The following is a 43,860-nucleotide window of genomic DNA, read 5'->3' as shown; positions in this document are numbered from 1 at the left end:
GGTGCCGCAGGGCGGCGGGCTGCTGCTGGTCGGCACGGAGGAGTACGAGCCGTGGCACCTGGCGGCGCATCTGGTGGACGAGGCGGCCTGGTCGGCACCGGTACCACCGGTGGGCGCGGCCGTTTCCGTCTTTCGGGGGCGATGCGCTTTCGTGCCCGGGGTCTTCGGCTGAGGCTGGGTGAACCCCGGTTCGTCTGGGGGTGCCTCCCGGAGGCGGCGGACTGGGGGAGCCCGGGCAGACCCAGCCTGTCCGGGGGTGTCTCCCGGAGGCGGCTCTGGGTGTGTTTGAGGACGGACCCCGCGCCACAGGTGCCCGCGTGGTGCGGGCCTCGGTCGGGGGCCTGCCCCCGAGCCTCCGCGCCTCAATCGCCGGCGGGGCTGGGTGTGTCAGCCCGTCCGGGGGCACCTCCCGGGGGGAGCTCTGGGGGTGTTTGAGGGCGGACCCCGCGCCACAGGTGCCCGCGTGGGGCGGGGTGGGTCCGGGAGTCGCCGGCTCGGCCTTGGCCGGGGGGAGCCGGATGATGAGTACCCCGGGCAGCCGGGGGTCACGGTCGGCCGGGGGCTCCCGGGAAGCGGGCGGAGGACGGTTGGCCCGGGGGGCCGGGGGCGCGTTAGGTTCTCCCCATGAGCGATATCACCACCCCCGGCGCCGCCGCCTCCGGCCTCGCCACCCTCACCGCCGACGGCACCGTCCTCGACACCTGGTTCCCCGCCCCCGAACTGCTCTCCGAGCCCGGCCCCTCCGGGACCGAGCGGCTCTCGGCCGAGCGGGCCGCGGAACTCCTCGGCGCGGGCGCCGCCAAGGCGATCGGACCGGACGCCCGCCGGGGCGTCGAGGTCGTCGCCGTCCGGACGGTCATCTCCTCGCTCGACGAGAAGCCGCTCGACGCCCACGACGCCTACCTCCGCCTCCACCTCCTCTCCCACCGCCTGGTCAAGCCGCACGGCCAGAGCCTGGAGGGCGTCTTCGGCCTGCTCGCCAATGTCGCCTGGACCTCGCTCGGCCCGGTCGCCGTGGACGCGATCGAGACGGTCCGTCTCAACGCCCGCGCCGAGGGCCTGCACCTCGCGGTCACCAGCATCGACAAGTTCCCCCGGATGACCGACTACGTCGTCCCCAAGGGCGTCCGCATCGCCGACGCCGACCGCGTCCGCCTCGGCGCGCACCTCGCCGAGGGCACCACCGTGATGCACGAGGGCTTCGTCAACTTCAACGCCGGGACGCTCGGCACGTCCATGGTCGAGGGCCGGATCTCCGCCGGAGTCGTCGTCGGCGACGGCTCCGACATCGGTGGCGGCGCCTCCACCATGGGCACCCTCTCCGGCGGCGGCAGCGTGATCATCTCGATCGGCGAGCGCTGCCTGGTGGGCGCGGAGGCCGGGGTCGGCATCCCGCTCGGCGACGAGTGCGTCATCGAGGCCGGGCTCTATGTCACGGCCGGCACCCGGGTCACCCTGCCCGACGGTGAGGTCGTCAAGGCCCGGGAGCTCTCCGGCGCGAGCAACATCCTCTTCCGCCGCAACTCCGTGACCGGCACCGTCGAGGCCCGCCCGAACAACGCGGTCTGGGGCGGTCTCAACGACGTGCTCCACAGCCACAACTAGACACGGACGACACCCGGATCGCGGACACCGGCGGTCAGCTCCTCGTACGCCCGGCGCAGCCCGTCGACCACCTCCGGCCCGGCGGGCTGCAGCGGCTCCCGCACCCGCCCCGCCCCGCCGGCCGCGCCCAGCAGCGCCTTCGCCGTCACCGTGCCCGGCAGCCCCGAGGCCATCATCAGCTCGGTCAGCGGCAGCAGCCGCCGGTGCAGTTCGGCCGCGCGCGCGGTGTCCCCGGCGTCGAAGGCGTCCAGGACCGCCCGCAGCGGACCCGGCGCCACATTCGCGACCGTACTCACGAACCCCGCGCCGCCGATCGCGTACAGCGGCAGATTCAGCTCCTCGCAGCCGGAGTAGTACGCCAGCGGGGTGCGCGCCAGCACCTTCGCCGAGCCGGCCAGATCACCGGCGCAGTCCTTCACGGCCACGATCCTCGGGTGGCCGGCGAGCCGCAGCAGGGTCTCCACCTCGATACGGGTGCCGGTGCGGCCCGGGATGTCGTACAGCATCAGCGGCACGCCGACCGCGTCCGCGACCCTGCGGAAGTGGGCCTCGACGGCCGGCTGCGGCGGACGGCTGTAGTACGGGGTGACCACCAGCAGCCCGTCCGCTCCCGCGCGTTCGGCCGAGCGGGCCAGCTCCACCGTGTGGCGGGTGTCCGCGCTGCCGACGCCCGCGATCAGCGGCACCCCCGGGCCGACCGCCTCCCGCACCGCCCGGACCAGCGCGGTCTTCTCGGCGTCGGAGGTGGTGGGCGACTCGCCGGTGGTCCCGTTCAGGACGAGGCCGTCGCAGCCCCCGGCCACCAGATGGACCGCGTGGCGCGCCGCCGCCGCGAGATCGAGCCCCCCGCCGGCGGCGAAGGGAGTGACCATGGCGCAGAGGGCCCGGGCGAAGGGGCGTGGTGTGCTCATGTCCGGCAGTTTCGGTGAGCCGACCGTCAAGGTCCACTTAGTTCCGCTCCGGTTCACCTGTAAGCAGCACTGAAGATTGGCCGCGCCCTTGACCTCAAGCGGAGTTGACGTTTCACGATGGTGACCGACGGCGCGCCAGCGGGGCGCGCCGGGGAGAGGGGTCCCGCCGTGTCCCAGTCCGTCGTCGAGCAGCCCGACGCCCGTCCCGATCCGCGCCGTCCCGGGGTCGGCCTGGTCAAGATCTCCACCTGGGAGGTGGGGACCCCGGAGCGCCAGCGGGCGGCCGTCGACGCCATCGCCCGCGCCTGGCACAGCCGGGAGTGGCCGGATGTGGGGCTGCTCTCCTACACCGTCCACATCGGGGAGGACGGCCATACCCTGCTGCACTACTCGCAGTGGACCGCCGAGGAGGCCTACCAGCAGTTCTTCGCCCGCTACCGGGACGAGAAGAACGCCGAGATCGACGCCGCCGTGCCCGGGATCGAGCGGCTCGGCCTCCACTCGTACGAGCTGTACGAGTCCGTGGGCGGAGGCCCGGACGACCCCCGGGTGCCCGGCTGTGTGGTGATCGTCGAAGTCGAGTTCGACGGACCCGACCCGGTGCGGCAGCGGGAGTGGGCGGACACCGTGCTCACCGCGATCGGGTCCGACGCCGCGGCCCCCGACGGGCAGCGCGCGGGCGGGATCTCCGGGTCGTTCCATCTCGGCACCGACGGCACCAGGGTGCTCAACTACGCCGAGTGGGAGAGCGCCGACGCCCACCGGGCGGCCCTCGCGGCCCCCGGCGCCGGCGTCGGCTCGGACACCGGCCCCTGGCACCGTGTGCGGGACTACCCCGGGGTGCGGGTGTCGCGGGTGAACCGCTACGCGCCCGGGCTCAGCCTCCACCCGGGCGCGTAGGCCCCGTACGTCAGGGACGTCAGGTACGTCAGGGACGGAAGCGCAGCACCTGCGGGTCGTGGTCGCTGTTCTGGTCCGCGAACTCCGCGTTGATGTGGACGCTGTCGTACGCGAAGCCGCCGATCGCGGGGCTGGTCAGGATCTGGTCGAGCACCTGGCTGTTGCCCTGGAAGACATAGGAGTAACGGTCCTTCCGGGGCAGGGACTCGACCGCCGGGTGGAGCGCCCCGCCGTCGGTGAGCGCCTCCGTCGTCGCCGAGAACTCGAAGTCGTTGATGTCGCCGACGACCAGCACGTCCGCGCGCCGGTCGGCCTTGAGGACATCCTTGACGAAGGCGTTCACCGACTGCGCCTGCCGCAGCCGCTGGACCTCGGACGAGCGGTTCGGCGGCTGGTGGTGCGAGACGAGGGACTCGTCGCCGCCCTTGGAGCCGAAGTGGTTGGCGATGACGATCACCGGGCGGCCCCGGAAGCCGAACTCGCCCGCGAGCGGCTTGCGGCTCGACTCCCAGGCGCTGTCGGCCGGGTCGATCCGGCCGGGGGAGAGGGTCAGGGCCGCCCGGCCCCGGTCGCGCACGACACCGGTCGGGGTGGTGGCGTCGCCGCCCGCGCGGTCGGTGAACGAGACCCGCTCCGGGTTGAAGAGGAAGACCTGACGGATGTTGCCGCCGGGCTGGCCGCCGTCCTTGCCGTCCTCGGGCGAGACCGAGCGCCAGTCGTACGCCGGTCCGCCGGCCGCGACGATCGCCTCGGTGAACTTCTGGACCGTCCGGTCGGCGGCGACCGTGCCGTCGTTCCTCGCGCCGCTGTTGTCCTGGATCTCCTCCAGGGCGAGGATGTCGGGCGATGCCAGGTTCTCCACCACCGCCCGCCCGAGCGCGTCGAAGGTCTCCTGCGGGTCGGACGGGTCGAGGTTCTCGACGTTGTACGTCGCCACCGCCAGCTCGTCACGGTGCTGCGGACGGGTCCGCTCGGCCGCGAGCCCCCTGTCGTCGAGGGTGCCCAGGGTCCGGGCGGTCAGGGTGTAGCCGCCGAACTGGTTGAAGTCCAGCGGCCCCTCGGTCCGGCCGGTGAGCACATCGCCCACGTCCGCCTTCGGGAAGGGCCGCTCCGCGACCGGGGTCAGCGACTGGATCTGGAGCCGGCCGGTGTTCTGCGAGGTGTACGAGCCGTAGCGGGTGCCGCCGCGCCCGGTGCGGTTCTCGTGCGGCTTGACCGTCACCCACAGCTCGGAGAACGGGGTGGTCGCGCCGACCACCCGGGAGGTGCCGATCCGGACATTGCTGCCCTCCAGGGACTCGTAGTGGTCCAGGGCGTACGCGCGGGGCCTCAGCGGCAGCGCGTTGACGCTGCCCCCGGCGGCGGGGTCGCCCGCCGGGGTGTACGCGGAGGGGACGGAGCGGGCGGAGATGGTCACCGGGGCGGGCAGCGCGTTTCCCGACGAGACCACCGTGACCGCCGGGCGGGAGAGCTGGGTCAGCGACTGGTTGCCGGACGCGGCGCCGCCGGGGACGAATTCGGTCACCGTGCCGGAGACCAGCACCTCGTCCCCCACCCGCACACCCGGGGTGGAGCCGGCGCCGGTGAAGACGAAGACGCCCTCGCTGGTGGCCGGGTTCGTGTCGGCGTCCGGGTCCTGGAACCAGAATCCCCGCGACGAGCCGTAGGTCCGTACGCCGGTGACGATGCCGGGGACCCCGGCGACCTGCCGGCCGGCCAGCGGGGAGATCCGGGTGGTGCCCTGGATGTCATGAATCCGGACATCGTCGGCCGAGGGGCCGGCCGCGGCGGCGGAGCCCGTGAGCAGACCGGCGGCGAGCGCTGCGGCGACGGCGGCCGCGAGGGCGGCGGTTCTCGGTACGGCGGAGGAAGGCATCGAGTGCTCCGGGATCGAGGGGCGGGGAGTGCGGGTCGCACCGCTGGTGGTGGGGCCGGACGACCCCGGGGGCGGTGCTCTACGCGCGTCAATCTCTTGGGTGGGCGGGGAACTTGTCAAGAGCCTCCGGATGGACGGCGGGGGTCCGGCGGATGAAAGGGGGCGCGGCCGGCGCGCACGGGGTCGTCCGCCGGGTGTCCGGGCGCCGCGAGGGGTGTCCGGGGAACGCCGTCCGGGCGGCGAAACCCGGTGAAATACGTCTACGCTGGAGAGCGTCCCGGGGTCACGTCAGGACCCCGCACGCCCCGAGGAGAAACCGCCAGATGTCCCAAGACGCTCCCATCCTCCCGCCCGTACGGCTGCTCTCGGACGCGGAGCTGGCGCGGGACGCGCTCGCCGCCCCCCTGCTGACCAGGGCGGTCCGGCTCGCCCGCTGGGCCGGGCCGGAGACCCGCGTGGGCGCGGGCGGCGAGCTGGCCGACGAGCAACTGCCCGCGGCGGCGCGGGAGCTGGGGCTCGGCGAGGACGAGGACGGACCGGCGTACGCCAGTGAGGCCTGGCGGACCGCTGTGGACGCCGGTCTGGTGGAGGTCCAGGACCCCGAGGACGAGAGCGCGGAGTACGGCACGGTCACCGCGGGGGAGAATCTGGCGCTGATCACCTCCGGGAGCCCGCAGGACATCCTCACCATCTGGCTGGAGGCGCTGGAGGCCGTGCACGCGGACGCCATCGCCCCGCTGCTGGACGATGTCTCCGACGCGATCGGCGACGACGGCGAGATCGACCTCGGGCTGCTGGACTGGGACCCGGAGGCGGAGGCGGAGTTCCTCGACGGGGTGCTCGGCAATCTGTATCTGCTCACCGTCTCGGACGGCGCCGCGGCCGACCAGCCGGTGCCGCTGCCCGCGCTCGCCGCCTCGATGATCGTCCCCGACGACATGGGGGAGCCCACCGACGACGTGCTGGAGCAGGTGTCGGTGGCGATGATGCGGCTGGACGACCAGTTCCGGCTGCTGGAGCCGGTGGGGCTGGTGGACTACCAGCCGGTGGACGAGTCGCTGATGATCGAGGAGGGCGAGGCGGCGGGGGCCGCCGCGCCCTCCGTCGACGACGAGGACGTCTCCCGGTACGGACTGGTCCGGCTCACCCCCCTGGGGCTCTACGGCATCCGGGCCCGGATGCTGGAGGCGGGCGTGGGGGCGCCTGCGGTGGGGGAGCTGGCGGACAAGGGGGCGGACGCGCTGCTCGACGGGATCGCCCACTACCCCGAGCCGGCCGCGCGCGCCGAGACCGAGCAGTGGCTGGCCCGGCGCGAGCCGGCCGCCGCCGCCCATGAGCTGCTCGCGGCGGCCCGCGGCGCCGACGAGGGCGGTCCGCTGCGGCGGCTGCGCTGCCAGCAGGCGCTGACCCTGGTGGGGGAGCGGGCGGAGGGGGAGGTCCGGGCGGTCCTGGACGATCTGGAGCTGGGCGGGCTGGCGCGGGTGTGGCTGGCCGAGCGGGGCGCGGGGGATGTGCCGGCGCCGCCCGAGGCGATGATCTTCTGGTTGTCGGTGGACACGATCGCGGCGCAGCTGGACGCGGAGGGGGAGACGGAGGAGCTGAGGGGGTTGGTGGTGGGGCTGACGGGGCAGCACAGTGGGTTCTTCGACGCGGTCTGGCGGGTGGATCATCCGGCGACCGCGGAGGTGCTGGACGCGATCGGGCGCGTGCACCCGGACAAGCGGGCGGCGAAGGATGCGAAGAAGGCCGCGTTCAAGTCCCGCTCCCAGCGAGCCTGAGGGTCCGCCCCCGCGGGGTGCGGGTTTCCTGTGGCCCGGGGTGCGTCCTCAAACTCCCCCGGAGGTGCCCCCGGACGGGCTTGGTTTGTGCGGGGCTGTCCTCAAGTGCCGGGCGGGCTGGGGGTGTCTCAGCCTTGCCGGTGGGCTGGGGTGCGATTCTCAGCCTCGCCGGCGTTTGAGGCGCGGCGGTTCGGGGGCGGGCCCCCGACGGTGGCCCGCACCGTGCGGGGGACCGGGGCGCGGGGGCCGTCCTCAAACTCCCCCGGAGGTGCCCCCGGACGGGCTTGGTTTGTGCGGGTCTGTCCTCAAGTGCCGGGCGGGCTGGGGGTGTCTCAGCCTTGCCGGTGGGCTGGGGTGCGATTCTCAGCCTCGCCGGCGTTTGAGGCGCGGGGGTTCGGGGGCGGGCCCCCGACGGTGGCCCGTACGGTGCGGGGGACCGGGGCGCGGGGGCCGTCCTGGGGCGTTGGGGAGGGGGGAAGTCAAGCCATCCCCGTGGCCAGTTCCTTTCCCTGCGGCGAGCGCGTGTTCAAACCCCTCCCTCACGAGGGAGGAATCGTTTGCTCACTCCCCTCCCCGACCCCCCTCAGGAGACACCCGATGCCCTTCACCCGAAGAGAGTTCAGCCGGCACTCCGCGCTCACCGGCGCGGGCATCGCCCTGACCGGTGCCGTCGGTGCCCTCGCCACCGCCCCCGGAGCCCTCGCCGCCGAGGATTCACCGGAGCGGGGCGGGGACGACGAAGGGGAACACGGGCCCGGCTACGGGCCGCTGCTCCCCGACCCGGACGGGCTGCTCGCACTGCCGGAAGGATTCTCCTACCGCGTCCTGACCGAAGCCGGTGTCACCCGCCTGGACACCGGCGAGTTCACCCCGTCCCACCACGACGGCACCGCCGCCTTCCCCGGCCCCCGCGGTGTGAACCTCCTCGTCGTCAACCACGAGCTGCGCGGCACCCGCCCCCGCTGGCGCCATCCGGTGCCGCTCACCGAGGGGTTCGTCTACGACCCGGCCGCTGCGGGCGGCTGCACCGTCGTCGAGGCGCACCGGCACGGCGAGGTGGCCCAGTGGGTCGGCGTCGCCGGCACCTCCACCAACTGCGCCGGCGGCGGTACCCCCTGGGGCACCTGGCTCACCTGCGAGGAGACCGAGGAGCTGGCCGGCCAGAACGGCATGACCAAGGACCACGGCTATGTCTTCGAGGTCGACCCCTACGACCGCCGCGCCAACCGCGACCCCCGCCCGGTCAAGGCCTTCGGCCGCTACGCCCACGAGGCCGTCGTCATCGACCCCCGCCGGGGCCACGCCTACCTCACCGAGGACGCGGGCGAACCCCACGGCCTCTTCTACCGCTGGGTCCCCCCGGCCGGCTTCGAACACGGGCGCGGCAGGCTCCGCACCCTCGCGGACGACGCCGGGGTGCTCCAGGCCCCCCGCTGCTTCGACTCCGGCGGCCGGTTCGTCGACGATCTCTCCCGGGCCACCAGGCTCGGCACGGTCTACGGCGTGGACTGGACCGATGTACCCGACCGGGACGCCCGCACCACCCCCGTACGGCTCCAGTTCGCCGACGGCGCCGTCACCCGGGGCCGGAAGCTCGAAGGCGCGTGGTGGGGCGACGGAGGGGCGTACATCGTCTCCTCGTACGCCCGTGGGGACAGCCCCGGCCCGCACTCCGGGCAGGTCTGGTTCTACGACCCCAGGCGCCGCACCCTCACCCTGAAGGTGCTCCTCGGTGTCAGCGACGACCCCACCCGGGGCGGCGGCTACGACGGCCCGGACAACATCACCGTCTCCCCGTACGGCGGGCTGATCATCGCCGAGGACGGCGAGGGAGCCCAGCACCTCTTCGGCGCGACCGACCGGGGCCGTACCTACCCCATAGCCCGCAACGAACGGAACCTCGGCACCGAGGACGCCCCGGAGTACAGCGAGTTCACCGGGGTCGTGTTCTCCGCCGACGGCCGCACCCTGTACGCGAACATGCAGAGCCCCGGCATCATGTTCGCGATCACCGGCCCCTGGAAGCGCCACGCGCACCGCGACTGACAGCGCTCCGCCGGGTGCCCGCACGGCCCCTCGCGGCGGTACGGGCACCCGGTCGCGCCGCCGGCCCCGGAGCGGATCGCGCGGAACGCCGCATCGCTCATTGGAGTGGAGCGCGAGCCGCGCGGGCGCGCCGTGCGGGGCCCGGCGGAATGCCTGCCGGGACGGCCCCGGAGCCGGCGGCCCGGCGCCCGCGCGCGGAGAGCGCGATCCCACCGGCCCGGCGCACGGCAGAGAGCCGGTGGCCGGGGTGATCGACCTGGTCACCGCCGGGGTGATCGAGATCCGGTACGACCGTCCGCCGAGCCCGCGCCGGGGGGTCGGCGGACGGTCGCGGCCTCCGGCCCGCTCCTCCGGCCAGCCGTTCTGACCTGGTGTTCAGTCGTTCCCGATGCCCCACCGACCGGGGGTTTCGGCGGCCGACTCCGGTTGCGATCTGACCACGGTTGACGCGGGCGCTGTCGCATTACGGTCGGAGAGACCATACTTGCAGTAATGACGAAGTCAGCCGGTTCCCGGCGCCACCTGCCGTCCAGTCCCTTCAACCGCAACAACCCGGCAGCCCCGCCAATCGAACAGTACGCGGTGGGCGACCGGGTCTCACATGATCAATTCGGCCTGGGAAGAATCATCGCGGTCGAAAACGACAACGCCGCGGTGCTTGTCGACTTCTCCGGGCGCAAGGGCAGGATTCTGAGCCCTTTCGCCAAACTGGCCAAGCTCTGAGAACCGATCCCCGCCGGGGCCCGCCGCCATAGGCAGTGGGCCCCGGCGGCATGTCCGGCCCGGACGCGCCCGCCCCGCGCCCCGGCGGCTGATCCGGAAGAAACTCCCTACAGCGCCTTCCCGGCCGGCTTCACCATGCCCCGCACGGTGCGTGACTTCACGAACTCGCCCATCGCGGTCATCTCCCACTCGCCGGAGAACTGCCGGATCAGCTTCGCCATCATCACGCCCGTCTGCGGCTCGGCGCCCGTGAGGTCGAAGCGCACCAGCTCCTCACCGGTCGCCGCGTCCAGCAGCCGGCAGTAGGCCTTGGCGACCTCGCTGAACTTCTGGCCCGTGAAGGAGTTCACCGTGAAGACCAGGCCGGTGACCTCCGCCGGGAGACGGCCGAGGTCCACGGTGATGGCCTCGTCGTCGCCCGCGCCCTCGCCGGTCAGATTGTCACCGGAGTGCTTGACCGAGCCGTTGAGGATGGACAGCTTGCCGAAGTAGCAGCTGTCCAGGTGGTTGCGGTTGGGGCCGTAGGCGATCACGGAGGCGTCGAGGTCGATGTCCTTGCCCCGGTACGCGGGCTCCCAGCCAAGACCCATCCTGACCTGGGAGAGCAGCGGACGGCCGCCCTTGACCAGGGAGACCGTCTGGTTCTTCTGGAGGCTCACCCGGCCCTTGTCCAGGTTGATCTTTCCGGTGCCCGGGGCGGGCGCCGCCGGGGGAGCGGCCGGAGCGGCGGGCGCCGCCGCCACCCTCGGGTCCACGGGGGCGGACGGCGGGACCGGGGCCGCCGGGGCCGCCGGGGCGGGGGGTGCGACCGGCGCCGGGGCGGCCGCAGGCTCGTCGTCGACGGAGACACCGAAGTCGGTGGCGATGCCCGCGAGACCGTTGGCGTACCCCTGGCCGACCGCGCGGGCCTTCCAGACGCCGTTGCGCAGATAGATCTCCACGACGACGAGAGCGGTCTCGGTGCCCAGCCGGGGCGGGGTGAAGGTGGCGAGCACACCGCCGTCGTCGGCGGTGCGGATGGTGGCGGTCGGCTCGACGCCCTGGAAGGTCTGGCCCGCGGCGTCGGGGCTGGCCGTGACGACGACCTTCTCGATGCCGGGCGGGAGGGCTCCGGTGTCCACCACGATCGCGTCGGGCGCGCTGCCGCCGCCGGAGCGGTAGGTCACACCCTGGCCCGTCGGCTGGTTGTAGAAGATGAAATCGTCGTCGGAGCGCACCTTGCCGTCGGCGGTGAGCAGCAGGCCCGATACGTCGAGCCGCACCGGGGCGGCGACGTCCACCGTGACGCGGGCGGCGGAGAGGGGGATGTTCGAGCCGGGGGTCATAGCTGTCATGCCGGGAGTAACGAGCGAGGGCGGTTCACCGTTCCCCTGCCTGTTTCCGCCGCGCTCCCCGGCCGCGGCTCGCCCGCTCGCCCCCCTCGCCCCCTCGCCTCGGCCTCAGTGCGGCCACCGCGGCGGATCGGTGACGAAATGGCCGCCCAGCCGCGCGTGCGCCGGATTCCCCGGCTCCAGCTCCCCCTGCTCGGCGACGAGCTTCGGGGCGAACTGCTCCGAGTCGTCCCGGGGGTCGTAGCCGAGGGCGCGCGCGCTGCTCAGATCCCACCAGAGCCGGGTGTTGGCCGACGATCCGTAGACCACCGTGTGCCCCACGCCCTCGGCGGTCAGGGCCGCGTGGAAGAGCCGGGCGCCGTCGCCGGGGCTCATCCACACCGACAGCATCCGCACCGTGGAGGGCTCCATGAAGCAGGAGCCGATCCGGACCGAGACCGTCTCCACGCCGTGCCGGTCCCAGTAGAGCTGGGCCAGATCCTCGCCGAAGCACTTGGAGAGCCCGTAGTAGGTGTCGGGGCGGCGCGGGGTGTCCACGGGGATCAGCTCGCCCGCGCCGTGCGGCGGCTCGCCGCGCGGCCGGGGGGTGAAGCCGACCGCGTGGTTGCTGGAGGCGAAGACCACCCGGGCGATCCCCTCCTCGCGGACCGTCTCGTAGAGGTGGTACACGCCCTCGATGTTCGAGTGGAGGATCTTCTCGAAGGGCGCCTCCAGCGAGATGCCCGCCAGATGGATGACGGCGTCGACGCCCGATACCGCCTCGCGCAGCGCCCGCCGGTCGGAGAGGTCGGCGGTGATCGCGTCCGGCTCGCCCTCGATGGGCGCGGCGTCGAAGAGCCGGAGCGTGTAGCCGTACGCGGGCAGCAGCCCCCGCATCAGCGTGCCGAGGCCGCCTGCGGCGCCGGTGAGCAGGACGGTGCGGGGTGGGGGCATGGATGAGTCTCCTTGGGATGCTCAGGTCCATGGATGTTGTTCACATCCATGGACACGCTAGGGAGTGGTCCCGACACCGTCAAGTGTGGCGCGGCGGACCGGAATCCGTCTCTCGCTTGCGGCTTTCCGTCTTGACCGCCCCCGGGGGGCTGCCTTAGCGTGACGGCGTTCAGGGACATGGACATCGATCAGATCGGTGCACGAGTCGCCGCCGGCTCGGCGCACGGCCAGGGAGCGCCCGTGACCACAGCCCCGCTCGCCGAACGCCTCACCCGGGTCCCCGGCCCGCTGTTCTTCCCCGTCACCGCCTACGGCCCGGACGGCTCACTCGACCTCGGCGTCTACCGCGACCACGTCAGACGCGGCATCGAGGCCGGCGCCGCCGCCGTCTTCCCCTGCTGCGGCACCGGCGAGTTCCACGCCCTCGCCCCGGACGAGTTCCGCCGGTGCACCGAGACCGCCGTGTCCGCCGCCCGGGGCGAGGTCCCGGTGATCGCGGGCACCGGCTACGGCACCGCCCTCGCCGTCCAGTACGCCCGGCTCGCCGAGGCGGCCGGCGCCGACGGGCTGCTCGCCCTGCCCCCGTATCTCGTCCACGCCGACCAGGCCGGTCTGCTGCGCCACTACACCCGGCTGGCCGCCTCCACCTCGCTGGAACTCATCGTCTACCAGCGCGACAACGCCGTCTTCACCCCCGGCACCGTCGCCGGGCTCGCCCGGACCGGCAATATCGCCGGCCTCAAGGACGGCCACGGCGACCTCGATCTGATGCGGCGCGTCGTCAGCGCCGTCCGCCGCGACGCCCCCGGACGGGACTTCCTCTACTTCAACGGGCTGCCCACCGCGGAGCTGACCGGCCTCGCCTACCGGGGCATCGGCATCACCCTCTACTCCTCCGCCGTCTTCGCCTTCGCGCCCGATCTGGCCCTCGCCTTCCACCGCGCGCTCACCGGCCACGACGACAGGACCGCCAACCGGCTCATCGATTGCTTCTTCGCGCCGTTCGTCGCCCTGCGCAACGAGGGGCGCGGCTTCGCCGTCTCGCTCGTCAAGGCCGGCGTACGGCTCACCGGGCTCCCCGTGGGCCCCGTGCGGCCACCGCTGAGCGATCCGTCGGCGGCCCAGGTCGAGACCCTCGCGGCCCTGCTCGACCAGGGGCGCGCGCTGCTGGCGGAGGCCGGGTGAAGGCCGCGGTCTTCCTCTACCCGTGGGATGTCGTCGGCGATCCGGACGCGCCCGCCCGGATCGCCGCGCTCGGCGCCGGGCAGGTCACCCTCGCCGCCGCCTACCACTCCACCCGGGCGCTGACCCCGCGCCACCCCCGGCACCGGATCGTCACCGCCGAGTACGCCTCGGTGCTCTACGAACCGGACGAGCGGCGCTGGGCCGGGCGCGAGCTGCGGCCCGCCCCGGCGGGCGACTGGGCCCCCGGGGACGCCTTCGGCCGGGCCGCCGCGGCCCTGACCGGCGCCGGACTCGACGTCCACACCTGGGTGGTGCTGGCCCACAACTCCCGCCTCGGCGCCGAGCACCCCCAGGTCTGCACCGTCAACGCCTACGGCGACCGCTACCCCTGGGCGCCCTGCATCGCCCGGCCCGATGTCCGCGCCCTGCTCACCGAACTCGCCGTCGAGGCCGCCGTCCGGCCCGGCGCGCGCGGCTGCGAGCTGGAGTCCTGCGGCTGGTACGGCCTCGCGCATCTGCACGCCCACGACAAGACCGCCGGAGTCCCCCTCGGGGACGCGGCCCAGTACCTGATGTCCCTCTGCTTCTGCGCCGCCTGCCAGGAGGGCTGCGCCCGCCACGGACTGGACCCCGACCGGCTGGCCGCCGCCGTGCGCACCGCGCTGGAGCCGGTCTGGGCGGGGTGCGCGCCGCCCGGCGCCGGGATCGAGCAGCTCCTCGGCGCGGAGCTGACCGCGGGCACCCTCGACTACCGGACCCGTACCGCCCGCACCCTCCAGGAGGACATCGTCGCGGCGGTCCGCGCCGCCGCCCCGGCGGGCTTCCGGGTACTGCTGCACGCCGACCCGGTGGCGTACCACTGCGGGGCGAACGCCGGCGTCGACCCGGCGCACATCCTGTCGGTGGCCGACGGGGTGGTGGTCCCCTGCACGGGCGGCCCCCAGCTGCTGAAGCCCTTCGCCGCCCGCCGCGCCGAGGGCTCCGTGCTGGCGGCCAACCTCACCGTGGTGAGCGGGCTCGGCGGCAGCCCGCTCACCCTGGAGGCGGACGCCCGCCGGGCCGCCGCCCTGGGCGCGGGCGAACTCCGGCTCTACCACGCCGGGCTGGCGTCGGACGAGGACCTCGCGGCGGTCGCCCGCGGCCTCACCCGGCTGCGCCACCCGGGCCCCGGCCCCTGACGGCGGCACCCCCCGACGGAGGACAGCAGATGACGGACACCCGGCTCACCGACCCCGTGCGCGCCGCGCTCGCCGATGTGGTGGCGATCCCCGTGACCCCCTTCGCCGAGGACGGCACCGTCGACGAGAAGGCCCACCGGCTGCTGCTGCGGCGCCTCGTCGGCCACGGTGTCACCACCCTCACCCCCAACGGCAACACCGGTGAGTTCTACGCGCTCACCCCCGACGAGCGGCGCCGCGCCGTCGAGGTGACCGTCGAGGAGGCCGGCTCCGGCGCCACCGTCGTCGCCGGGGTCGGCCATGAGCTGCCCGCCGCCGTCGCCGCCGCCCGCCACGCGGCGGCGGCGGGCGCCCGGCTGGTCATGGTCCACCAGCCGGTCAACCCCTATGTCTCCGACGGCGGCTGGGTCGACTACCACCGGGGGATCGCCGACGCCGTGCCGGAGCTGGGGGTCGTCCCGTACATCCGCGCTCCCCGGCTCACCGGCGCCGCCCTCGCCGAACTGGGCCGGCGCTGCCCCAATGTCGTCGGGGTGAAGTACGCCGTCCCCGACGCCGCCGCCTTCGCCGCCTTCGCCCGGGACGCCGGACTCGGCCGCTTCGTCTGGGTCGCCGGGCTCGCCGAGCTGTACACCCCCTCCTACTGGGCGGGCGGCGCCACCGGCTTCACCTCCGGGCTCGTCAATGTCGCCCCCCGGCTCTCCCTGGAGCTGCGCGACGCCCTGCGCGCGGGCGCGTACCGCGAGGCCATGGCCGTCTGGGAGCGGGTGCGGCCCTTCGAGGAGCTGCGCGCCGAGGAGGGTTCGGCGAACAACGTCAGCGTCGTCAAGGAGGCCCTCGCCGCGCTGGGCCTCTGCCGCCGGGACGTCCGCCCGCCCGCCCGGACACTCCCGGCCGGCCGGCGGGCCGAGGTCGCCGCCCTGGTGCGGGGCTGGGACGCGTGACCGGCCCCGGGGGCCCCGCCCTCCGCAGCCACCAGTGGTACGGCGCCGAGGGCCTGCGCTCCTTCAGCCACCGCGCCCGCACCCGGCAGCTCGGCTACCTTCCCGAGGAGCACCTCGGCAAGCCCGTCATCGCGGTGCTCAACACCTGGTCCGACATCAACCCCTGCCATGTCCACCTCCGGGAGCGCGCCCGGGCCGTGAAGCGCGGGGTCTGGCAGGCGGGCGGCTTCCCGCTGGAGTTCCCGGTGGCCACCCTCTCCGAGACCTTCCAGAAGCCCACCCCGATGCTCTACCGCAATCTGCTCTCCCTGGAGACCGAGGAGCTGCTGCGCTCCTACCCCGTCGACGGCGCGGTGCTGATGGGCGGCTGCGACAAGTCCACCCCGGCCCTGCTGATGGGCGCGGCCAGCGCCGGTCTGCCCGCCGTCTTCGTCCCGGCGGGCCCGATGCTGCCGGGCCACTGGCGCGACGAGATCCTCGGCTCCGGCACCGACATGTGGAAGTACTGGGACGACCGGCGGGCCGGGCTCATCGGCGACGCCGAGCTGGCCGAGCTGGAGAACGGCCTCGCCCGCTCGCCCGGCACCTGTATGACGATGGGCACCGCCGCCACCCTCATGGCCGCCGCCGAGGTCCTCGGCGTCACCGTCCCCGGCGCCTCCTCCATCCCCGCCGTCGACTCCGCGCACGAGCGGATGGCCGCCGCGTCCGGCCGGCTGATCGTCGGTCTCGTCCACCGGGACCTGCGGCCCCGTGCCGTCCTCACCCGGGAGGCGTACGAGGACGCCGTGGCCACCGTCCTCGCGCTCGGCGGCTCCACCAACGCCGTGATCCATCTGATCGCGATGGCCGGACGCTCCGGGGTCCGCCTCACCCTCGACGACTTCGACCGGATCGCCCGTACGGTCCCGGTGCTGGCCGACGTCCGCCCCGGTGGCCGCTATCTGATGGAGGACTTCCACTTCGCGGGCGGGCTGCCCGGACTTCTCACCCGGCTCCTCGACGTGCTCCATCTGGACCGGCCCACCGTCGCCCACGCCACCCTGCGCGAGCAGCTCGCGGGCGCGCGCGTCCACAACCCCCGGGTGATCAGGGAGCGGGACGACCCGCTGGCCGCCGAGGGGGGAGTGGCGGTGCTGCGCGGCAACCTCTGCCCGGACGGAGCGGTGATCAAGCACATCGCGGCCGAGCCCCGGCTGCTGCGGCACACCGGGCCCGCCGTGGTCTTCCCCGACTACCGCACCCTCCAGCGCACCCTGAACGACCCCGCGCTCGGCATCACCCCCGACCATGTGCTGGTCCTCCAGAACGCGGGCCCCCTGGGCGGCCCCGGCATGCCCGAGTACGGCATGCTGCCGCTGCCCGACCACCTGCTGCGGGCGGGGGTACGGGACATGGTGCGGATCTCCGACGCCCGGATGAGCGGCACCAGCTACGGCGCGTGCGTGCTGCACATCGCCCCCGAGTCCCATGTCGGCGGCCCTCTCGCGCTGGTCCGCAGCGGTGACCCCGTCACGCTCGACGTGCCCGCGCGCACCCTGCGCCTGGAGGTCCCCGACCCGGAGCTGGCCCGCCGCCGCGCGGCCTGGACACCCCCGCCCGAACGGTTCCAGCGGGGGTACGGCGCGCTCTACGCCGAGCACATCACCCAGGCCGACACCGGCTGCGACTTCGGCTTCCTCGCCCGGGAGGGCCGCACCCCCGATCCGTACGCCGGGTAGCGCCGGCTCACTTCAGCGCCGCGGCCATCATCTTCTGCGCGACGGGCGCGGCCAGGCCGTTGCCGCTGACCTCGGAGCGCGGACCGCCCGCGTCCTCGATGATCACCGCCACCGCGACCTGCCGGTCACCGGTCTCGCCGTAGGAGGTGAACCAGGCGTACGGCGTCTCGCTGTTGTTCTCGCCGTGCTGGGCCGTGCCCGTCTTGCCGCCGACCTCGGCGCCCGCGACCCGGGCGTTGGAGGCGGTGCCGTCCTCCACGACGGTGACCATGGCGCTGCGCAGCTGCTCGGCCGTCTCGGCGGAGACGATCCGCCTCGGGTCGCCGCCGTCGTACGCGTCCAGCGTGTTCCCGTCGCCGTCGACCACCTCGGAGACCATGTGCGGCTCCTTCAGCTCCCCGCCGTTGGCTATCGCGGCGGAGACCATCGCCATCTGGAGCGGGGTCGCGGTCACCTCGAACTGCCCGATGCCCGTCAGGGCCGTCTGGGCCTGGTCCATCCCGGTCGGATAGATGCTCTCGTGCGCGCGGACCGGGACGTCCAGCTCCTTCTCGTTGAAGCCGAACCGCTCCGCCGTGGCGCGCACCGCGTCCTGCCCCAGATCGGCGGCGATCTGGGCGAAGACGTTGTTGCAGGAGTACCGCAGGGCCGTCCGGAGCGAGGCGTTCTCGCAGGGAGCGCCGGCGATGTCATTGGGCAGCTCCCGGACGGTGCCCGGCAGGGTGTACGGCATGGGGCTGTCGGTCGGTTCGTCCACCGAGCCGTGGAGACCCTCCTCCAGCGCCGCGGCGGCGACCACCAGCTTGAAGGTCGAGCCGGGCGGCAGCGGCTGCCGCAGCGCCCGGTTCACCAGCGGCTTGTCCTCGTCCGCGAGGAGCTTTCGCCACTCCTCGCCGTCCGAGGCGCCGGCGATGGTGGACGGGTCGTACGACGGGGTGCTCACCATCGCGAGGATCTCCCCGCTCTCCGGGTCGATCGCCACCGCCGCGCCCTTGGTGTCGCCCAGCGCGCGGTACCCCGCCTTCTGCACGGCGGGGTCGATGGTGGTCAGCACATCGCCCGGCTCCTGCCGCTTGTTCGTGAGCGCGTCCGCCGGGTTCTTCAGCCGGCTGTCGGAGCCGTCCAGCACGTCGCCGTGGATCCCCTCCAGCTGGGTCGCGCCGTACGCCTGCGAGCTGTATCCCGTCACCGGCGCGTACAGCCCGCCGTGGGGGTAGTCGCGCTGGTACGCGAAGGTGTCGCCGGAGCTCTTCACCGAACCGGTCACCGGGGCTCCGGCCACGATGACATCGCCCTGCGGCTGCGCGTACCGGGCGATGGTCGGGCGCGGGTTCCTGTCGTTCTCCGCGAGTGCGTCGGCCTTGTACGCCTGGAGCCAGGTGGCCCTGACCAGCAGGGCGAGCACCAGGAGAAGACTGAAGACGGCGGAGTGTCTGATCGTCCTGTTCATCCCACCGATAGACGAACGGCCCCCGCCCGGCCGTTCCCGGTCCGGCCGCTTCTCAGGAATTCCTCATATGTCCGGGCGTACGGGTCACAGCCGCCGGGTCGCCAGCGTCAGCCGGTCCCGCGCGTCGAACAGGGCGTCCTTGATCAGCTGCTCATGGGCCGGGGTGAGCCGCGCCACCGGCACCGAGCAGCTGATCGCGTCCCGCGCCGGGGTCCGGTAGGGGATCGCGATGCCGAAGCAGCGCAGCCCGAGGGTGTTCTCCTCGCGGTCCACGGCATAGCCCTGCTCCCGGATGACCCGCAGCTCCCGGATGAGCTTCTCGCGGTCCGTGAGAGTGTGCTCGGTCAGCGCGGCCAGCGCCGGCGGGAGCATCGACCGCACCTGCTCGTCGCTGTGGGTCGCGAGGAGCGCCTTCCCCAGCGAGGTGGAGTGCGCGGGCAGCCGGCGGCCGACGCGGGTGAAGGGGCGCAGATAGTGCTGCGACTGGCGGGTGGCCAGATACACCACATTGGTGCCGTCGAGCCGGGCCAGGTGAATGGTCTCCGTGGTGTCGTCGGAGAGCCGGTCCAGGGTGGGGCGGGCCGCCGCCACCACCTCGTCCCCGTCGATGTAGGACGTGCCGACCAGCAGGGCGCGCACCCCGATGCCGTACCGCGTGCCGGTCGCGTCCGTCTCCACCCAGCCCAGCTCGACCAGGGTCCGCAACAGCATGTACAGGCTCGACTTGGGATAGCCGACGGCCTCCTGGACCGCGGCGAGCGAGTGCATGCCGGGGCGCCCGGCGAAGAACTCCAGCAACTCCACCGTCCGCACAGCGGACTTGACCTGTGCTCCACCGGAATCGGCCGTCGGCATCGCTGTATCGCTCCTTCTTGACCGTGCGGAACGCGCGGAAATAGAGTCCCCTTACCATTCAGCACCGGGAACGCTGTTCACACTACCGAACAACTGCTGGTGGGGGGCGTTCTGGTGCGGAAATCCGGAAGGAAGCCGCGGTGACAGCAGCACCAGTCTGGAGCGTCGACCCCCGAACCGGGAACCCGCGGGAGCGGGTCGCGTCCGAGTCGGGCGCGGCCGAGGTGGACCGCGCGGTGACCGCCGCCCACGGCACCCGCGCCGCACTCGCCGACCGGTCCGCCCGCGCCCGGCTGCTGCGGGCCGCCGCCGCGGCGCTGGACGGCGCCGCGGGGCCCGTCGTCGGGGCCGCCGACGCCGAGACCGCGCTCGGCCCCACCCGGCTGGGCGGGGAGCTGGCCCGCACCACCGCGCAGCTGCGGGCCTTCGCCGACGCCGTGGACGAGGGCGCCTTCCTCGACATCCGCGTCGACCACGCCGACGCCACGACGACCCCGCCCCGGCCCGATCTGCGCCGCTACAAGATCCCCCTCGGGGCCGTCGCCGTCTACGCCGCGAGCAACTTCCCGCTCGCCTTCTCCGTCCCCGGCGGCGACACCGCGAGCGCCCTCGCCGCCGGGTGCCCCGTCGTCGTCAAGGCCCACCCCGGCCACCCCGCCACCGCCGAACTCTGCGCCGCGCTGCTCCGCGGGGCCGCCCGGGACAGCGGACTGCCCGAGGACGTCCTCACCCTGGTCCACGGCTTCGACGCGGGCGTCCGGCTGATCGGCCACCCACTGATCGCGGCCGCCGGATTCACCGGCTCCGTGCGGGGCGGGCGGGCGCTGCACGACGCCGCCGCGGCCCGTCCCGTACCCATCCCCTTCCACGGCGAACTCGGCTCGCTCAACCCCGTCGTGATCACGCCGGGCGCCGCCGCCGAACAGGCCGACCGGCTCGGGGCCGGGCTCGCGGCCTCGATGACCCTGGGGGAGGGGCAGTTCTGCACCAAGCCCGGCCTGGTGCTCGCCCCGGCCGGCGAGGCGGGCGACCGGCTGCTGACCGCCCTGGCCGCCGCCCTCGGCGACACCGCCCCCGGGGTGATGCTCGACCACCGGATGCGCACCGCCTTCCTCGACGGGGTGCGGGAACGTGCGGCGCTCCCCGGGGTGGAGGCCCCGCCGCTCCCCGGACCCGGCGGCGACCACACCGTCCGCGCCGGGCACCTCCGCGTACCGGCCCGGCTGCTGGCCGCCGCCGGGCCGCACGATCTGCTCCTCGAAGAGTGCTTCGGCCCGGTGACCGTCGTCGCCCGCTACGACTCCGACGAGGAGATCGCCGCCGTCCTGTCCCGGCTGCCGGGCAGCCTCACGGCCACCCTCCACCTCACCGAGGCGGAGTACGGCGGGCGGGGGGCCGACCTGGTCCGGCTGCTCACCCCGCTCGCCGGGCGGGTCCTCATCGGCGGCTGGCCCACCGGGGTCGCCGTCGCGCACGCCCAGCACCACGGCGGGCCCTACCCGGCCACCACCTCCACCGGGACCTCGGTCGGGATCACCGCCGTGGAGCGCTGGCTGCGGCCGGTCACCTACCAGACCACCCCCGGACCCCTGCTCCCGCCGGAGCTGCGCGAGGACAATCCGCTCGGTCTGCCCCGGCGGGTGGACGGGCGCCCGGAGAGCGCGGGAGGCTGAGCCGGTGACCGACCCGACGCGCCTGCCCGAACTCCCCTTCCCGCTGCGCGCCCACGGTCCCGACGGAGGCTGGGCGTACGCGGACGGGACCCTGACCGGCCGGGCCGGCCCCCGCCAGGACCTCTTCGTCCCGCCGACGGGCACCGCGCTCGACCCCGCCTCCGACGCCCCCCGGCTGCTCGGCGTCCCCGCGGGCGACTTCCAGCTCATCGCCCGGGTCGCCGTGGACTTCCGCGCGGCCTTCGACGCCGGGGCGCTCCATGTGCGGACCGGGGAGCGGGAGTGGGCCAAGCTCTGTCTTGAGCGCTCCCCGGAGCGCCCCACCATCTGCACGGTGGTGACGCGCGGGCACTCCGACGACGCGAACGCGTACGAGGTGCCGGGCGACGGCACCGCCTGGCTCCGGGTCAGCCGCACCGGGCGGGCCTTCGCCTTCCACGCCTCGGCGGACGGCGTCCGCTGGACCCTCGCACGGCTCTTCGCCCTCGGCACCGAGGAGGAGGCGCGGGCGGCGCGGGTCGGCTTTCTGGCGCAGTCGCCTGCGGGCGAGGGGTGCGAGGTGGCCTTCGACCGGGTGGAGTACCGGGCGGCGGCCCCCTCGGGCCTGCGGGACGGCTCCTGAGCGCTCGCGGCGGGCCCGCGCGGAGCCGGCGCCCTCCCGTACGCCCCTGCCGCGCATCCCTGCCGCGCATCCTCGTCGTACATTCCCGTCGCACATTCCCGGCCGTACGGGCGGAATCCGCCGGGCGCCGTGCGCGTTGTGCCTGGGGTGGCGGCCTCGCCCGCCCTCCCCCGTAACCGGCCCCCGGCCCCGCACGAATTCTGGAGAGAACAGCATGCGCGTGGAAATATGGTCCGATATCGCCTGCCCCTGGTGCTATATCGGAAAGGCGCGCTTCGAGAAGGGCCTCGCGGACTTCGCCCACCGCGACCGGGTCGAGGTCGTCCACCGCTCCTTCGAGCTGGACCCCGCCCGGGCCAAGGGCGACACCGGGTCCGTCGTGGACATGCTGGCGCGGAAGTACGGGCGCACCCGCGAGGAGGCCCTCGCGATGGAGGAGCACGTCGCCTCCAACGCCCGCGCCGAGGGGCTGGGCTACCGCACCGAGGGCCGCGACCACGGCTCCACCTTCGACATCCACCGGCTGCTCCACCTCGCCCGCGCCCGGGGCCTCCAGAACGAACTCCTCGACCGCGCCTACCGGGCCAACTTCGCCGAGGAGCGCTCGGTCTACGACCCCGAGACCCTGGCCGCACTCGCCGTCGAGGCCGGACTGGACCCGGCCGAGGCGCGGGCGGTCCTCGCCGACGAGAGCGCCTATGCCGACGAGGTCCGCGCCGACGAGCGGGAGGCGGCGGAGCTGGGCGCGACCGGGGTGCCGTTCTTCGTCTTCGACGGCCGCTACGGAGTCTCCGGCGGCCAGCCGGCTGAGCTGTTCACCAAGGCCCTGGAGCAGGCCTGGCAGAACCACACCCCCACCCCGGCGCCCCCCGCCGGCACCTGCGCCCCCGAAGGCTCGTGCGAGGCGCCGCCACGGTAGGGCCTTCCGGCCGGGATCGGGCTGGGCCGGCGTGCCCTGCACGGCACCTGGCCGCGTTGTCGTTCCTCGCGGAGGGGTCCCTGTGCGCCGGCGGGGTGCGGGTGGTTTCCCTGTCCTGTGCCGTGGTGGGCGCGGATGGTTTCCCCAGGCTGTGCGCCGGCGGGTACGGGAGGTTCCCTCGCCCTGTGCCGTGGTGGGCGCGGGAGGTTTCCCCAGGCTGTGCGCCGGCGGGTACGGGAGGTTCCCTCGCCCTGTGCCGTGGTGGGCGCGGGAGGTTCCTCCACGCTGTGGCCTGGCGTGTACGGGCGGTTTCCCTGCCCTGTGCACCGGCGGGCATGAAAGATACCCCCCCACCCCTGTGCCCGGGCGCCGCAGTGGCGCAATCGTCCGCCTCGCGGCGCCCTGCACCGGACCCCGCTCGCTGAGCCGGCCCGATCCGGACCGATGGCTCCCCGGCGCTCCCCTCCGGCCCACCGGGCACGCTCCGGTGCGGGGGCCCCGGGGCCGCCCGGGCCCCCGGGTCTTCCGGGCCCCCGGGCCCCCGGGCCGCCCCCGGTCGGGCCTCCCGGCCGCGGGGCCGAAAGGCCCCCGCGCACCCACCCCGGCAGGGGCCTCATCAGGGACGACGCTGCGACTTCGAACACTCGGCGGCGCCCCGTTGACCGGCGCACCGGCACACCCCAGGGTGGAACCATGGAGAGCCTGGGCGGTGCCGAGTTCGCACTGGAGACGACCTATCTCAACACCTCTCTCTGCGGACTGCTGCCCGCCCGCGCCGTCGCCGCCATGGCGGAACTGACCCGGGAGTCCGGCACCGGGAACCCGGCCGGCGCGGGGGACTACGCCTCCGTGGCCGCCGCCCGGCGCGCCTTCGCCCGGCTCGCCGGGGTCGGCGCGGACCGGGTCGCCATCGGCGGCTCGGTCGCGGTCCACTGCGCCCTGATCGCCGCCTCGCTGCCCGCCGGAGCGGAGATCCTCTTCCCGGAGGCGGACTTCGCCTCGCTGATCACCCCGTTCGCCGTCCGCCCCGGCCTCAGACCGCGCTATGTCCCGCTGGAGCGCCTCGCGGACTCGGTGCGCCCCACCACCGCCCTGGTGGCGTTCTCGTCCGTGCAGTCCGCCGACGGCAGGACCGCCGATCTGCGGGCCGTCCGGGAGGCGGCGGCGGCCCACGGCGCCCGGACGCTGGTCGACGCCAGCCAGTCGGCGGGCTGGCTGCCGCTGAACGCCGGCGAGTGGGACTTCACCGTCACCGGCGGCAGCAAGTTCCTGCTCTGTCCGCGCGGGGTCTCCTTCCTCACGGTCACCGAGGAGGCCCAGCCGTCCCTGACGGCCGTCAACGCCTCCGCCTTCGCCGCAGACGAGCGGTGGGGCAAGCTCTACGGCCCGGCCGACCGGCTGGCCGCCTCCGCCCGCCGCTTCGACGACCCGCCGTCGTTCCTGCTCTACCTCGGCGCCGAACACGCGCTGGCGCTGCTGGAGGAGATCGGTGTGGCGGCGATCGGGGCCCACGCCACCGGACTCGCCCGCGCCTTCCGCGAGGGCCTGGCCGCGCTCGGCCACACCCCCGTCCCCGGGGACTCCGCGATCGTCGCCGTGCCGGGCCTCGGGGGCCGGGCGGCGGAGCTGGCGCGGGCCGGGGTGATCGTCTCGGAGCGCGCGGGAAATCTACGGGCGGCCTTCCACCTCTACAACACCCCGGCGGACGCGGACCGGGCGCTGAACGCCCTGGCCCGGTGAGCGCCGCCACCGGGGCCCCGGGCGCCGGGCGCCCGGGGGCCTTACTCCCCGGGGCACTCCGCCGCGTGGTGGCAGAGGTTCCCCTCCACCTTCCCCAGCAGCCGGATCAGCTCCGTGCGCTCGTCCTCCGCCAGCCCCGTCAGGGTCTGCTCCTCCAGCTGGGACCAGGCCCGCTCCACCGCGGAGCGGAGCGCGCAGCTCTCCGCCGTCGCCTCCACCAGGACCGCGCGGCGGTCGGCGGGATCGGGGGTGCGGCGCACATGCCCGGCGTGCTCCAGCCGCTGGAGCATCTTCGTGACGGTGGACGGGTCCAGCTCCACGGCCCTGATCAGCTCCGACTGGCGCACCGGTCCGGCGTCCCAGAGGTGCATCATCAGGAACTCCTGCCCCGGATAGAGCCCCAGCCCTCTGAGCACCCTCGCCGCCGCCATCCGGTGCAGCCGGGCGACCCGGGAGACGGCGTGGCCGGCCGGCCCGCCCAGGCACACATCCGGCGCCGGCAGCGGCAGGGGCTCCGTACACCCGGCGCCGGCGGCACCCTCCGTACCCCCCGCGCGCTCCGTACCCCCCGCGCGCTCGTGCGCGGGAGGGGCCGCGCACAGCGGGTCGGCCGGGCCGGTCATCCAGGCGGGAACCACCGAACCGGCTGTGACCTCGGACTTCATCGAGCCTCCTCGGGTGGACTGTCCTGGGGACAGTCTCCCTCCATCCTCGTGGAACTCTCTGCCGAGATTTTACCTTGGCCGACCAAGTAAATGCGCTACAGTTGCCCCCGGCGTTAGTTACTTGGCCGACCACATAGTTTCCTGGAGACCTCATGCCCACCGCTTTCGACCCGATCGAACTCGCCGGCGGCCCCCTCGCGAGCCGTATCGCCATGGCCCCGATGACCCGCAGCCGCGCCTTCGGGCCCGGGCTCAGCCCCACGGACTCGACGGTGGAGTACTACGCCCAGCGGGCGAGCGCGGGCCTGATCGTCACCGAGGGCATCCAGCCCTCCGTCACCGGCCAGGGCTACCCCGACACCCCGGGGCTGCACAGTGACGAGCAGGTCGCCGCCTGGCGCAAGGTCACCGACGCCGTGCACGCCAAGGGCGGCACGATCTTCGCCCAGCTCATGCACGCCGGGCGGATCGGCCACCCGGCGATCTTCCCCGACGAGCGTCTCAGCGTGGCGCCCTCCGCCGTCGCCCCGGCCGGGCAGATCTACACCCCCGAGGGGCTCAAGGACTTCGAGAAGCCGCACGCGCTGACGGCCGAGGAGATCCCGGTCGTCGTCGAGGAGTTCGTCCAGGCCGCCCGCAACGCCGTGGCGGCCGGCTTCGACGGAGTGGAGCTGCACGGCGCCAACGGCTATCTGATCCAGCAGTTCTTCGCCGCCAACTCCAACCTGCGGACCGACGAGTGGGGCGGCCCGCCCGCCAACCGCATCCGCTTCGCCGTCCAGGTCGCCCGGGCGGTGTCCGAGGCCATCGGCGCCGAGCGCACCGCGATGCGGCTCTCGCCCCTCAACCCCTACAACGACATCGCCGAGACCGACGCGCACGAGGTCTACCCGGCGCTGGCCCGCGAGCTGAACCCGCTGCGCCTGGCCTATCTGCACATCACCGAGGCCGCCGAGGGCTCGCGCGACGTGACACTCGCGGTGCGCGAGCACTACCAGGGCACCCTGGTCCTCAACCCGCTGACCGAGGGCCCCACCGACCACCGCGCGCTGCCGCTGATCGAGGACGGCATCGCCGACATCCTCGCCTTCGGCTCGCTCTTCCTGGCCAACCCGGACCTCCCGGTGCGGCTGCGGACGGCCGGCCCGTACAACACCCCCGACTCGGCGACCTTCTTCGGCGGCGACGACAAGGGCTACACCGACTACCCGGAGCTGAGCCGGGTCTGAGCCCCTTCACGGGCACAGGGGGAGGGGGAGGCCGGTCCGCGGGGGGTACGGACCGGCCTCCCCCTCTGTCGGCGCCCGCCCGGGCCCGCCCGGGTCAGCGCACCGGGGTGAAGTCCCGGGCGCCGATGAACTCCGGCCGGGGCACCGGCGCGGCGAACGGCCGCACCGCCGCGTTCTCCACGCTGTTGAACACGATGAACACATTGCTCCGGGCGTACGGCGTGATGTTGTCGCCGGACCCGTGCATGCAGTTGCAGTCGAACCAGGTCGCCGAACCGGCCCGGCCGGTGAAGAGCCGGATGCCGTGCTGGTCCGCGAGCCGGGTCAGCGCGGCGTCCGACGGGGTGCCCGCGTCCTGCATCTGGAGCGACTTCTTGTAGTTGTCCTGGGGCGTCTCACCCGCGCACCCCAGGAACGTCCGGTGCGAACCGGGCATGATCATCAGCCCGCCGTTGGTGTCCCGGTTCTCGGTGAGCGCGATGGAGACCGAGACGGTCCGCATGTTCGGCAGCCCGTCCTCGGCGTGCCAGGTCTCGAAGTCCGAGTGCCAGTAGAACCCCGAGGCGCCGAAGCCCGGCTTCACATTGATCCGCGACTGGTGGACGTACACATCCGAGCCCAGGATCTGCCGGGCGCGCCCCACCACCCGCTCGTCGCGCACCAGGGCGGCGAAGACCGGGCTGAGCTTGTGCACCTCGAAGACCGAGCGCACATCCTGCGACTTCGGCTCGATGATCGAGCGTTCGTCGGCCCGTACGGAGGGGTCGGCGATCAGCCGGTCCAGCTCGGCGCGGTAGAGCGCCACCTCGTCGTCCGCGATCAGATCCTCGACGGCGAGGAAGCCGTCGCGTTCGTACTCCCGCAGCGCGGTCCCGGTGATGGGCCCCGGCGCGCCGGGCGCCGACCAGACGACCGGGTCCTGGCGGGGGGTGACCACCTCGCCCGCGCCGCGGGTGGGGTAGAGGTCGGTGCGTACGGTGGTGGTCATGATCAGCCCTCCTCGGTCAGCAGCGGATAGACGCCGTTCTCGTCGTGGTCCTCCCGCCCGGTGACCGGGGGGTTGAAGACACAGACACAGCGGAAGTCGGTCTTGGGCCGGAGCGTGTGGCGCTCGTGGCCGTCCAGCAGATACATCGTGCCGGGCGAGATCCAGTGGGTCTCGCCGGTCTCGTCGTCGGTGAGTTCGGCCTCGCCCTCCACGCAGAGGACGGCCTCGACGTGGTTCGCGTACCACATCGACGTCTCGGTCCCCGCGTAGAGCACGGTCTCGTGGAGCGAGAAGCCGACCTTCTCCTTGGCGAGCACGATCCGCTTGCTCTCCCAGGTGCCGGACGCGGATCGCACATGGCGCTCGGTGTTCTCGATGTCCTTCAACGAACGGACGATCACGGTGGGGTTCAGCCTTTCTCTGGTGCTGTTCTCGCTGCGGTGGCCGGAGCCGTGGCCGGAGCCGTGGCCGGGTGCGGAGCCGGGTACGGGATGGATCAGGCGGTCAGGCCGTTTCCCGGACCGAGCGGGCGAGGATGCGCAGCCCCTCGTCCAGCTCGTCGGGCGAGATGGTCAGCGCGGGCAGCAGCTTGACCACCTCGCTCTGCGGCCCCGAGGTCTCCAGCAGCAGCCCCAGCTCGAAGGCGCGGGCGCAGATCCTCGACGCGCGGGCGGGGTCCTCGAACTCCAGCCCCCACACCAGGCCGCGGCCCCGGAAACTCACCCCGGAGCCGGGGTGCTCGGCGGCGATCGACAGCAGCGTCTGCTCCACCTGCTCGCCCCGGGCGAGGGTCTGCTTCTCCATCTGCCCGTCGGCCCAGTAGGTGTTCAGGGCCGCCGCGGCGGTGACGAACGCGGGGTTGTTGCCGCGGAAGGTGCCGTTGTGCTCGCCCGGCTCCCACAGGTCCAGCTCCGGCTTGAAGAGGCAGAGCGACATCGGCATGCCGTAGCCGCTGATGGACTTCGACAGGGTGACGATGTCCGGGGTGATCCCGGCCTCCTCGAAGGAGAAGAACCCTCCGGTCCGGCCGCAGCCCATCTGGATGTCGTCGACGATCAGCAGCATGTCCTGGCGCTCGCAGAGCGACTGGAGCGCCCGCAGCCACTCGGCGCGGGCGACATTGATGCCGCCCTCGCCCTGCACGGTCTCCACGATCACGGCGGCGGGCTTGTTGAGCCCGGAGCCCTGGTCCTCCAGGAGCCGCTCGAACCAGAGGAAGTCGGGCACCTGGCCGTCGAAGTAGTTGTCGAACGGCATCGGGGTGCCGTGCACCAGCGGTATGCCGGCCCCGGCGCGCTTGAAGGCGTTCCCGGTGACGGCGAGCGAGCCCAGCGACATCCCGTGGAAGGCGTTGGTGAAGGAGACGACCGACTCGCGGCCCTTCACCTTGCGGGCGAGCTTGAGCGCCGCCTCGACCGCGTTGGTGCCGGTCGGGCCGGGGAACATCACCTTGTAGGGCAGATCGCGCGGTCGCAGGACGATGTTCTGGAAGGACTCCAGAAAGGCCCGTTTCGCGGTGGTGGCCATGTCCAGGCCGTGGGTGATGCCGTCGCGCTCGATGTAGTCGATCAGGGCGCGTTTCAGCACCGGGTTGTTGTGGCCGTAGTTGAGTGATCCGGCTCCGGCGAAGAAGTCGAGATAGGTGTGGCCGTCTTCGTCGTGGAGGTGGCTGCCCTGCGCGCGGTCGAAGACCGCGGGCCAGCCGCGGCAGTAGCTCCGTACCTCCGACTCCAGGGTCTCGAAGACGCTCAGGGCGGGCGGGGTGATGGTCACAGCGAAGCTCCAGGTGGGGGTGGGTCAGGCGGAGACGGGGCCGATGCGGTACAGGACCTCGGGCTGGTGGGCGGCGGGCCGGCCGTCCTCGGCGGGGTCCTCGGGGAAGAGGGAGCCGTCGAAGAGGACTTCGCGCTCCAGCCGGGCGCCGTGCCTCCCGGCGTACGAGGTGAAGAGCCGGTCGGACGCGGTGTTGTCCGGCGTGACGGTCGTCTCCACCTCCCGTACGCCGAGGCCGGCGGCGGCCCTGGCGGTCAGCGCGTCGAGCAGCACCCCCGCGAGGCCCTGGCCGCGGTGCGTGTCGTCGACGGCGATCTGCCAGACGACGAGCGTCTGCGGGCGGCCGGGCCGGAGGTATCCGGTGACGAAGGCGACCGGCTCACCGCCGGGGTCCCGGGCCACCAGGGAGGTGGCCGCGAAGTCGCGACACCACAGCAGATAGCTGTACGAGGAGTTGAGGTCCAGGACCCGGGAGTCGCGGGCAATGCGCCAGATCGCGGCTCCGTCCTCCACTCGTGGGGTGTCGATGGTCGTGAATTCGCTCGGGTTGTCGGCTCGTACAAGGTCTTCTTGTGCGGCGGTCATGCTTAAGCAATTTACCCAGCGGGATCAGAAAATGCATGGTGGTCAGGGGTTGGGTGGAGCGGCTCTCTGTGTTATCGCGCGAGCGCGCGCACTGCCTCTTGTAGCCGGTTGTAGCCGGATTTTTAGTGGCATTTGTCCGGTAAATAAGCGACTAAACGGACGTGTTGTGGGGTCTGTCACAGATCCATAACGCCTGTACCGAGCGTGTTCGAACCCTGATGGAATCCTGGTGTTTAAGAATGCGGAACGGGGGCATAAGAGTTGGTACAAGAAATACGGGAAGCTGCCAGAAAAGACAGCTTCCCGTATTGGTGAATTCCTTGGGCGTTAATTGTGCGGAAGAGCCCGGCGCGTTCGGGACGGAAAGTCCCCGGGCCGGCCGGCCCGGCCGGGGGGCCTCAGGCCCAGACCTCGGAGACCGCGCGCCCCGCCGCCTCCAGGTCGACCCGGACCCCCGACTCCGCGAGCGCGCCGCCCAGCGCCGCCAGCGAGGAGCGCACCGCGCCGCGCGTGGCGTCCGTCCCGTAGTGATTGACCCGGATCATCTCCTTGGCCAGCGCCCCGCCGCCCGCGATCAGCGGCAGCGAGGGATCGGCCGCCAGCGCCCGCGCGACCAGCGCGGAGGCGTCCGTCCCGGCCGGCGCCCGCAGCGTGGTGGCCACCGGAGCCGCGTCCCGGGCCTCGCGCACATACGGCTCCAGACCGCCGCCGAGCGCCGTGGCACCCGCGCGGGTGGCCGCGGCGGCGGCCCGGTGCCGCGCCGTCACCGCCTCGATCCCCTCCGCCTCGATCCGCTCCACACACGCCTCCAGCGCCAGCATCTCCAGCTGCGCCGGCGCGTGCAGCAGCGCCTTGCGGCCCCCGTCGATCCACCGCTCCTTCCAGTCCAGCAGCGAGAGGTACGAGCGCCTGGGCGCGGCCGGGTTCGCCGCGAACCGCTCCCAGGCGCGGGCGCTCACCGAGACCGCGGAGACCCCCGCGGGACCGCCCATCGCCTTCTGCGCGCCGATCACGCACAGATCCACCCCCCAGGCGTCCGGCAGCAGCGGTTCGGCGGCCACCGAGGCCACCGCGTCCAGCATGAAGAGGGCGCCGTGCCGCCGGACGACCTCACCGATCTCGGCGACCGGGTTGGTGTTGCCCGTCGCCGCCTCCGCGTGGACCAGCGAGACGAAGTCGATCTCCGGGTGGGCGGCCAGCGCCCGTTCGATCCCCTCCGCGGTCACCGCCGTGTGGAACGGCACCTCCAGATCGACCACCGCGGCCCCGCAGTCGCGCAGCCAGTTGCCGAAGGTCTGGCCGTACGGCCCGGTGACCACGTTCAGCGCGGTCGAGCCGGGCCGGGCCCCGGCACGGATGCAGCCCTCCAGCGGAAGCAGCGCCTCCCCCTGGGTGATCACCACATCCTGCTCGGTGTCGAGCAGCGCGGCGACCCGCCGTTCGATGCCGGCGAAGTGCGCGGCGGTCAGCGGGGGCAGGTCCAGCAGCGGATGCGTCACGGTGTTGCCTTCTTCGGAATTCTTCGGGACGGGAACGGGCGTGCGCGGCCCGGCCTGCCGGACCGCTCGGTCGAGCCTACCCACGCGCCCGTCCGGGGGTGCTCCCCGCGTCGGCCCGGGGGCCCGTACGGGCCCCTGCCGGGCCGGGCCCCCGTCCTCGTACAGTGCCGGTATGAGCGATCACGTGGTGCTGCGGGTGAAGGGGCGGGTGCTCGTCGGCCCGCGGGACGTGCGCGACGAACTGTGGGTGGTCGGCGGGCGGATCACCTTCACACGGCCGTCGGGACCCGCCGACGACGTGGTCACCGTGACCGGCTGGGCGCTGCCCGGCCTGGTCGACGCGCACTGCCATGTCGGGCTCGACCGGCACGGCCCGGTGGACGACGCGACCAGCGAGAAGCAGGCGCTCACCGACCGCGACGCGGGGGCGCTGCTGCTCCGTGACGCCGGGTCGCCGTCCGACACCCGCTGGATCGACGACCGCGAGGATCTGCCCAGGATCATCAGGGCGGGCCGCCATATCGCCCGCACCCGCCGCTACATCCGCGACTACGCCCATGAGATCGAGCCGGAGGACCTGGTCTCCCATGTCGCCCGCGAGGCGCGCCGGGGCGACGGCTGGGTGAAGCTCGTCGGCGACTGGATCGACCGGGAGGCCGGCGACCTGACCGCCTGCTGGCCGCGCGGGCCGGTCGAGGCGGCCATCGCCGAGGCGCACCGGCTCGGCGCCCGGGTCACCGCGCACTGCTTCGCGGAGGACTCGCTCAGGGATCTGGTGGAAGCGGGGATCGACTGCGTCGAGCACGCCACCGGACTGACGGACGAGACCATTCCGCTCTTCGCCGAGCGGGGGGTGGCGATTGTGCCGACGCTGGTCAACATCGCGACCTTCCCGGCGCTGGCGCTCGGCGGCGAGGCCAAGTTCCCCGTCTGGTCCGCGCATATGCGGCGGCTGTACGAGCGCCGGTACGACACGGTCCGCTCGGCGTACGACGCGGGCGTCCCGGTCTTCGTCGGTACCGACGCGGGCGGTTCGCTCGCCCACGGCCTGGTCGCCGCGGAGGTCGCCGAACTGGTCAAGGCCGGAATCCCGCCGCTCGAAGCCCTGTCGGCGGCCTCCTGGGGAGCGAGGGCCTGGCTGGGCCGCCCGGCGCTGGAGGAGGGGGCGCCCGCCGATCTGGTGGTGTATGACGCGGACCCGCGCGCCGATGCGGGGGTGCTGGCGGCGCCCCGCCGGGTGATCCTGAACGGGCGGGTCGTCGGCTGAGCGGGCGCGGGGTTGACGGGCCGTGACCACGGGGCTCCCGGGTCGTTGATCCACTTCCCGGCCGGGGGAGTGCGGGGTCTGACGGAGGGGCCGGGGACGGGTGGCGGGGAACACCCGTGCCTCAGGAGCCCCGGAAATCGAATAGAGACCCGGAAACCTCACTTTGGAGTGAACTGACCCCAGGTGTCTGCCGGTTCACTCTCCGTGCGTAAAGATTCCTGTGTCTCAGCCGCCACCGCCCGCAGTCCCTGCGGATGGTGTGGCGGCGCCATGTCTCCTGTGGGGGTTCCACCACCGTGAACAGCAACACCTTCCGCATGCCCGCCCGCCGCTGCGCCGCCGTCACGGCCTCACTCGCGCTGGTCGCCTTACCCGTGGCGCTGGCGGGCCCGGCGCACGCCACCGGGGGCGGTGCCGAGGGCACGGCGCGTGCGGTCGTCCTGCGGACCGGGCTCGATGTCGCCCTGAGCGACAAGACCGTCCGGCTGCCGCTGGCGGCCTCGCTCAACGCGGTGAAGGCGCCCGGCTCCGCCGACAGCACCACGCTGAGCGTCAGGCTCGACGGAGTCGACCAGGGCAGGCCCTTCCAGGTGCTGCGCGCGGATGTGGCGACCGCGAGGGCCACGGCCGACAAGAAGCGGGCGGAGGGGTACGCGAACCTGGCGCGCGCCCGGGTGCGTGTGCCGGGGCTGCCCCTGCTCTCGCTGGTGGAGGTGGAGAAGGCCACCTCCAGGGCGGTGTGCGAGGCCGGGAGCCGGCCGGTCGCGGAGTCGCGGGTGCTCGGCGCGGTGAAGGTGCTGGGGAAGAAGGTCACGCTGTCGACGGGCGGGCGGACCCAGGTCACCGTGCCCGGTGTGGGGGAGGTGACCCTGGATCTCGCCCACACGCGGACCACGTCGCGCACGGCGGCGGCGACCGCGCTGGAGCTGAAGGTGGGGCTGAATCCGCTGAACCTGAATGTGGCGGAGGTGGAGGGGACGGTCACGCTGGTGCAGGCGGTGTGCGAGTCGCCCGTGGTGGCGGTGTCGGACCCGCGCCCCCAGGGGAGCAGTGAGCCCACGGAGAACCTGGCGGAGACCGGGGGCAGTTCCTCCACGGGGTACCTCGCGGTGGGGGCGGCGGTGCTTCTCGCGGCGGGTGGTGGGGCTCTCGCCTTCACCCGCTCCCGCTCCCGCACCCGCGGCTGACTCTCCGCCCCCGCGGGCGCCCCCGCCCTCGCTTGGCACTGGGACGCAAGCTCCAGCCTTGCCGGCGTTTGTGGCGCGGGGGTTGCTCTCGCTTGGTGCTGGGGTGCAAGCTCCAGCCTTGCCGGCGTTTGAGGCGCGGGGGTTCGGGGGCTGGTCCCCGACCCGGGCCCGCACTGTGCGGGTTGCCTGTGGTGCGGGGTCCGTCCTCGAACGCCGGACGGGCTGGCATATCCAGCCTTGCCGGCGTTTGTGGCGCGGGGGTTCGGGGGCTGGTCCCCGACCCGGGCCCGCACGGTGCGGGTTGCCTGTGGTGCGGGGTCCGTCCTCGAACGCCGGACGGGCTGGCATATCCAGCCTCGCCGGCGTTTGAGGCGCGGGGGTTCGGGGGCTGGTCCCCGACCCGGGCCCGCACTGTGCGGGTTGCCTGTGGTGCGGGGAGCCGCGCTCACGCGACGGACGGGCTGGGTTTGCCCGGGTTGCCCGGGGCCCGGGGCATCGAGGCGGGCTCGGGTGGGCCGGGGGCGCAGGGGGCCGCTTCACCGGGCGGGCCCGGTGGAGCGGCGCCCCCGCCGGGAGGCGGCTACTCGCCGACCATCGACAGCGCCTGATCCAGCGCCTGCAGAAACCGGTTCGTCGTCACCCGATCCCGCACCGCCACCCGCAACCACCCCTCCCCCAACCCCGGAAACGTATCCCCCCGCCGCACCGCGAACCCCAGGCACCGCAGCCGCTCCCGCACCTCCGCCCCGCGCCGCACATGCGCCAGCACAAAGCACGCCTCGGCCGCCGCCACCACCCGCACCTCGTCGAACTCCGCCAGCCCCGCCAGCAGATGAGCCCGCTCCACCGCGATCTTCCGGGCGGCCCGGTCCGCCTCCTTCAGCGCCGCCGGGCCCATGCACATCTCGGCCGCCGCCAGCGCGGGCGTGGACACCGGCCAGAGCGGCTGCGCCCGCTCCAGCACCCCGATGATCTCCGGCGCGGCCAGGACGTACCCGATCCGCAGCCCCGCCAGGCCCCAGGTCTTGGTGAGGCTGCGCAGCACCACCAGGCCCGGCACATCCGTCCGGCCGGCGAGCGTCTCGGTCTCGTCCGGCACGGCGTCCATGAACGCCTCGTCCACCACCAGCACCCGCCCGGGCCGGGCCAGCGCGGCGATATCGGCCGCCGGGTGCAGCACGGACGTGGGGTTGGTCGGATTCCCGATCATCACCAGGTCCGCCTCCTCCGGCACCGCCGAGGGATCGAGCCGGAAGCCGTCCTCCTCCCGCAGCAGCAGCCGCTCCACCGTGTGGCCCGCGTCCCGCAGCGCCGCCTCGGGCTCCGTGAACTGCGGGTGCACCACGAGCGGGCGCCGCACCGGCAGGGCGCGGGCCAGCAGCACGAACGCCTCCGCCACCCCCGCCGTCAGCAGGACGCGTTCGGGCGCGAGCCCGTGCCGGTCCGCGACGGCGGCCCGGGCGGCCCGCCCGTCGGGATAGGCCGCCAGCGACGCCAGCGACCCGGCGACGCACTCCCGCAGCCACTGCGGCGGAGTGCCCGCCCGGACATTGACCGCGAGATCGACCAGCCCCGCCCCGTTGTCCCGTATCTCCGCGTCGCCGTGGTGGCGCAGGTCGTGTGAGCCGTCAGTGTGCATGTGCGTGGCTGCCGTGGTGGGGGAGTGCGGCCGTACGGTCCGGACCGAAGGGCCCGGCGACGGATCTGGGGATCGGGGGTGTGGGTGGGGCGGTCACGCGGACTCCTCGGTGTGGGGGGTGGTGGTACGGAGGGGGTGCGGCGCTCCCGCCGCTTCCCCCGCTGCCGCGCGGGGTCATGGCTGCCACCGGAGGCCGCACGGGCTCACCATGCGGCCCGCGATGGCGCGGGTGGCCGTGTTGCCGACCGTCACGACGGTCATCATGTCCACCGTCGACGGTTCCACTCCGGCCAGTGTCGTCACACGGCTTGATTCATCCGGTCGAGACGTGTTCCGGACGATTCCCGCCGGTGTCGCGGCCCCCCGGTACGCCCCGAGAAGCGCCAGCGCCGCACGGAGCCGCCGCTCCCGCTCCGCCCCGCCGCCCGCCGCCGCCCGGCCGTGGCGCAGGGTGACCACCGCGTCCGACGCCGCCGCCGCCCGCACCCGGCTCTCGACGGCACTCCACGGACTCCCCGGGTCCGCGAGCCCGATCACGGCCTCCTCGCCGGAGGGCCGCGCCGTACCGTCCTCCCGTACCCAGGGCCCCGCGCCGCGCAGCCCGTCCACCTCATCCGGACTCCAGCCGGCGCCGGGTGCGGAGGCGGCGCCGGGCGGGAACACCATGACCCCGCCGCGCACCGGAATCCGCGCCACCGCGCAGGTCACCCGCGCGGGCCGCCCCCGGGGGTCCGACTTCCGCTTGGGCACCAGCAGCTCCCCGCCGTCCGCGAGCGCCGCCGCCTCCGCGACCGACGCCGTCCCCAGCGCCCGGAGCGGCGCGGCGGACGGATGGGGCACGGCGACCTCCGCGAGCCGCCCGGCGGTACGGGAGACCAGCGGCACCCCCAGCAGCTCGGCCGCTCCCCTGATCCCCGGTTCCGCCGCCTTCGCCTCCACCGTCGCCAGCGCCGCGACACTGAGCGCCGAGAGGCCCGCGTCCCGCAGGCTCCCCGTGATCAGGGCGACGACCTCGTCCAGCGGCGCCCCGGAGGACGCGCCGACCCCGACGACCAGCGACGGGGGCCGCAGCACCGCGCCCCGGTGACCGGGACCGGCCGGCCCGTCGGTGACCGGCACCACGGCCGTCCCTCCGGACGGGGTCCGCAGCAGCACCGCCCACCGCGAGGGGTCCGCCGCACTCCTGGCGATCACCGGCGCCCGCCAGGCGCGGCCGGGGAGCGGCAGCCCAGCGCCCGCACCGGGCTCGGCCATGAGCAGGGGTCCTCTCGCGTCAAACGGGTGAATCGGGCGGGTCTTCCGGCGGAATGTGCGCAGCGCACGGTCAATCCGCTAGCAAGGGCGCATGGCGGTGTTCGTCGCGCTCGGCGCGTTCCTGATGACGCTGTTCGGCGGCTGGACCGCGCAGCGCGTCACCGACCGCAGGCATCTGGTCCTGGGCCTGGCGGGCGGGCTGATGCTCGGGGTGGTCGGCCTGGATCTGCTGCCGGAGGCGCTGGAGGCGGCCGGGCGGCGGGTGTTCGGCGTCCCGCTCGCGCTGCTGCTCTTCGTGGCCGGGTTCCTCGTGGCGCACCTGGTGGAACGGCTGCTCGCGGTGCGCCGGGCCGCCCATGGCGCGGGGGACGAGCGGGCGCCGCAGGTGGGGCTGACAGCGGCGGCGGCGATGGTCGGCCACAGTCTGATGGACGGCGTCGCGATCGGCGCCGCCTTCCAGGTCGGGGATGCGATGGGGCTGACCGTCGCGCTCGCCGTCATCGCCCATGACTTCGCGGACGGCTTCAACACCTACACACTCGCCAGCCTCTACGGCAACACCCGCACCAAGGCCATCGCGATGCTGGTCGCCGACGCCCTCGCGCCGGTCGCCGGCGCCGCGTCGACGCTGCTGGTCACCATCCCGGTGGGGCTCCTCGGCGGCTACCTCGGATTCTTCGGCGGCGCCCTGCTCTATCTCGCGGCGGCCGAGATCCTCCCCGAGGCCCACCACACCCACCCCGCCCGCTCCACCCTGCTGTGCACGGTGGCCGGGGCGGGCTTCATCTGGCTGGTGGTCGGCATCGCCCACTGACCGGGGCGCGGTGGCCCCCGGGATCTCTGCTGAAACGATTCTGCGGAGAGGTGGGACCGGGCTGCCGCCGCCCCGGCGGGCGCTCACCGCGCGCACCACGCCACGAACCGGCGGGCGACCCGGGGATCGGCGGCCCAGTGCGTGTGCAGATAGCTGGCATGCACACCCCGCTGGACGAAACCCTCCACCCGGCGCTGCGGCCGGAGCATCCCCCACGCCGGCACCGGCCCGGCCCCGGGCTCGATCACCGTCCGGTGGAACTCGTGGCCGCGCATCCGGGTCCCGGTGGCCGCCAGGGCGCTGTCGGCCACGGCGACGGCCTCCCGGTAGCCGAGCGTGAGCCGCTCGCCCATCCGGGCATCGGCGTCCAGCACCCCGCACATCGGCTGCCCGTCCAGGGAGCGCGCCAGATACAGCAGCCCCGCGCACTCGGCCGCCACCGGGCCGCCGTTCCGGGCGAATTCGCCCACGACCTTGCGCAGGGCCTCATTGGCGGACAGCTCCGGCGCGTACACCTCGGGGAAGCCTCCGCCTATCACGATCCCTGAGGTGCCCTCGGGCAGTCGCTCGTCCCGCAGCGGGTCGAAGGTCACGACCTCGGCACCGCAGGCCGTGAGCAGTTCCACCTGCTCGGCGTAGGAGAAGGTGAAGGCGGGCCCACCGGCGACGGCGACCACCGGCCGCCGCCCGCCGGCGGGGCTCCGTCCGCCCGTGAACCCCGGCCCGCCGGCGGGCCCGGGCCCGCCCGTGAACCCCGGCCCGCCGACGGACCCCACCGGAAGGCCGAGCCCGTCCGCGTCGGCGGCCCCGGAGGCGGCGGCCCCGGGAACGTCCGCCCCCGCGAGCAGCGCCCCGGCCGCGCTCCACGCCTCGGCACCCAGCGGCGGGGCCGACCGGGCCAGCGCCAGCAGCCCCGCGAGATCGCACCCCTCGCGCACCAGCTCCGCCATCGCCTCCACCGAGGCGACCGCCTCGGCCGCCCGCTCGGCCACCGGCACCAGACCCAGATGCCGTGACGGGGTCGCCACGGCGGCCCGCCGCCGCACCACCCCCAGCACCGGCACACCCACGTCCTCCAGCGCCTCCCGCAGCAGCTCCTCGTGCCGGTCGGACGCCACCTTGTTGAGGATCACGCCCCCGACCCGCACCTCCGGGTCCCACGACAGAAAACCGTGCACCAGCGCCGCCACCGACCGGGACTGCGAGGACGCGTCCACCACCAGCACCACCGGCGCCCGCAGCAGCTTCGCCAGCTGCGCCGTCGACGCCAGCTCACCCGCCCCCGCCGCGCCGTCGTACATCCCCATCACCCCCTCGACCACGGCCAGATCACAGCCCGCCGAGCCCCGGGCGAAGAGCGGGGCCATCAGCTCCGTACCGCAGAGATAGGCGTCGAGATTCCGCCCCGGACGGCCGGTCGCGAGCGCGTGGTAGCCGGGGTCGATGTAGTCGGGGCCCACCTTGTGCGGGGAGACGGCCAGACCCGACGCGGCGAAAGCCGCCATCAGGCCCGTCGCGACGGTGGTCTTGCCGCTGCCCGACGACGGCGCGGCGATGACGAGACGTGCTACCACTCGATGCCCCGCTGCCCCTTCTGACCGGCGTCCATCGGGTGCTTGACCTTGGTCATCTCGGTCACCAGATCCGCGAAGCCGAGCAGCTCCGCCGGGGCGTTCCGGCCGGTGATCACCACATGCTGGTTGCCCGGGCGGTCGCGCAGCACCGAGATCACCTCCGCCGTGTCGACCCAGCCCCAGTGCAGGGGGTAGGCGAACTCGTCGAGGACGTACAGCTTGTAGGTCTCCGCGGCCAGATCCCGTTTGACCTGCTCCCAGCCCTCCCGGGCCGCCTCCTCATTGCTGAACTGCCGATCGCGCTGCACCCACGACCAGCCCTCGCCCATCTTGTACCAGTCGACCGCGCCGCCCTCGCCGGACGCCCCCAGCACCTTCAGCGCGTTCTCCTCGCCGACCTTCCACTTCGCCGACTTGACGAACTGGAACACCCCGATCGGCCACCCCTGGTTCCAGGCGCGCAGCGCGAGCCCGAACGCCGCCGTCGACTTCCCCTTGCCGGTCCCCGTGTGCACGAAGACCAGCGGACGGTTGCGCCGCTGACGTGTGGTGAGCCCGTCGTCCGGTACGACGGACGGCTGTCCCTGTGGCATTACGCGGCCTTTCTGTCGGCACCGGCGGACCGGACGCTCTTGACCAGGCCGGCGATGGCGTCGGCCCGCAACTCGTCGAGGGTGACGGCCTGCCCCTGGAGGTCGGCCGCGAGGGTTCCCGCGAGGCCCAGCCGGATCGGGCCGGACTCGCAGTCCACCACGATCGCGGCCGTGCCCCCGGCGGCGTGCAGCCGGGCGGCACGCGACGCCAGCCCCACCGGATCGGGGCCGCCCGTCGCCCGCCCGTCGGTCACCACCACCATCAGCGGGCGGCGCGCGGGATCGCGCATCCGCTCCACCCGCAGCACGTCATGGGCCTTCAGCAGCCCGGCGGCCAGCGGGGTCCGCCCGCCGGTCGGCAGCTGATCCAGCCGGGCCGCCGCCGCGTCCACCGAGGACGTCGGCGGCAGCGCCACCTCCGCCTCCTTGCCGCGGAAGGTCACCAGACCCACCTTGTCCCGGCGCTGATAGGCGTCCAGCAGCAGCGACAGCACGGCGCCCTTGACCGCGCCCATCCGCTGCCGGGCCGCCATCGACCCCGAGGCGTCCACCACGAACAGCACCAGATTGGACTCGCGCCCCTCCCGGGCCGCCTGCCGCAGATCGTCCCGCCGGACCACCAGACCCGGTCCGCTGCGGCCCCGCGCCCGCTGGTGCGGGGCGGCGGCCTGCACGGTCGCCGCCAGATGCAGCTTGGTGAGCTGTCCCCGGGGGCGCCGGGCGCCCGTGGTGCGGCCGTGCTCGGCCCGGGAGCGCGACCGCCGCCCCGCGGCGCCCTCGCCCATCCCCGGCACGCTCAGCATCTTCGTACGGAACGGCTCACCGGCCCCGACCGGGCGCTGCTCCCGGCCCGCGCCCCCGGCGGCACTCCCCTCCTCCGGCTCCCGCCGCTCGGGCGCGCCGCCCTGGGACGGCAGCTCCGGGCCACCGGTCCCGGGGGTCTCGGGGGTCTCGGGGGTCTCCCGGGGAGGCTGTCCGCCGCCGTCCGGTCCGCCGCCGGGGCCGTTGTCCGGTCCGCCGCCGGGACCGTTGCCGGGGTCGGGGTCGGGGTCGGGGTCCGGGTCGGGGTCGTCCTCGGCGGACTCCTCCAGGGTCCGGTCGAGCTTCTCCTCGTCCAGACCGGGCGCGTCGAAGGGGTTGCGCCGCCGCCGGTGGGGGAGGGCCAGCAGCGCGGCCTGCCGCACATCCTCGGCGAGGACCTCCGACCGCCCGGCCCACGCGGCCAGCGCGGTGGCGGTGCGCGCCATCACGATGTCGGCGCGCATCCCGTCCACCTCGAACGCCGCGCAGGTCGCCGCGATCTGCCGGAGCACACCATCGCCCAGCCGCACCCCGGGCAGCAGCTTCCGCGCCGCCAGAACGCGCTCCCGCAGCGCGCTCTCCTCGTCCGCCCAGCCGGCCGCGAAGGCCGCCGGGTCGTCGTCGTAGGCCAGCCGCCGCCGCACCACGTCGACCCGCTGGTCCGGCTCCCGGGAAGCGGCCACCTCCACCGTCAGACCGAACCGGTCCAGCAACTGCGGGCGCAGCTCGCCCTCCTCCGGGTTCATCGTGCCCACCAGCAGGAACCGCGCGGCGTGCCGCACCGACACCCCCTCGCGCTCCACATAGGAGGCCCCCATGGCGGCGGCGTCCAGCAGCACATCGACCAGGTGGTCGTGGAGGAGATTCACCTCGTCCACATAGAGGATGCCCCGGTGCGCGTCGGCCAGCAGACCCGGCTCGAAGGCCTTCACCCCCTCCGACAGGGCCCGTTCGATGTCGAGCGCGCCCACGAGCCGGTCCTCGGACGCGCCGATGGGCAGCTCCACCATCCGCGCCGGCCGCGCCGTGCCCCCGCCGGCCTCGTGCGGCCCGTCGGGGCAGACCGGATCGGGGGCGGCGGGATCGCAGGAGAACCGGCAGCCCGCCACCACCTCCACCTCCGGTATCAGCGCCGACAGGGCCCGTACGGCGGTGGACTTGGCGGTCCCCTTCTCGCCGCGCACCAGCACCCCGCCGACCCGCGGCGACACCGCGTTGAGCAGCAGCGCCAGCCGGAGGTCGTCCTGCCCTACGACGGCGGTGAAGGGGTAGGGCGTGCTCATGCGGTCTCCTCGGTCGGCTCTGACGGATACGACAGATACGGCGGGTGGGGCGCGTACGGTGACGGGCACGGGCGGGGTGGGGCGACCGGCCCTCCGGCGGCGGGCGGCACGGTGTTCATACGGGCGCTCCAGGTCGTCCGGGCGCTCGGACCGCTTCCCGGGCCGGGGGCTCGGGGGGCGCTCCGGGCGCGATGAAGGGAAGGCCGGCGGGCGCGCCCCGCTCGATCAGCCGCAGGAGGGCGTCCGTGTCCGCGTGTTCCTCGATGAGGTCGCCGAGCCGGTCGAGCTGCTCCTCGCGCAGCGCGCCGAACGACGTGTCCGGAGCGGGCACGAAGCGCCGGCCGGTGGCGCTCGCGACCCGGCTCAGGAACCGCCGCCGGAAGCCGTCGCTCTCCAGGGAGCCGTGCCAGTGGGTGCCCCACACCTCACCGACCCGGCAGCCGCTCAGAAAGGCCTCGCCGCCCAGCACCTCGGCGACGCCATGGTGGATCTCATACCCCTCCACCCGCTCGCCGAGCGCCGTGCCCGTCGGCCTCGCAAGGGTCTTCTCGGCCGCGAACCGCACCCGTACGGGCAGCAGCCCCAGACCGGTCACGGAACCCGCCCGCGACTCGACCTCGTCCTCGATGTGCTCACCGAGCAACTGGAAACCGCCGCAGATCCCCAGCACCGGACGGCCCTCGGCCGCCCTGCGCAGAAGCTCCCGCGCCAGCCCCCGCTCCCTCAGCCACTCCAACGCGCGGACCGTGCCCCGCGTTCCCGGCACGATCACCAGATCCGCGTCGGCCAACTCCTCGGGCCGGTCCGCGAATCGCACGATCACCCCCGGCTCGGCGGCCAGCGCGTCCACATCGGTGAAATTGGACATCAGCGGCACCGCGCACACCGCGACCCGCAGCACATCGGCCCCGACCGGCGGCGCCACCGCCGACTCGCGCACCGTCCCGCGCAGCGAGACCCGCAGCCCGTCCTCCTCGTCGATGCCCAGCCCGTGCGCGTACGGCAGCACCCCGTACGTCCGCCGCCCGGTGAGCCCGTGGAGCATGTCGAGACCCGGCTCCAGCAGCGACACATCGCCCCGGAACTTATTGACCAGATATCCCGCCACCAGCCGCTGGTCCTCGGCGCTCAGCAGCGCCGTCGTACCGAAGAAGGAGGCGAAGACCCCGCCCCGGTCGATGTCCCCGACGACCAGCACCGGAAGCCGGGCGGCGCGGGCGATGCCCATGTTCACGATGTCGGTGCGCCGCAGATTGATCTCGGCCGGGCTGCCCGCCCCCTCGCAGATCACCGCGTCGTAGCTGCCCCGCAGCTCCTCCAGGCACTCCATGACCGGCCCGAACAGCGCTTCCTGCCGCCCCCCGTGGTAGCCGCGCGCGCTCAGCTCGCCCACCGGCCTGCCCATCAGCACCACCTGGCTGCTGCGGTCGCCGCCGGGCTTGAGCAGCACCGGGTTCATCAGCGCGGTCGGCTCGACCCGGGCCGCCTGCGCCTGCATCGCCTGCGCCCGGCCGATCTCCGCGCCCTCGCGGGTCACAAACGAGTTGAGCGACATGTTCTGCCCCTTGAAGGGGGCCACCTTCACGCCCTGGCGCACAAGCCAGCGGCAGATGCCCGCCGTGACCACGCTCTTGCCCGCGTCGGACGTCGTCCCGGCGACGAGCAGGCCGCCTCCGGTGCGCCTTCCCGTGCTCATCCGTCTCCTCCCGCTCGCGGCGCCGGTGCGCCGGACCCCCGCTGAATCCCCGTCACGGCCCGCCGCAGCAACGGCCGTGCCACCACGCTCGTGGCGAGCGCCAGCAGCCCCACCCGGCGCGACAGCCGCACCGCCCGTTCGATGTCGGCGACCTCCACGGGCCGCCCCGCGCCATGGAGCACGGGCCGGTGCTCGACCCGGCCGCCGTAGGACAGGGTGCCGCCGATACGCACCCCGAGCGCCCCCGCGAACGCGGCCTCCACCGGGCCCGCGTTGGGGCTGGGGTGCCGGTGCGCGTCCTGGCGCCACGCCCGGACGGCTCCCCGCGCGTCCCCGCCCGCGAGCACGGCGAGCCCGGCCGTCAGCCGGGCCCCCGGCCAGCCGGCCAGATCGTCCAGCCGCGCCGACGCCCAGCCGAACCGCCGGTGGCGCGGGGAGCGGTGCCCCACCATCGCGTCCAGGGTGTTGACCGCGCGGAACCCCACCAGGCCCGGCACCCCCGCCACCGCCCCCCACACCAGGGCGCCGACGACCGCGTCGGAGGTGTTCTCGGCCACGGACTCCACCACGGCCCGGGCGATCTGGCCCTCGTCCAGGAACTGCGGATCGCGCCCGCACAGATG

34 protein-coding genes and 2 pseudogenes (1 of these 36 cut by a window edge) are annotated in these 43,860 nt (G+C 74.0%); 17 read left to right on the top strand and 19 right to left on the bottom strand.

What is annotated here, in order from left to right:
- Positions 1-624 precede the first annotated feature (624 nt).
- Positions 625-1,605, top strand: a complete 981-nt coding sequence (dapD, locus tag ACWCRA_RS30995) for a 2,3,4,5-tetrahydropyridine-2,6-dicarboxylate N-succinyltransferase (RefSeq protein WP_351548994.1) — start codon at positions 625-627, stop codon at positions 1,603-1,605.
- On the opposite strand, the gene dapA is transcribed toward dapD, so the two are convergent.
- The gene (dapA, locus tag ACWCRA_RS30990) at positions 1,602-2,516 is read right to left on the bottom strand and encodes a 4-hydroxy-tetrahydrodipicolinate synthase (RefSeq protein WP_451069144.1); all 915 of its coding nucleotides are present in this window, start codon (positions 2,514-2,516) and stop codon (positions 1,602-1,604) included. The two genes, dapD and dapA, sit on opposite strands and share 4 nt — an antisense overlap.
- Positions 2,517-2,684: 168 nt before the next feature.
- Here dapA and ACWCRA_RS30985 point away from each other — a divergent pair, with 168 nt between their 5' ends.
- On the top strand, positions 2,685-3,416 hold the full coding sequence (locus tag ACWCRA_RS30985; protein WP_351548988.1) for an antibiotic biosynthesis monooxygenase: 732 nt from the start codon (positions 2,685-2,687) through the stop codon (positions 3,414-3,416).
- Positions 3,417-3,444: 28 nt separating this feature from the next.
- On the opposite strand, the gene ACWCRA_RS30980 is transcribed toward ACWCRA_RS30985, so the two are convergent.
- Entirely contained in the window at positions 3,445-5,292 is a 1,848-nt protein-coding gene (locus tag ACWCRA_RS30980; protein WP_351548985.1) for an endonuclease/exonuclease/phosphatase family protein, read from the bottom strand.
- Positions 5,293-5,615: 323 nt separating this feature from the next.
- Here ACWCRA_RS30980 and ACWCRA_RS30975 point away from each other — a divergent pair, with 323 nt between their 5' ends.
- From ACWCRA_RS30975 to ACWCRA_RS30965, 3 genes are all read left to right on the top strand, one after another.
- Positions 5,616-7,070: a hypothetical protein gene (locus tag ACWCRA_RS30975; RefSeq protein WP_351548982.1), complete on the top strand. Its 1,455-nt coding sequence runs from the start codon at positions 5,616-5,618 to the stop codon at positions 7,068-7,070.
- A gap of 597 nt (positions 7,071-7,667) precedes the next feature.
- The gene (locus tag ACWCRA_RS30970; protein ID WP_451069143.1) at positions 7,668-9,116 is read left to right on the top strand and encodes an alkaline phosphatase PhoX; all 1,449 of its coding nucleotides are present in this window, start codon (positions 7,668-7,670) and stop codon (positions 9,114-9,116) included.
- A 492-nt stretch (positions 9,117-9,608) separates the two neighbouring features.
- On the top strand, positions 9,609-9,839 hold the full coding sequence (locus tag ACWCRA_RS30965; protein ID WP_351548977.1) for a hypothetical protein: 231 nt from the start codon (positions 9,609-9,611) through the stop codon (positions 9,837-9,839).
- Between the two features lie 107 nt (positions 9,840-9,946).
- On the opposite strand, the gene ACWCRA_RS30960 is transcribed toward ACWCRA_RS30965, so the two are convergent.
- Complete coding sequence (locus ACWCRA_RS30960; protein ID WP_451069142.1) at positions 9,947-11,173, bottom strand: TerD family protein; 1,227 nt, start codon at positions 11,171-11,173, stop codon at positions 9,947-9,949.
- 105 nt (positions 11,174-11,278) lie between these two features.
- Entirely contained in the window at positions 11,279-12,103 is an 825-nt protein-coding gene (locus tag ACWCRA_RS30955; protein WP_451069141.1) for an NAD-dependent epimerase/dehydratase family protein, read from the bottom strand.
- Between the two features lie 240 nt (positions 12,104-12,343).
- On the opposite strand from ACWCRA_RS30955, the gene ACWCRA_RS30950 reads away from it, so the two are divergent.
- Genes ACWCRA_RS30950 through araD form a run of 4 tightly spaced genes read left to right on the top strand, consistent with a single transcriptional unit; the run spans position 12,344 to position 17,131 of the window.
- Positions 12,344-13,288 (top strand): 5-dehydro-4-deoxyglucarate dehydratase, encoded by a 945-nt coding sequence (locus ACWCRA_RS30950; protein ID WP_451069140.1) that lies wholly within the window; start codon positions 12,344-12,346, stop codon positions 13,286-13,288.
- Positions 13,285-14,466 carry a hypothetical protein gene (locus ACWCRA_RS30945; protein ID WP_351548965.1) on the top strand — a complete coding sequence of 394 codons (1,182 nt, stop codon included), beginning with the start codon at positions 13,285-13,287 and terminating at the stop codon, positions 14,464-14,466. Before ACWCRA_RS30950 ends, ACWCRA_RS30945 begins: the two co-directional genes overlap by 4 nt.
- Before the next feature lie 29 nt (positions 14,467-14,495).
- Entirely contained in the window at positions 14,496-15,410 is a 915-nt protein-coding gene (locus ACWCRA_RS30940) for a dihydrodipicolinate synthase family protein (protein ID WP_451069139.1), read from the top strand.
- Entirely contained in the window at positions 15,407-17,131 is a 1,725-nt protein-coding gene (gene araD, locus ACWCRA_RS30935; RefSeq protein WP_351548959.1) for an L-arabinonate dehydratase, read from the top strand. Before ACWCRA_RS30940 ends, araD begins: the two co-directional genes overlap by 4 nt.
- Before the next feature lie 7 nt (positions 17,132-17,138).
- Here araD and ACWCRA_RS30930 read toward each other — a convergent pair whose 3' ends face one another.
- Complete coding sequence (locus ACWCRA_RS30930; RefSeq protein WP_351548956.1) at positions 17,139-18,581, bottom strand: peptidoglycan D,D-transpeptidase FtsI family protein; 1,443 nt, start codon at positions 18,579-18,581, stop codon at positions 17,139-17,141.
- Positions 18,582-18,665: 84 nt separating this feature from the next.
- Positions 18,666-19,436, bottom strand: a complete 771-nt coding sequence (locus ACWCRA_RS30925; protein ID WP_351548953.1) for an IclR family transcriptional regulator — start codon at positions 19,434-19,436, stop codon at positions 18,666-18,668.
- Positions 19,437-19,576: 140 nt separating this feature from the next.
- Here ACWCRA_RS30925 and ACWCRA_RS30920 point away from each other — a divergent pair, with 140 nt between their 5' ends.
- From ACWCRA_RS30920 to ACWCRA_RS30905, 4 genes are all read left to right on the top strand, one after another.
- Positions 19,577-21,109 carry an aldehyde dehydrogenase (NADP(+)) gene (locus ACWCRA_RS30920; RefSeq protein WP_351548950.1) on the top strand — a complete coding sequence of 511 codons (1,533 nt, stop codon included), beginning with the start codon at positions 19,577-19,579 and terminating at the stop codon, positions 21,107-21,109.
- Between the two features lie 4 nt (positions 21,110-21,113).
- A complete protein-coding gene (locus tag ACWCRA_RS30915; RefSeq protein WP_451069138.1) occupies positions 21,114-21,731 on the top strand; it encodes a DUF1349 domain-containing protein in 618 nt (205 codons plus the stop codon).
- 214 nt (positions 21,732-21,945) lie between these two features.
- Positions 21,946-22,650 carry a DsbA family oxidoreductase gene (locus ACWCRA_RS30910; protein ID WP_351548944.1) on the top strand — a complete coding sequence of 235 codons (705 nt, stop codon included), beginning with the start codon at positions 21,946-21,948 and terminating at the stop codon, positions 22,648-22,650.
- 693 nt (positions 22,651-23,343) lie between these two features.
- Positions 23,344-24,390, top strand: a complete 1,047-nt coding sequence (locus ACWCRA_RS30905; protein ID WP_351553219.1) for an aminotransferase class V-fold PLP-dependent enzyme — start codon at positions 23,344-23,346, stop codon at positions 24,388-24,390.
- Between the two features lie 41 nt (positions 24,391-24,431).
- On the opposite strand, the gene ACWCRA_RS30900 is transcribed toward ACWCRA_RS30905, so the two are convergent.
- Positions 24,432-25,055 carry a MarR family winged helix-turn-helix transcriptional regulator gene (locus ACWCRA_RS30900; RefSeq protein ID WP_451069137.1) on the bottom strand — a complete coding sequence of 208 codons (624 nt, stop codon included), beginning with the start codon at positions 25,053-25,055 and terminating at the stop codon, positions 24,432-24,434.
- 152 nt (positions 25,056-25,207) lie between these two features.
- Here ACWCRA_RS30900 and ACWCRA_RS30895 point away from each other — a divergent pair, with 152 nt between their 5' ends.
- The gene (locus tag ACWCRA_RS30895) at positions 25,208-26,284 is read left to right on the top strand and encodes an alkene reductase (protein ID WP_351553225.1); all 1,077 of its coding nucleotides are present in this window, start codon (positions 25,208-25,210) and stop codon (positions 26,282-26,284) included.
- A 94-nt stretch (positions 26,285-26,378) separates the two neighbouring features.
- Here ACWCRA_RS30895 and thpD read toward each other — a convergent pair whose 3' ends face one another.
- From thpD to ACWCRA_RS30870, 5 genes are all read right to left on the bottom strand, one after another.
- The gene (gene thpD, locus ACWCRA_RS30890) at positions 26,379-27,272 is read right to left on the bottom strand and encodes an ectoine hydroxylase (protein ID WP_351553228.1); all 894 of its coding nucleotides are present in this window, start codon (positions 27,270-27,272) and stop codon (positions 26,379-26,381) included.
- Positions 27,273-27,274: 2 nt separating this feature from the next.
- On the bottom strand, positions 27,275-27,673 hold the full coding sequence (locus tag ACWCRA_RS30885; protein ID WP_351553231.1) for an ectoine synthase: 399 nt from the start codon (positions 27,671-27,673) through the stop codon (positions 27,275-27,277).
- A gap of 103 nt (positions 27,674-27,776) precedes the next feature.
- The gene (ectB, locus tag ACWCRA_RS30880; protein WP_351553234.1) at positions 27,777-29,045 is read right to left on the bottom strand and encodes a diaminobutyrate--2-oxoglutarate transaminase; all 1,269 of its coding nucleotides are present in this window, start codon (positions 29,043-29,045) and stop codon (positions 27,777-27,779) included.
- Positions 29,046-29,069: 24 nt separating this feature from the next.
- Positions 29,070-29,630: a diaminobutyrate acetyltransferase gene (ectA, locus tag ACWCRA_RS30875; protein WP_351553237.1), complete on the bottom strand. Its 561-nt coding sequence runs from the start codon at positions 29,628-29,630 to the stop codon at positions 29,070-29,072.
- 398 nt (positions 29,631-30,028) lie between these two features.
- On the bottom strand, positions 30,029-31,129 hold the full coding sequence (locus tag ACWCRA_RS30870) for a pyridoxal-phosphate-dependent aminotransferase family protein (protein ID WP_351553240.1): 1,101 nt from the start codon (positions 31,127-31,129) through the stop codon (positions 30,029-30,031).
- Between the two features lie 172 nt (positions 31,130-31,301).
- Here ACWCRA_RS30870 and ACWCRA_RS30865 point away from each other — a divergent pair, with 172 nt between their 5' ends.
- On the top strand, positions 31,302-32,396 hold the full coding sequence (locus ACWCRA_RS30865; RefSeq protein ID WP_351553243.1) for an amidohydrolase family protein: 1,095 nt from the start codon (positions 31,302-31,304) through the stop codon (positions 32,394-32,396).
- 296 nt (positions 32,397-32,692) lie between these two features.
- Positions 32,693-33,583: an SCO1860 family LAETG-anchored protein gene (locus ACWCRA_RS30860; RefSeq protein WP_451069136.1), complete on the top strand. Its 891-nt coding sequence runs from the start codon at positions 32,693-32,695 to the stop codon at positions 33,581-33,583.
- 580 nt (positions 33,584-34,163) lie between these two features.
- On the opposite strand, the pseudogene cobC reads toward ACWCRA_RS30860, so the two are convergent.
- Positions 34,164-35,234: pseudogene (gene cobC, locus ACWCRA_RS30855) on the bottom strand (Rv2231c family pyridoxal phosphate-dependent protein CobC); the annotation flags it as partial.
- Between the two features lie 162 nt (positions 35,235-35,396).
- Positions 35,397-36,335, bottom strand: a pseudogene (locus ACWCRA_RS30850) (cobalamin biosynthesis protein); the annotation flags it as partial.
- Between the two features lie 232 nt (positions 36,336-36,567).
- Between ACWCRA_RS30850 and ACWCRA_RS30845 the strand changes: the two are divergent.
- Positions 36,568-37,290, top strand: a complete 723-nt coding sequence (locus ACWCRA_RS30845; RefSeq protein WP_451069135.1) for a ZIP family metal transporter — start codon at positions 36,568-36,570, stop codon at positions 37,288-37,290.
- A gap of 83 nt (positions 37,291-37,373) precedes the next feature.
- Here the strand turns inward: ACWCRA_RS30845 and ACWCRA_RS30840 are convergent, their stop codons facing one another.
- From ACWCRA_RS30840 to ACWCRA_RS30820, 5 genes are all read right to left on the bottom strand, one after another.
- Positions 37,374-38,864: a cobyrinate a,c-diamide synthase gene (locus tag ACWCRA_RS30840; protein ID WP_451069134.1), complete on the bottom strand. Its 1,491-nt coding sequence runs from the start codon at positions 38,862-38,864 to the stop codon at positions 37,374-37,376.
- Positions 38,858-39,457, bottom strand: a complete 600-nt coding sequence (gene cobO / locus ACWCRA_RS30835; protein WP_351553254.1) for a cob(I)yrinic acid a,c-diamide adenosyltransferase — start codon at positions 39,455-39,457, stop codon at positions 38,858-38,860. Before cobO ends, ACWCRA_RS30840 begins: the two co-directional genes overlap by 7 nt.
- Complete coding sequence (locus tag ACWCRA_RS30830; protein WP_451069133.1) at positions 39,457-41,541, bottom strand: putative cobaltochelatase; 2,085 nt, start codon at positions 41,539-41,541, stop codon at positions 39,457-39,459. The genes cobO and ACWCRA_RS30830 overlap by 1 nt, the downstream gene beginning before the upstream one ends.
- 115 nt (positions 41,542-41,656) lie before the next feature.
- Positions 41,657-43,237 carry a cobyric acid synthase gene (locus ACWCRA_RS30825; protein WP_351553259.1) on the bottom strand — a complete coding sequence of 527 codons (1,581 nt, stop codon included), beginning with the start codon at positions 43,235-43,237 and terminating at the stop codon, positions 41,657-41,659.
- Positions 43,234-43,860, bottom strand: partial view of a cobalamin biosynthesis protein gene (locus ACWCRA_RS30820; protein ID WP_351553261.1) — the 3' portion only. It continues 387 nt past the right edge of the window; only the last 627 of its 1,014 coding nucleotides appear in the window; its start codon lies off the right edge, out of view — the gene reads right to left on this strand; its stop codon occupies positions 43,234-43,236. Before ACWCRA_RS30820 ends, ACWCRA_RS30825 begins: the two co-directional genes overlap by 4 nt.

This window comes from Streptomyces sp. NPDC001889 (genome assembly GCF_053594535.1).
This window is presented reverse-complemented; position numbering and strand designations above follow the sequence as displayed.

Coding starts and splice junctions, on each gene's coding strand:
- dapD (WP_351548994.1), top strand. CDS start 625: ATGAGCGATATCACCACCCCCGGCGCCGCCGCCTCCGGCCTCGCCACC.
- dapA (WP_451069144.1), bottom strand. CDS start 2,516: ATGAGCACACCACGCCCCTTCGCCCGGGCCCTCTGCGCCATGGTCACT.
- ACWCRA_RS30980 (WP_351548985.1), bottom strand. CDS start 5,292: ATGCCTTCCTCCGCCGTACCGAGAACCGCCGCCCTCGCGGCCGCCGTC.
- ACWCRA_RS30975 (WP_351548982.1), top strand. CDS start 5,616: ATGTCCCAAGACGCTCCCATCCTCCCGCCCGTACGGCTGCTCTCGGAC.
- ACWCRA_RS30970 (WP_451069143.1), top strand. CDS start 7,668: ATGCCCTTCACCCGAAGAGAGTTCAGCCGGCACTCCGCGCTCACCGGC.
- ACWCRA_RS30965 (WP_351548977.1), top strand. CDS start 9,609: ATGACGAAGTCAGCCGGTTCCCGGCGCCACCTGCCGTCCAGTCCCTTC.
- ACWCRA_RS30960 (WP_451069142.1), bottom strand. CDS start 11,173: ATGACAGCTATGACCCCCGGCTCGAACATCCCCCTCTCCGCCGCCCGC.
- ACWCRA_RS30955 (WP_451069141.1), bottom strand. CDS start 12,103: ATGCCCCCACCCCGCACCGTCCTGCTCACCGGCGCCGCAGGCGGCCTC.
- ACWCRA_RS30940 (WP_451069139.1), top strand. CDS start 14,496: ATGACGGACACCCGGCTCACCGACCCCGTGCGCGCCGCGCTCGCCGAT.
- ACWCRA_RS30930 (WP_351548956.1), bottom strand. CDS start 18,581: ATGAACAGGACGATCAGACACTCCGCCGTCTTCAGTCTTCTCCTGGTG.
- ACWCRA_RS30925 (WP_351548953.1), bottom strand. CDS start 19,436: ATGCCGACGGCCGATTCCGGTGGAGCACAGGTCAAGTCCGCTGTGCGG.
- ACWCRA_RS30910 (WP_351548944.1), top strand. CDS start 21,946: ATGCGCGTGGAAATATGGTCCGATATCGCCTGCCCCTGGTGCTATATC.
- ACWCRA_RS30905 (WP_351553219.1), top strand. CDS start 23,344: ATGGAGAGCCTGGGCGGTGCCGAGTTCGCACTGGAGACGACCTATCTC.
- ACWCRA_RS30900 (WP_451069137.1), bottom strand. CDS start 25,055: ATGAAGTCCGAGGTCACAGCCGGTTCGGTGGTTCCCGCCTGGATGACC.
- ACWCRA_RS30895 (WP_351553225.1), top strand. CDS start 25,208: ATGCCCACCGCTTTCGACCCGATCGAACTCGCCGGCGGCCCCCTCGCG.
- thpD (WP_351553228.1), bottom strand. CDS start 27,272: ATGACCACCACCGTACGCACCGACCTCTACCCCACCCGCGGCGCGGGC.
- ectA (WP_351553237.1), bottom strand. CDS start 29,630: ATGACCGCCGCACAAGAAGACCTTGTACGAGCCGACAACCCGAGCGAA.
- ACWCRA_RS30865 (WP_351553243.1), top strand. CDS start 31,302: ATGAGCGATCACGTGGTGCTGCGGGTGAAGGGGCGGGTGCTCGTCGGC.
- ACWCRA_RS30845 (WP_451069135.1), top strand. CDS start 36,568: ATGGCGGTGTTCGTCGCGCTCGGCGCGTTCCTGATGACGCTGTTCGGC.
- cobO (WP_351553254.1), bottom strand. CDS start 39,457: ATGCCACAGGGACAGCCGTCCGTCGTACCGGACGACGGGCTCACCACA.
- ACWCRA_RS30830 (WP_451069133.1), bottom strand. CDS start 41,541: ATGAGCACGCCCTACCCCTTCACCGCCGTCGTAGGGCAGGACGACCTC.
- ACWCRA_RS30825 (WP_351553259.1), bottom strand. CDS start 43,237: ATGAGCACGGGAAGGCGCACCGGAGGCGGCCTGCTCGTCGCCGGGACG.